Annotated in this window: 36 protein-coding genes and 1 pseudogene (1 of these 37 only partly in view); 26 read left to right on the forward strand and 11 right to left on the reverse strand. The window is 70.6% G+C overall.

Annotated elements, in window-relative coordinates; genetic code table 11:
- Positions 1-70 (reverse strand): annotated as a pseudogene (gene recQ, locus Air01nite_RS21890) (DNA helicase RecQ) (its annotated part extends 1,757 nt beyond the left edge of the window); the annotation flags it as partial.
- 140 nt (positions 71-210) lie between these two features.
- Between recQ and Air01nite_RS21895 the strand changes: the two are divergent.
- From Air01nite_RS21895 to Air01nite_RS21905, 3 genes are all read left to right on the forward strand, one after another.
- Positions 211-666: a MarR family transcriptional regulator gene (locus Air01nite_RS21895; RefSeq protein WP_203704701.1), complete on the forward strand. Its 456-nt coding sequence runs from the start codon at positions 211-213 to the stop codon at positions 664-666.
- 208 nt (positions 667-874) lie between these two features.
- On the forward strand, positions 875-1,714 hold the full coding sequence (locus tag Air01nite_RS21900; RefSeq protein WP_239090877.1) for a Rieske (2Fe-2S) protein: 840 nt from the start codon (positions 875-877) through the stop codon (positions 1,712-1,714).
- A 40-nt stretch (positions 1,715-1,754) separates the two neighbouring features.
- Positions 1,755-2,954: a metallophosphoesterase gene (locus Air01nite_RS21905; protein WP_239090878.1), complete on the forward strand. Its 1,200-nt coding sequence runs from the start codon at positions 1,755-1,757 to the stop codon at positions 2,952-2,954.
- A 245-nt stretch (positions 2,955-3,199) separates the two neighbouring features.
- Here the strand turns inward: Air01nite_RS21905 and Air01nite_RS21910 are convergent, their stop codons facing one another.
- Positions 3,200-3,550 carry a DoxX family protein gene (locus Air01nite_RS21910; RefSeq protein WP_203704703.1) on the reverse strand — a complete coding sequence of 117 codons (351 nt, stop codon included), beginning with the start codon at positions 3,548-3,550 and terminating at the stop codon, positions 3,200-3,202.
- A 47-nt stretch (positions 3,551-3,597) separates the two neighbouring features.
- On the opposite strand from Air01nite_RS21910, the gene Air01nite_RS21915 reads away from it, so the two are divergent.
- Complete coding sequence (locus Air01nite_RS21915) at positions 3,598-4,566, forward strand: ketopantoate reductase family protein (protein WP_203704704.1); 969 nt, start codon at positions 3,598-3,600, stop codon at positions 4,564-4,566.
- 165 nt (positions 4,567-4,731) lie between these two features.
- On the opposite strand, the gene Air01nite_RS21920 is transcribed toward Air01nite_RS21915, so the two are convergent.
- Both Air01nite_RS21920 and Air01nite_RS21925 read right to left on the reverse strand, forming a co-directional pair.
- Positions 4,732-5,277: a dihydrofolate reductase family protein gene (locus Air01nite_RS21920; RefSeq protein WP_203704705.1), complete on the reverse strand. Its 546-nt coding sequence runs from the start codon at positions 5,275-5,277 to the stop codon at positions 4,732-4,734.
- A gap of 33 nt (positions 5,278-5,310) precedes the next feature.
- Positions 5,311-5,835: a GNAT family N-acetyltransferase gene (locus Air01nite_RS21925; protein ID WP_203704706.1), complete on the reverse strand. Its 525-nt coding sequence runs from the start codon at positions 5,833-5,835 to the stop codon at positions 5,311-5,313.
- Positions 5,836-5,882: 47 nt separating this feature from the next.
- Here Air01nite_RS21925 and Air01nite_RS21930 point away from each other — a divergent pair, with 47 nt between their 5' ends.
- Positions 5,883-6,638, forward strand: coding sequence for a 2-phosphosulfolactate phosphatase (locus Air01nite_RS21930; RefSeq protein ID WP_203704708.1), 756 nt, complete (start codon positions 5,883-5,885; stop codon positions 6,636-6,638).
- Here Air01nite_RS21930 and def read toward each other — a convergent pair.
- The gene (gene def / locus Air01nite_RS21935; protein WP_203704709.1) at positions 6,604-7,140 is read right to left on the reverse strand and encodes a peptide deformylase; all 537 of its coding nucleotides are present in this window, start codon (positions 7,138-7,140) and stop codon (positions 6,604-6,606) included. The genes Air01nite_RS21930 and def overlap by 35 nt on opposite strands.
- A gap of 59 nt (positions 7,141-7,199) precedes the next feature.
- On the opposite strand from def, the gene Air01nite_RS21940 reads away from it, so the two are divergent.
- Both Air01nite_RS21940 and Air01nite_RS21945 read left to right on the forward strand, forming a co-directional pair.
- A complete protein-coding gene (locus tag Air01nite_RS21940) occupies positions 7,200-7,706 on the forward strand; it encodes a winged helix-turn-helix domain-containing protein (protein ID WP_203704710.1) in 507 nt (168 codons plus the stop codon).
- Positions 7,703-8,230, forward strand: coding sequence for a GNAT family N-acetyltransferase (locus tag Air01nite_RS21945; protein ID WP_203704711.1), 528 nt, complete (start codon positions 7,703-7,705; stop codon positions 8,228-8,230). Before Air01nite_RS21940 ends, Air01nite_RS21945 begins: the two co-directional genes overlap by 4 nt.
- A 97-nt stretch (positions 8,231-8,327) precedes the next feature.
- Here the strand turns inward: Air01nite_RS21945 and Air01nite_RS21950 are convergent, their stop codons facing one another.
- Positions 8,328-8,864, reverse strand: a complete 537-nt coding sequence (locus tag Air01nite_RS21950) for an NUDIX domain-containing protein (RefSeq protein WP_239090879.1) — start codon at positions 8,862-8,864, stop codon at positions 8,328-8,330.
- Positions 8,865-8,944: 80 nt separating this feature from the next.
- On the opposite strand from Air01nite_RS21950, the gene Air01nite_RS21955 reads away from it, so the two are divergent.
- On the forward strand, positions 8,945-9,733 hold the full coding sequence (locus Air01nite_RS21955) for an SMP-30/gluconolactonase/LRE family protein (protein WP_203704713.1): 789 nt from the start codon (positions 8,945-8,947) through the stop codon (positions 9,731-9,733).
- Here Air01nite_RS21955 and pdxR read toward each other — a convergent pair.
- A complete protein-coding gene (pdxR, locus tag Air01nite_RS21960) occupies positions 9,730-11,082 on the reverse strand; it encodes a MocR-like pyridoxine biosynthesis transcription factor PdxR (protein ID WP_203704714.1) in 1,353 nt (450 codons plus the stop codon). The genes Air01nite_RS21955 and pdxR overlap by 4 nt on opposite strands.
- Positions 11,083-11,129: 47 nt before the next feature.
- Here pdxR and Air01nite_RS21965 point away from each other — a divergent pair, with 47 nt between their 5' ends.
- The 4 genes from Air01nite_RS21965 to Air01nite_RS21980 all read left to right on the forward strand — a co-directional run bounded on the left by Air01nite_RS21965 (position 11,130) and on the right by Air01nite_RS21980 (position 14,080).
- Entirely contained in the window at positions 11,130-11,570 is a 441-nt protein-coding gene (locus Air01nite_RS21965) for a carboxymuconolactone decarboxylase family protein (RefSeq protein WP_203704715.1), read from the forward strand.
- A 20-nt stretch (positions 11,571-11,590) separates the two neighbouring features.
- Positions 11,591-12,292 carry an isocitrate lyase/PEP mutase family protein gene (locus tag Air01nite_RS21970; protein WP_203704716.1) on the forward strand — a complete coding sequence of 234 codons (702 nt, stop codon included), beginning with the start codon at positions 11,591-11,593 and terminating at the stop codon, positions 12,290-12,292.
- A gap of 16 nt (positions 12,293-12,308) precedes the next feature.
- The gene (locus tag Air01nite_RS21975; protein WP_203704717.1) at positions 12,309-12,821 is read left to right on the forward strand and encodes a mycothiol transferase; all 513 of its coding nucleotides are present in this window, start codon (positions 12,309-12,311) and stop codon (positions 12,819-12,821) included.
- A 68-nt stretch (positions 12,822-12,889) separates the two neighbouring features.
- Positions 12,890-14,080 carry an endonuclease/exonuclease/phosphatase family protein gene (locus Air01nite_RS21980; protein ID WP_203704718.1) on the forward strand — a complete coding sequence of 397 codons (1,191 nt, stop codon included), beginning with the start codon at positions 12,890-12,892 and terminating at the stop codon, positions 14,078-14,080.
- Between the two features lie 54 nt (positions 14,081-14,134).
- On the opposite strand, the gene Air01nite_RS21985 is transcribed toward Air01nite_RS21980, so the two are convergent.
- Entirely contained in the window at positions 14,135-15,046 is a 912-nt protein-coding gene (locus Air01nite_RS21985) for a sulfite exporter TauE/SafE family protein (RefSeq protein ID WP_203704720.1), read from the reverse strand.
- Positions 15,047-15,164: 118 nt separating this feature from the next.
- Here Air01nite_RS21985 and Air01nite_RS21990 point away from each other — a divergent pair, with 118 nt between their 5' ends.
- Complete coding sequence (locus Air01nite_RS21990; protein WP_203704721.1) at positions 15,165-17,033, forward strand: propionyl-CoA synthetase; 1,869 nt, start codon at positions 15,165-15,167, stop codon at positions 17,031-17,033.
- Here the strand turns inward: Air01nite_RS21990 and Air01nite_RS21995 are convergent.
- On the reverse strand, positions 17,030-18,343 hold the full coding sequence (locus tag Air01nite_RS21995) for an NAD(P)/FAD-dependent oxidoreductase (RefSeq protein WP_203704722.1): 1,314 nt from the start codon (positions 18,341-18,343) through the stop codon (positions 17,030-17,032). The genes Air01nite_RS21990 and Air01nite_RS21995 overlap by 4 nt on opposite strands.
- A gap of 247 nt (positions 18,344-18,590) precedes the next feature.
- Here Air01nite_RS21995 and Air01nite_RS22000 point away from each other — a divergent pair, with 247 nt between their 5' ends.
- The 13 genes from Air01nite_RS22000 to Air01nite_RS22065 all read left to right on the forward strand — a co-directional run bounded on the left by Air01nite_RS22000 (position 18,591) and on the right by Air01nite_RS22065 (position 39,623).
- On the forward strand, positions 18,591-21,716 hold the full coding sequence (locus Air01nite_RS22000; RefSeq protein ID WP_239090880.1) for a fascin domain-containing protein: 3,126 nt from the start codon (positions 18,591-18,593) through the stop codon (positions 21,714-21,716).
- Positions 21,717-21,828: 112 nt separating this feature from the next.
- Positions 21,829-22,989, forward strand: coding sequence for a ThuA domain-containing protein (locus Air01nite_RS41965; RefSeq protein ID WP_373310442.1), 1,161 nt, complete (start codon positions 21,829-21,831; stop codon positions 22,987-22,989).
- A gap of 99 nt (positions 22,990-23,088) precedes the next feature.
- Positions 23,089-25,962 carry a ricin-type beta-trefoil lectin domain protein gene (locus Air01nite_RS22015; protein WP_203704724.1) on the forward strand — a complete coding sequence of 958 codons (2,874 nt, stop codon included), beginning with the start codon at positions 23,089-23,091 and terminating at the stop codon, positions 25,960-25,962.
- Between the two features lie 76 nt (positions 25,963-26,038).
- A complete protein-coding gene (locus Air01nite_RS22020) occupies positions 26,039-28,153 on the forward strand; it encodes a ThuA domain-containing protein (RefSeq protein ID WP_203704726.1) in 2,115 nt (704 codons plus the stop codon).
- 11 nt (positions 28,154-28,164) lie between these two features.
- Positions 28,165-30,996, forward strand: a complete 2,832-nt coding sequence (locus tag Air01nite_RS22025) for a PQQ-dependent sugar dehydrogenase (RefSeq protein WP_203704728.1) — start codon at positions 28,165-28,167, stop codon at positions 30,994-30,996.
- A 122-nt stretch (positions 30,997-31,118) separates the two neighbouring features.
- Complete coding sequence (locus Air01nite_RS22030; RefSeq protein ID WP_203704729.1) at positions 31,119-32,426, forward strand: L-fuconate dehydratase; 1,308 nt, start codon at positions 31,119-31,121, stop codon at positions 32,424-32,426.
- A 50-nt stretch (positions 32,427-32,476) separates the two neighbouring features.
- Positions 32,477-33,538: a sugar ABC transporter substrate-binding protein gene (locus tag Air01nite_RS22035; RefSeq protein ID WP_239090881.1), complete on the forward strand. Its 1,062-nt coding sequence runs from the start codon at positions 32,477-32,479 to the stop codon at positions 33,536-33,538.
- Positions 33,538-35,163, forward strand: a complete 1,626-nt coding sequence (locus Air01nite_RS22040; RefSeq protein WP_203704731.1) for a sugar ABC transporter ATP-binding protein — start codon at positions 33,538-33,540, stop codon at positions 35,161-35,163. The genes Air01nite_RS22035 and Air01nite_RS22040 overlap by 1 nt, the downstream gene beginning before the upstream one ends.
- Entirely contained in the window at positions 35,160-36,182 is a 1,023-nt protein-coding gene (locus tag Air01nite_RS22045; RefSeq protein ID WP_203704732.1) for an ABC transporter permease, read from the forward strand. The genes Air01nite_RS22040 and Air01nite_RS22045 overlap by 4 nt, the downstream gene beginning before the upstream one ends.
- Positions 36,183-36,194: 12 nt before the next feature.
- Positions 36,195-36,866, forward strand: a complete 672-nt coding sequence (locus tag Air01nite_RS22050; RefSeq protein ID WP_203704733.1) for a FadR/GntR family transcriptional regulator — start codon at positions 36,195-36,197, stop codon at positions 36,864-36,866.
- Between the two features lie 109 nt (positions 36,867-36,975).
- Complete coding sequence (locus Air01nite_RS22055) at positions 36,976-37,425, forward strand: hypothetical protein (RefSeq protein ID WP_203704734.1); 450 nt, start codon at positions 36,976-36,978, stop codon at positions 37,423-37,425.
- Positions 37,422-39,014, forward strand: coding sequence for a multicopper oxidase family protein (locus Air01nite_RS22060; protein ID WP_203704735.1), 1,593 nt, complete (start codon positions 37,422-37,424; stop codon positions 39,012-39,014). Before Air01nite_RS22055 ends, Air01nite_RS22060 begins: the two co-directional genes overlap by 4 nt.
- A gap of 63 nt (positions 39,015-39,077) precedes the next feature.
- The gene (locus Air01nite_RS22065; RefSeq protein ID WP_203704737.1) at positions 39,078-39,623 is read left to right on the forward strand and encodes a hypothetical protein; all 546 of its coding nucleotides are present in this window, start codon (positions 39,078-39,080) and stop codon (positions 39,621-39,623) included.
- Between the two features lie 1,119 nt (positions 39,624-40,742).
- Here the strand turns inward: Air01nite_RS22065 and Air01nite_RS22070 are convergent.
- Both Air01nite_RS22070 and Air01nite_RS22075 read right to left on the reverse strand, forming a co-directional pair.
- Positions 40,743-43,598, reverse strand: a complete 2,856-nt coding sequence (locus Air01nite_RS22070) for a putative bifunctional diguanylate cyclase/phosphodiesterase (protein WP_203704739.1) — start codon at positions 43,596-43,598, stop codon at positions 40,743-40,745.
- 829 nt (positions 43,599-44,427) lie between these two features.
- Positions 44,428-45,021, reverse strand: coding sequence for a hypothetical protein (locus tag Air01nite_RS22075; RefSeq protein WP_203704741.1), 594 nt, complete (start codon positions 45,019-45,021; stop codon positions 44,428-44,430).
- Positions 45,022-45,238 lie beyond the last annotated feature (217 nt).

A 45,238-nucleotide genomic window follows, 5' to 3' on the forward strand; every position in this document is an offset into this window, starting at 1 on the left:
CCTGCTGGCCCCGGAACGTGTCGTAGCCGAACAACCGCCGCAGCACCTCGACCGGCTCGGCTCCTACCATCTCCGCTGACGTCGCCACCCGGCGATTCTATGAGGCCGCAAGCCCGCCGCAGGAAGGCCTGTGGATAACTCAATTGATACGCATGAGCTTACGACCAACGGGCCTCGGCCCGCTAAAACACGAGCGGATATCGTCAGCGAATGCGTACGAGTCCCGACCTCGCCGTCGCGCGCCGGGTCCGCGCCGGCGTGGCGGCCTACAGCGAGCGGGTCCACTCCGAGCGGGCCGGCCTGCTGACCCTCACCCAGACGGCGGTCCTCGGCCAGCTCCACCGGCACGGCACGCTGACACCGGGCGAGCTCGCCGATCGGCTCGGCGCCAAGCCGCAGACGCTCACCCGGGTGCTGGCTTCGCTCCAGGCCCGGGAGCTGATCGACCGCGCCCCGGACCCCGACGACCGCCGGCAGTCCCTCGTCACCATCACCGACCAGGGCCGCGGCATGCTGCTCGCGGAGATGCGCCCGCGCGATGCCTACGTCGCGGCACTCATCACGCACGAGCTGACGGACGCGGAACGCGACCTGCTGGGCATCGCCGCGGGCCTGCTGGAGCGGTTGGCCGCCGCCAGCGACAAACCGATCCGCGCCGATCAATGACCAGACCATAAGGGGATACGCACGACCGTGCGCGACAGGCTCGAAGGAGCACTGCGGACCGAGGCGCGCCCGCACCCGATCAGGCCCACCGACCGTCCGCCACCCCCGGTTGGCGGTGGCGAGTTGATCTCCCTAAGCGGTCACTACGCCCGCCTTGTAGGCGTTTGGGGTGCGGGGCCAGGGGAATCCGGAGCTGATGAGACAGCTCATGACCCGACTCGAACAGGCGTCCGGACTCGACCGGATCAGTGATCCACTTCAGCGGGCCCTGCAGGCGGTGGTGAAGCCCCGCACGCTGCGGGACGCGCTGCACGGCGTGCCGACCGGTCATGCCGTGCACCCCGCGCTGGCCTCGTTCACGCTGGGCTCGTTGACCAGCGCCGCGATCCTCGACCTCATTCGTGGTCAGGAGGTGCCGGCGACCACCCTGGTCGGGGTCGGCATGACCGCGGCGCCGCTGACCGCTCTGGCGGGCGCCACCGACTGGTCTGAGCTGGACAAAGAGCAGCGCCGGGTGGGGCTGGTCCACCTCGCGGCGAACGTGGTCGCACTCGGGCTCTACGGCGGGTCCCTGCTGGCTCGGCTGAACGGCGACCACAGCCGCGGCCGGATGCTCGGCTTCGCGGGGTTCGGTCTGCTGAACGCGAGCGCGTACCTGGGCGGGCATCTGGCCTACGTGCAGGGCGCGCAGGTCAACCAGGCGGCCACGGAGCTGCACCGGATCAGCGACGGCTGGCACCCGGTGGCCGACGTGAGCGCGCTGCCGCACGGCATGCCCGTCTCCCGCAGCATCGGCGAGGTCCCGGTGCTGGTCTACCGCAACGGCGACAGCGTCTCCGTGCTGCTGGAGCGGTGCGGCCACGAGACCGGCCCGCTCGGCGAGGGCCACGTGGTCGACATCGACGGCGACGCCTGCGTCGAGTGCCCGTGGCACGGCAGCACGTTCCGCCTCCGCGACGGCCTGGTCATGCACGGGCCGGCGGGCTCGGACCAGCCGGTGCTCCGCACCCGAATCGTCAACGATGTCGTCGAGGCGAACCTCCCGTAGGTCCAAAGGGGAAGCCTACGGATCGTGACATGCTTTGCCCGTGACCGAAGCTGAGCTCGTGCCCGAGCCGCCGCCGGACCGGCCCCGTCGCCGGCGCCGGACGGTGGCCACCCTCGCCACGATGGTGCTCCTGCTGTTCGGGGTGCCGTGCGGCTTGCTGGTCTTCGCGGGACAGGACTGGCCCGGGTGGGTGCTCGGCCTCGGCGGCGCGGTCTTCTTCTTCGGCGCCCTGGCGTACACCCGGCTGATGATGCTCGGCCACGGGCGTCGCCATCGCGACTGGGCCGCCCGGATCGGCGACACCATGCTGGGCGTCATCTGGGTGCTGTTCACCTGCTCGCTGCTGAGCCAGTTCGTCCGCCTGGCGCTGTTCCTGGCCGGCGTCGACGATCCCCTCCGGTCCCGGGTCACCGCCGGCGCCGCCGTGCTGGCCGCCGCGGTGCTGCTCGGCTGGGGCCACTACGAGGCGATGCGGGTCTCCCGGGTACGCGCGGTCGAGGTGACCCTCGATCGCCTGGGCGCCGGGCTCGACGGCCTGCGGATGGTGCTGCTGACCGATACGCACTACGGCCCGATCAACCGGGTGCGCTGGTCGGCCGGCGTGGTCGACGTCGTCAACGCCCTCGACGCCGATCTGGTCTGCCACACCGGCGACATCGCCGACGGCACGGTCGCGGAGCGGCTGGAACAGGCGGCACCGCTGGGCCAGGTGAAGGCCCGGTACGGGCGGGCGTACGTGACCGGCAACCACGAGTACTTCTCCGAGGGCCAGGCCTGGCTCGACCACATGCGCGACCTGGGCTGGGACGCGCTGCACAACCGGCACATCGTGCTGACCCGCGACGGCGCGAGCCTGGTCGTAGCCGGCGTCGACGACCGCACCGCGGCCGCGTCCGGCGAGGCGGGCCACCACACGGACCACGCCGCGGCGCTAGCCGGCGCCGACCCGACCCTGCCGGTCCTGCTCCTCGCCCACCAGCCACGCCAGATCGACGGCGCGGTGGCGCACGGCATCGACCTGCAGATCTCCGGCCACACGCACGGCGGCCAGATCTGGCCGTTCCACTACCTGGTCCTCACGGACCAGCCGGTCCTCCACGGCCTGACCCGGCACGGCGAGCGAACGCAGCTCTACACCAGCCGCGGCACCGGCTTCTGGGGCCCACCGTTCCGGGTGTTCGCCCCCAGCGAGATCACGCTGATCACGCTGCGTTCGGCCAGATCCGAACCAGCCGTCTGAGCCGCTCCTAGGCGGCGGAGGCGACTCGGCCCGGCAGCCGACCTGGGCACCACGGGCGGCGAGTGTTGCCTGGAACCGGGTTCCCGCGGTCATCGGGCTACCAGGCCGAGGCGCGGCACCTGAGCCATGATGGCTGGCCGAGCCCGGCGGGCGCTTCATCCATCCTTGACGGCCTGACGGCCGGGCCGCGGACGTGGTCGTCACCACCGGTCCGGCGATCGACCCGGCCCGGCTGCGGGCGCCGTTCATAGGTAGCAGAGGCTGACGAGGCCCGACGCCACGCCCAAGCCGACCGCGTTGCGGAAGTTGCGGCCGAGGTCGCGGGCGCGGATGTGCATCGTGACCGCGACCGCGAAGTAGGCGACCAACGACGCGCAGGTCAGCACGCCCAGGTAGGGCACGACCAGGCCCAGGAGGAGGCCGCTGCCGGCGGCCAGCTTGAGCGGAGTGAGCAGCGGCCGGATCGCCTGTGGGGCGTGGACGTCGTCGAGGCAGCGGCGGACGACGTCCATCGGTTTCCAGCACATGGCCGCGTCGACGTACTGGACCGCGGCGAGGAGTGCGACCGGCCAGATCGGGTCCGCGAGGATGGGCATGGTCACAGGACGGGCTGGCGTCGCCGAACGTGACATAGGTTTCGGTCGTGCGATGGGTGATCGTGGGCGCGGGCGCCGTCGGTGGTGTGGTCGGTGGCCGGCTGGCCGTGGCGGGGCACGAGGTGGTGCTGGTCGCCCGCGGCGCGCACCTCGAGGCGATCCGGCGCGACGGGCTCGCGTTGCACTCGCCCGAGGGGCAGCGGACGCTGCGACTGCCGGTGGTCGCCGCGGTGACCGAGCACGAGTGGCGGCCCGGTGACGTCGCGGTGCTCGCGGTCAAAGGCATGGACACCCCCGACGTGCTGCGCCCGCTGGCGGCCGTCGCGCCGGCGGAGACGCCCGTGCTCTGCCTGCAGAACGGGGTCGCCAACGAACGCGCCGCCCTGCGGCTCTTCCCTAACGTCTACGGCGTGCACGTGGTGCTGCCCGCCACCCACCTCGCGCCCGGCGTCGTGGTCGCGCACAGCGCACCGACGCCCGGCGGCCTGGACCTCGGCCGCTACCCGGGCGGCGTCGACGACACCGCGGAGACGCTCGCGGCGGGCCTGCGCGCGGCCGGCTTCTCGGCGGAGGCGCTTCCGGACATCATGCGCTGGAAGTACGCCAAACTGCTGATGAACCTCGGCAACGCGCTCCAGGCCCTGTGCGGCCCCGACGCGGACGGCGTCGACGCGATCGACGCGCTGCTCCGCGCGGAAGCCACCGAGGTGCTGCGCGCGGCCGGCATCGACGTCGCCTCCTCGCAGGAGGACGCGCAGCGCCGCACGGGCCTGCTCAACCTCCAGCCCGTCGAGGGCACGCCGCGCGGCGGCGGCTCGAGCTGGCAGAGCCTGGCCCGCGGCACGGGCACGGTCGAAGCCGACTATCTCAACGGCGAGATCGTGCTGCTCGGCCGTCTCCACGGCGTGCCGACCCCGGCCAACGAGCTGGCCCGCCAACTCGTCAACCGCGCGGCCCGCGACCACATCCGCCCAGGCGCACTCACCCCCGAAGCCTTCCTCGCCCTCCTGCCCTGACCCAGCCACAACCCAGGAGCGCCCTCTGCTTGCACGGCCTGCCCGACCGCGGCCTCCGCGTCGGTCGTGCCGGCCGGCCACCGCCGTCGACGCAGGCGTCGGCGCTGCCGCGCCGCCGGTCGAAGCGCCGGACCAGCCGGCCACCGGCCGCGATGCGCGACCCGGTCAGGACACGCGGTAGGTCAGGTAGGCGAAGGGGCCCACCTGCTCCGCCGTTGTCAGCGTCAGGCGTGACGACGGTAGGCGGCGCGGTAGGACCGGGGCGCCGGCGCCCAGTGTCACCGGGGCCACGCCGAGGATCAGCTCGTCCAGCAGGCCCGCGTCGGCGAAGGTGCCGACCAGCTCGCCGCCGCCGACCAGCCAGATGTCGCGGTCGCCGGCCGCCTCGGTCATCGCCGCGTGGACCGGGCGGACGTCGCCCGAGACGAAGGTGATCGCGGCGCCCGGGATGCGCGGCAGGTCACGGTGCGTGAACACCCATAGCGGGCGGTCGGCGTACCACTCCTGCCATTTCTCCGGCTGCTCCAGGAGCTTCTCGTGGTCGAGCATCCACTCGTAGGTGGTCGCGCCCATCGCGAACGCGCCGATGCCCGCGAAGAACGGTGCGAAGCGATCGTCGCGGTCGGTGACCTCGAAGAGCCAGTCGAGCGAGTTGTCGGCGTCGGCGATGTAGCCGTCGATCGTGGTCGCGGTGTAGTAGCGGGTAGCCATGCCATCACCAGACCACACGGGTACGACAGAAAATCACACCTCCGGCGCCGGGTCGGTGCGCAGCCGGCTGTAAAGGTAGCCGTCGCGCCAGGCGCCGTCGCGGAACTCGCACGCGCGCACCACGCCCTCGAGCTGGAAACCCGCCTTCACCAGCGACCGCTGCTCGGCGATGTTCTCCGCGTGCGTCCCGGCCTGGATCCGCTGCACCGGCGAGAGCGCGAACAGGTAGTCACAGAGCATCGCCTGGGCCCGCCACCCGAGACCGCGGCCCCGGAAGTCCGGCAGCAGCGCGATGCCGATCTCGAAATACGGTCCGCGACCCGCGTACAAGCCCTCGGTGTAGCTCACGAACCCCGCCCGCCGGCCGCCGGCGTCGACCACCAGCCGCCCGTCGCGCTCCCCGAGGAACCCGTCCTCGGCGAAGCGGCGCGCGACACCCTGCGCGTCCTGGAACCCCCGCCAGTCGAGCCCGATCAGCCCCGGCTCGACGCAGAAGCGGCGGAACATGTCGAGGTCGTCGTCGTCGGACACCGGCCGCAGCCGGACAGGGAGATCCATCCGGCCATCCTGCCGGCCCGGCCCGCTCCTGTGTGACCCTCTACCGCATGGAGGCATGGCTGCAACGCGGGTACGGCGTCCGGTTCGACTGGGGCCCGGAGGGGGCCCGCCGGCTCGCGCCGGGCAGCGCGTACGCCGTCGTGGTCGACGTCCTGTCCTTCACCACCTCGGTGTCGGTCCTGGTCGACGCCGGCACGCGGGTGCACCCGCGCGCCTGGCACGATGTGGGGGAGCAGACAGCGCTGCCGGTCGCCGTGGGGCGCCGCGCGGTGACGGCGGAGCAGCCCTGGTCGCTCTCGCCGGCGGCCCTGCGCGATGCGAAGCACATTCCCGACCTGGTGCTCCCGTCGCCGAACGGCTCCGCCATCGCCGCCGCGATCAAGGACCACTGCGGCCTCGTCGCCGGCAGCCTCCGCAACGCCGAAGCGGTCGGTCGCTGGCTGAGCGACAACGATGTGGGTACGCCCGACCGCCCGCTGACCGTGATCGCGGCGGGGGAGCGCTGGCCCGACGGCAGCCTCCGTCCGGCCCTGGAGGACCTCCTCGGCGCCGGCGCGATCATCGCCGCCTGCGGTGCCGCGGACCGGTTGTCACCGGAGGCGCGCACGGCCGCCCAGGCCTACCAGGGAACTGCCGACCTCCGAGCAGCCATCATGGACAGTGCGTCCGGCCGCGAGCTCACCGCGATCGGCTTCCGGGACGACGTCACGATCGCGCTGGAGATCAACGCCTCGGGCCGCGTGCCGGTCCTACGCGATGGCGAAGCATTCACCGCAGCAGACCCCGGAGAGGGTGTGGACTGACCTTCACCCGCCCGGTCCAGTCCGCGGCCCGGATCTCGCGCATCGCCGTCCGCCGCGTCGGAGCGTCGAGCCGATCCAGGAACAGCACCCCGTCGAGATGGTCGGTCTCGTGCTGCAGACAGCGCGCCACCTCCGCCGTGCCGACCACCTGCGCCGCCCGCCCGTGCTCGTCCACACCCCGGCCGACGGCGTGCAGCCGCCGCCGCGTGTCGTAATAGAGCCCCGGAATCGACAGGCAGCCCTCGGGCCCGATCTGCTCCTCGTCGGACGGGAAATCCAGGGACGGGTTCACCAGATGCCCGCGTACGCCGTCCACGTCGAAGACGAACACCCGCAGCGGCACGCCCACCTGAGGCGCGGCGAGCCCGGATCCGCGCTGGTCGCGCAGCGTCTCGGTCAGGTCCTTGACCAGTGTCCGCAACGACTTGTCGAACGAGGTGACCGGATCCGCGGCCATCGTCAGCACCGGGTCACCGAAGAGCCGCACCTGCCGAACCGTCACAGCGGAACCCCCAAGATGGCTTTGCAAAGCTTTGCAAATATCAGGGTACGATGCCATGCGTGATCGGGCAAGAGACGGAGATGGCGCTGCGGCACCCGCTGCGGGTGGCGCTGCTCGACCTCCTCACGACCGTCGGCTCGGTGACCGCCAACGAGGCCGCCCGCCGGCTCGGCGAGAGCTCGGGTGCGTGCTCGTTCCACCTGCGACAGCTCGAGCGGTACGGCTACGTCGAACCGGTCGCCGGCGCGCACGGGCGGGCCCGGCCCTGGCGCCTACGCGCCACCACGGCGACGACCAACACCGACTTCGGCCCGCTGGCCCGGGAGCTCGAGGACGAGGGCTACCACCGCTGGCTGGCCCGCCGCGCCACGGCACCGCAGCGCTGGCGCCGGGACGAGGCGTTCAGCGAGGTGCTGCACCTGACCCCCGACGAGCTGGCCACCGTCGCGGCCGAGATCCGGGCGGTGCTCGCGCCCTACGCCCGCCGGCGCGCGCCCCGCGGCAGCGGCCCGGTCGGCGTCGTCGCCCGGCTGTTCCCGCTGCTCCCCGAGGAGGAGGACGCGTGATCGAGCTCGTCCACACGAGCGCGGCGGGCCCGGACGCGCTCGGCGCCGCGTACCGGCTGCTGGAAGTCGTCTTCGAAGGCGACTTCGGCGCCGAGGACTGGGAGCACTCGCTCGGCGGGATGCACGCCTTCGCTTGGGAAGGCGACACGCTGGTCGGCCACGGCAGCGTGATCCAGCGCCGCCTGGTCCACAACGGACGCGCGCTGCGCTGCGGATATGTGGAGGGCGTCGGCGTGCACCCGGACCACCGCCGCCAGGGTTACGGCGCCGCGGTGATGGGCGCGCTGGAGTCGGTCATCCGCGCCGCGTACGACCTGGGCGCGCTGGGCACCACGGAGGAGGGCGAGGCGCTGTACCGCGCCCGCGGCTGGCTCCAATGGACGGGACCGCTCTCCGCCCTGACCCCCGACGGCGTGGTGCAAACCCCGCAGGAGGCGGGCGCGGTCTACGTCCTGCCGGGCGTCATGCCCCTCGACCTCACGGCCCCACTGACGTGCGACTGGCGCGACGGCGACGCTTGGTGACCGGTGCAAGGAACGGTCCGTTCCTACCGCTTCCCGCATAGGAACGGTCCGTTGCCAACGGTCCCGACGGGCGGCGGCTTGGCGAAGCCGGCGCCGGCTACGTCCTGTCCGGTGTCAGGCTGCCGGATGTGTTGGCCTCGCTGATCGGCGGCTGGGGCGAAGAGGACGGCCGGTGGCCGGACTCCAGGTAGGCGGGTTCGTCGGTCGACAGGGCCGCGCGGACCCGGCGGGCCAGTCGGGGTTTGAGGTGCGCGTCCAGCGAATCCGGCGCCACGAAGGCGAACGACGACAGCTCGTCGGGCGGCAGGACGATCCGCGAGATCGAGGCGGCGTCGAGCGTCCCGCCGTCGAAGAGGAACATCAGGCCCGCGTCCCACGGCGGTGCCGCCGCCACCCAGTCGACGACCAGCAGCCGCCCGATCGGGAACGGGTGGCCCAGTTCCTCCTGGACCTCCCGGCGAGCGCCCACCAGCGGTGACTCGTCGGCCTCGACCGCGCCGCCCGGCACCTCCCAGCCGGCCTTGTAGGTCGGGCGGACCAGCAGCACCCGGCCCTCGCCGTCGCGGAAGACCACGCCCGCCGCGACCCGGACCCGGGTCAGGCCCGCGATGTGCGCGGTCAGATCGAAAGTCACCCGGAAATTCTCGCCCGCCATGTCGAGAATCCGGTGCCGGCCGCCACGTCCCAGGTGAGAGTCGTCTTGAGGAGGATGAGATGTCCGAGCTTCGTACCCTCGTGTCCGGTATCGCGATGGGTGAGTCGCCGCGCTGGCGTGACGGGCAGGTGTGGTTCTGCGACTGGGTTGCCGGCCGCATCGCCCGGGCCGACCCCGACACCGGCGAGACCACCCTCGTGGCCGAGGTGAACGACATGCCGATCTGCATCGACTGGCTGCCCGACGGGCGGCTGCTCGCCGTCTCCGGACAGCAGGGGCTGCTGCTGCGGGTCGGTGCCGACGGGACGCTGGAGCGGCACGCCGTGCTCGGCGCGGGGAGTTGGAACGAGGTCGTCGTCGATCGGCGTGGCAACGTGTTCGTCAACGAGATCGGGTTCGAGTTTCCCGGCGGGGAGTTCCGGCCCGGCCGGGTCTGCGTGCTCGCACCCGGCGACGACGCGCTGCGGGAGGTGGCCGGCGGGCTGGCGTTTCCCAACGGGATGGCGGTCCGCGACGACACGCTGATCGTCGCCGAGTCGTATGCGGGCCGGCTCACCGCCTTCGACATCGCGCCCGACGGCGGTCTGGCCAACCGCAGGGAGTTCGCCGCCGTCGAGGGCTCGGCGCCCGACGGCATCAGCCTCGACCCCAGCGGCGCGGTCTGGTTCGCCGACGTGCCCAACCGGCGCTGCGTCCTGGTCGCCGAGGGCGGCGAGATCCTGGCCACGGTGGACGCCGACCGCGGCTGCTTCTCCTGCGCCCTGGGCGAGGACACGCTCTACATCACCGCCAACGAGTGGGGCGAGAACGGCGCGGGGGAAGGAGTCGTCTACGCCGCGAAGGTCTAAGCGCGGAGCACGCGGGCGAGCACGTCGAGCGCGGCCGGGTAGCGGCTTTCGCTCGGCGTGCCGTAGCCGACGATCAGCCCTTGTGGATGGTCGCCCGGTGCGTGCCAGTGGCTGCCGAGGTCGCCCAGCGCCAGCCCGTGCCGCGCCGCCGAGGCCAGCACATCCGATTCCCGCGGCCCACCCGGCGGGAGCGGGACCAGCGCGTGCAAACCCGCCGCGACACCGCGCACCGGCTCGCCGCGCAGTCGCGACAACAGCAGGTCGCGCCGCGCCCGGTAGCGCGACCGGGCCGCGCGCACGTGCCGGTCGTACCCGTGGCTGGTGATCAGCTCCGCCAGGGTGAGCTGGCCGACCACCTCCGTGTGGTAGTCGGTGTGCCGCTTTGCCTCCACGACGGCCTCGACCAGCCGCGCCGGCAGCACCACCCAACCCAGCCGCAGCCCCGGTGCGAGCGTCTTGGCGGCCGTGCCGACGTAGGCGACCTGCTCCGGCGCCATGCCCTGCACCGCGCCCACCGGCTGCCGGTCGTAGCGGAACTCGCCGTCGTAGTCGTCCTCGATCACCAGCCCGCCCGAAGCCCGGGCCCAGGCCGCCACCGCGTGTCGTCGCGCCGGTGCCAGCGTCACCCCGGTCGGGTACTGGTTCGCCGGCGTCAGCACCACCGCATCCACAGTGGAGTCGAGCAGATCGGTGCGCGCGCCCGAACCATCCACGGGCAGCGGAACCACGACGGCACCGGACCGGCGCGCGACAGCCCGATGGAACGCCAGCCCCGGGTCCTCCATCGCGACCACGGGATGCAGCGCCGCCAGCAGCGACAGCGCCTGGACATAGCCGGAGGTGACGACGATCCGGTCCGGATGGGCCAGCACCCCGCGAGCCCGCCCGAGATATTCCGCCAGCGCCGCCCGCAACGACGGGTGGCCGCGCGGGTCCCCGTAGTCGAGCGCGGCCGCCGACAGCGCCCGCCGCGTGGCCCGCAGCCACGCCGCGGTCGGGAACGCGGTCACGTCCGGCGCGCCCGGCCGCAGGTCGAACCGTGGCGGCGCGGGCGACGCGGCCGACGGCGCGAACGAGACCGGCGGGGGCACCGGCGCCACCGTCGTCCCGGAGCCGGTCCGCGCGGTCAGATAGCCCTCCGCGACGAGTTGGTCGTAAGCGGCAGCGACGGTCCCGCGGGCGACGCCCAAAGAGCCGGCGAGCGCCCGCGTGGCCGGCAGCCGACTCCCGGGCGCCAGCCGCCCCGACCGGATGGCCGACCGTAAGGAACGTTCGAGACCGGCCCGCCGCGATCCCGCCGGCAGGTCCAGATGAAGATCGACGCCAAAAGCGGCCCAATCAAACGCCACGGTATTGGACCTTAGCGCGGGTCCATTCGGGGCCTAACGTGAAGGCCATGACGATCCGCCTCGCGGCCGATAAGCTCGCACCGCACATGAACCGAGCCATGAACGCCTTCGACACCGCCTCCCGCGAGACCAAGCTGGAAGCGCCCCTGCTGGAGCTGGTCCGCACCCGCGCGTCGCAGCTCAACGGCTGCGCCTACTGCGTCGACACCCACACCGCCGACGCCCGCGCCGGCGGCGAGACCGAGCGCCGCCTCTACGCCCTGCCGGTCTGGTCGGAGACGCCCTTCTTCACCCCGCGCGAGCGGGCGGCCCTGGCGCTGACCGAGGCGATGACCCGGCTGACCGACGGCCCGGTGCCGGAGCCTCTCTTCAAGCAAGCGCAGCAGGAGTTCGACGAGACCGAGCTGGCCGAGCTCGTCTGGTCGATCACGGTGATCAACGCCTGGAACCGCGTCGCCGCCACCACCCACGCCTGGCCTCTCTCGTGAAGGCCGCCGCCCTCCGCGAAATGCACAAAAAGGGCAACCCGTTGATCCTGCCCAACGCCTGGGACGCCGCCTCCGCGCGTGCCGTCCAGGCCGCCGGCTTCCCCGCGGTCGCGACCAGCAGCGCCGCCGTCGCGCTCAGCCTCGGCTACGCCGACGGCGAGGCGACCCCGGTCGAGGAGATGCTCGACGCGGTCGCCCGGATCGCCCGCGCGGTCGACGTGCCGGTCACCGCCGACCTTGAGCGGGGGTACGGCCTGCCACCCGCGCAGTTCGTCGAGCGGCTGCTGGCCACCGGAGCGGTCGGCTGCAACCTGGAGGACTCGGACCCGCGTACCAAGGCACTGATCGATGTGGACAGACACGCCGACTTCCTGGCCGAGGTCCGGGCGGCAGCCGGCGCGGAGGTGGTGATCAACGCGCGGGTGGACGCGTTCATCAGGGGCGCGCGGGAACAGGCGGTGGCCCGCACGCGCCGCTACCTCGACGCCGGGGCCGACTGTGCCTACCCCATCGGCGCCTCCACCGCGGAAGACATCGAAACCCTGGCCAACACAGGACCGGTCAACATCCTCTTCACCCCCGCAACACCGCCGATCCAGGAGCTGGCGCGCAGCGGAGTGGCCAGGATCAGCTTCGGTGACGGCATCCACGAGGCGCTCTCCGCCCGCCACGAACGGATGCTCGCCGCGATCGCCGCAGGGGCCTCGCCGTACCAGGAATGAGCGTTACGGTGGCGTGGTGACCGACGTGCGCGAGCCCCGGCATGACCTGACCGACCCGAAGATCCTGCTCCTGGACTTCCTCGACTACTACCGCGTGGTCGTCGGGCGCAAGGTCGTCGGGCTCGCGCCGGCGGAGCTGGGCCGCAGCCGGCTGCCGTCGGGGTGGACGCCGTTGCAGCTGCTCAAGCACCTGGTCTACATGGAGGAGCGCTGGGTCCGCTGGGGCTTCGCCGCCGAGCCGGTGCCGCACCCGTGGGGCGACCAGGACGAGGAGGGCCGCTGGCAGGTCGGTCCCGACGAGACGGTCGACGCGCTGCTGGCGGCCATGGACCTGGCGGGCGCCCGCACGCGGGAGATCGCGTCCCGGGCCCAGCTCGCGGACCGGGCGGCGGCCGGCGGGCGGTTCACCACCGAGGGCGACTGCCCCACGCTGGGCTGGATCCTGACCCACGTGCTCCAGGAGTACGCGCGGCATGCCGGCCATCTGGACGTCGCGCGCGAGCTGATCGACGGCCAAACTGGCGAATAGGCCACTTTCGAGGGTCGCGTCAGCCGCCCGACACCACCGAGTCAGGAGCGGCCGTACCGTCCGAGGGCGTGACCCTCCGGCTGGCGACGTTCAACGTCGAGAACCTGTTCGCGCGCGCCAAGGCGCTCGACACCGAGGACCGCGAAAAGGGCCTGCCCGCCCTGGCCGCGTTCGAGACCTTCAACCGCATCGCGGCCAAGCCGGCCTACTCCGACCAGGACAAGGCCGACATGATCGCGGCGCTGACCACCCTGCGGGTGCTCGTCGAGACCGAGCAGGGCCTGCGCCTCAACCCCGCCCAGTTCGACAACGCCTGGGCGCTGCTGCGGGAGAACCGGGGAGACTTCCTCGCCGCGCCCGCCAACGCGCCGCCGCGGATCGTGGCCAACGGCCGCGGCGACTGGCTCGGCTGGGTCGAGCTGACCATCGAGCCCGTCGACGAGACCTCGACCCGGATGACCGCCAAGGTGATCCAGGACCTGGCGCCCGACCTGCTGTGCGTGGTCGAGGCCGAGAACCGGCCCGCGCTCGCCCGGTTCAACGACGAGCTGCTCGGCGGGCGGTTCGCGCACTGCATGCTGGTCGACGGCAACGACCCGCGCGGCATCGACGTGGGCCTGTTCTGCACCGACAAGGTCAAGGTCCGCTGGGTGCGCAGCAACGTCGACGTGCCGGATCCCAAGCGCAGGGGCAAGCGGCTGTTCAGCCGGGACTGCCCGATCTACCAGCTCCGCCTGCCCGGCGGCGAGGACCTGTTCCTGCTGCTCAACCACCTCAAGAGCCAGTCGTTCAGCAGCGGCGACCCGGACCCGTTGCGGACCCGGCAGGCACAGGAGGTACGCGCGATCTACGACGGGCTGCGGGCCGAGGGCGCCGGGCTCGTCGCGGTGCTGGGCGACCTCAACAAGGGCCCGGACGGCGACCGGCACCCGACCCTGGAAGCGCTGATCGGGCGCGACTCGCCGCTGGTCGACGCGTATGGGCACGCCAAGTTCACGCAGCTCTGGGGCGACAAGGACACCGAGCACGAGCGGCCGGGCAGCTTCCAGTCGTGCTCGCTGAAGAACCGGCTCGACTACATCCTCATGTCGCCGGAGCTGGCCGACCGGGTGGTCGACGGCGGCGTCTTCCGCAAGGGCCTGTGGGGCAACCCGGGCAACAAGACCAGACCGAAGCTCTGGACCGTGTACGACGAGATCACCGCCGGCCGGCACGGCGCCTCCGACCACGGCGCGGTCTGGGTCGACCTGGACCTCTGAAAGGAACGGTCCGTTATTAACGCTATGCGTTAATAACGGACCGTTCCTTGGAGCTCAGACGCGGGCCGGCTCGGCTGCCGGCTCGGCGGCGGCCGCGGCGCGGTTGGCGGCCAGGTGTGCGCGCACCGAGTAGGTCACCGCCGTCGCCCAGGCCGCGTAGATCAGCGCGTAGACGGCGTTGCGCACGCCGTCAGAGGCGTCGATCCAGTCGCTGCGCAGCAGCGTCCGCGTGTTGGTCAGGATGATCAGGCCGCCGACCGCCGAGCCGAGCACCCGCGGCGGGATGTGCCGGACCAGCCAGGCGGCGATCGGCGCGGCGATCACGCCACCGGCCAGCAGGGCCACGACCCAGCCGACGTTGATCTGCTCGGAGCCGATGCCGACGAAGAAGCCGATGCTCGCCGCGATCGCGACCAGGAACTCGCTCGTGTCGATCGAGCCGATCGTCTTGCGGGGCTCGAGCCGGCCGCTGGCCAGGATCGCCGGCGTGCCGACCGGGCCCCAGCCACCGCCGCCGGTCGAGTCGACGAAGCCGGCGACCAGGCCGAGCGGGGTCAGGAACCGCTTGCGCAGCGGCTTGCCCAGGTTGCCCTTGGGCAGCCCGGAGACGGTGAACCGGGTCAGGATGTAGAGCCCGAGCGCGAGCAGGATCAGCGACATCAGGGGCGCGGCGGTCTCGGTGGACAGGCTGGACAGGAACGTCGCGCCGGCGAAGGCGCCGACCGCGCCCGGTATGCCGATCTTGGCGACGACCTTCCAGTCGACGTTGCCGAACCGCCAGTGTGCGGCGCCGGAAACCAGGGTGGTGCCGATCTCGGCCAGGTGCACGGTGGCCGACGCGGCTGCCGGGTTGGTGCCGATCGCGAGAAGGAGGGTCGTCGACGTGACGCCGTAGGCCATGCCCAGGCTGCCGTCGACGAGCTGGGCGCCGAGTCCTACCAGCGCCAGGAGAACCAGCTTGCGCACCGTGCCACCGCCTTTCCCTAGTTTGTCGGTAGAGAATATGTAAACGGTCGGCGAAGTAGCAAGACACGTCCCACGAGACAGGAAAGACAGCGGGCGCCACAGCGGCCATCATGAACAGATGGGTGCCTACGCCGACGCGTACCGGACGAGCCTCACCGACCCGAGCGCCTTCTGGGGCGACGCCGCCAGCGAGATCGAGTGGTTCCGCCCGCCGCGCACCGTGCTCGACGACAGCGCGCCGCCGTTCTACCGCTGGTTCCCCGACGGCGTGCTCAACACCTGCTTCAACGCGGTCGACCGGCACGTCCGCGCCGGGCGTGGCGACCAGGCCGCGATCGAGTACGACAGCCCGGTCACCGGCACCCGGCGCACCCTGACCTACCGGGACCTGCAGGACCAGACCGCGCGCTTCGCGGGCGCGCTCCGGCACCTCGGTGTCGACCGCGGCGACCGCGTGGTGATCTACATGCCGATGGTGCCGGAGGCGGTCGTGGCCATGCTGGCCTGCGCCCGGCTCGGCGCCGTGCACTCGGTCGTGTTCGGTGGCTTCGCGCCGCGTGAGCTGGCCGCCCGCATCGACGACGCCCGCCCCAAGGTGGTGGTCACCGCGTCCTGCGGCATCGAGGTCAAGCGGATCGTCGAATACCTGCCGATCGTCGACCAGGCGTTGACCATGGCCGACCACCGGCCGGCCAGCGTGGTGGTGCTGCAGCGCCCCCAGGCGCCGGCGACCCCGCGCGCCGGGCGCGACCTCGACTGGCATGCCGCGCTCGGCGAGGCCGAGCCGGTCGACTGCGTGCCGGTCGCGGCCACCGACCCGCTCTACATCCTCTACACCTCGGGCACCACCGCCCGGCCGAAGGGCGTGGTCCGCGACAACGGCGGCCACGCGGTCGCCCTGAGCTGGAGCATGCGGCACGTCTACGACACCCGTCAGGGCGAGACGATGTGGACCGCCTCAGACATCGGATGGGTCGTCGGGCATTCCTACATCGTGTACGGGCCGCTGCTCACCGGCTGCACCTCGGTGCTCTACGAGGGCAAACCGGTCGGCACCCCCGACGCCGGCGCGTTCTGGCGGGTGGCCGCCGAACACCAGGTCAAGACCATGTTCACCGCACCGACCGCGTTCCGGGCGATCCGCCGCGACGACCCGGCCGGCGCCCACCTCGACCGCTACGACCTGCGGAAGCTGCGCTACCTGTTCCTGGCCGGCGAGCGGCTCGACCCGGAGACCTACGCCTGGGCCCGCGACCGGCTCGACATCCCGGTGATCGACCACTGGTGGCAGACCGAGACCGGCTGGCCGGTGGCGGCCAACCCGATGGGCCTCGAGCCGCTCCCGCCGCGTCCGGGCTCGGCGACCGTGCCGATGCCGGGGTACGACGTGCGGATCGTCGACGACAACGGCGAGCCGGCCCGCGAGGGCCAGATCGTGATCAAGCTCCCGCTGCCGCCCGGCACGCTGCCGACGCTCTGGCAGGACGACGAGCGCTACGTGGCCTCCTACCTGAGCGCCCACCCCGGCCACTACCTGACCGGCGACGGCGGCTACGTCGACGACGACGGCTACCTGTTCGTCATGGGCCGCACCGACGACGTGATCAACGTGGCCGGCCACCGGCTCTCCACGGGCGCGATCGAGCAGGTGGTGGCCGCGCACCCGGCGGTCGCGGAGTGCGCCGTGATCGGCGTGGCCGACGAGCTCAAGGGCCAGGTCCCGCGGGCCCTCGTGGTGCTCAAGGCCGGCGCCGAGCCCGGCGACCTGGACGCCGAACTGAAGGCGCTGGTCCGCGAGCGGATCGGCGGCATCGCGTCGCTGCGCCAGGTGGACGTCGTGGCCGCGCTGCCGAAGACCCGCTCCGGCAAGATCCTCCGCAAGACCATGCGCGGGCTCGCGGCCGGCGCCGACGAGCCCGTCCCGTCGACGATCGAGGACCCGGCCGTGCTCGAAAACCTCCGGAGAGTGCTCGACCCCGATTATTAGGTCCGGGTCGGCAGCGGGGGACGGACCGGCAGCTCCGGCGCGGCGTTGTCGAGGGGCACCTCGGGGCCGCGGATGAGGCCGAGCTGCACCGCCTGGCGCGGCAGGAACGCGTGCAGCAGCCAGTCGCCGACCACCCGGATCCGGTTGCCGGGCAGCGACAGCAGGTGGTAGCCGCGGGTCGCCAGCATGGCGCGGATGCCCGAGAGGTGGATGCCGAGCGGGTTGGCGGTCGACTCAAGGCCGCCGAGGTCGACCACGAAGCCCAGGTCGCGGTGCCGGTAGGGCTTGCGCTTGCCCGTGCCGTATTCGGCGGCGATGTTGCGGGCGACCTGCTTGCCGTGGCGCACCGCGTGCTGCGCGGTCATCGGCGTCGCGCGGCCCGGGTGCTCCGGGTCGGGCACCGCGGCCGCGTCGCCGATCGCGTAGACGCGGGGATGGCCGGGCACGTTGAGGAACTCGTCGACCACTATCCGGCCGTGGTTGGTGGGCAGGCCCAGGTTCTCGACGACCGGGTCGGGGCGCACGCCCACACACCACACCAGCGTGCGGGTCGGGATGTAGCGCCCGTCGGTCAGCCGTACGCCGTCGAACAGCGCCTCCTGCACGGAGGTGCCCAACAGCACCTCGACGCCGCGCTCGCGGAGCACCTTGTCGGCGTCCCTGGACATCCCTTCCTCGAGCTCGGGCAGCACCCGCTTGGCCAGGTCGACCAGCACCCACTTGGGCATGATCGGCGCCTTCTTCTGCTTGGCCAGCATGGTGGTGAACTGGACGCCGTGCGCGGCGACCTCCGTGCCCGTGTAGCCGGCGCCGACCACCACGAACGTGCAGCGGGCCGCGCACTCGCCCGGGTCGGGCTCGGTCAGCGCCATCTCGATCTGCCGGACCATGTGGTCGTGCAGGAAGAGCGCCTCCGGGATGCCCCGGAAGCCGTGCGCGTGGTCGGCGACACCGGGGATCGGCAGCAGCTTGTTGACGCTGCCCAGGGCGATGACCAGCCGGTCGTAGGGGACGTGCCCCTCGCCGCCCTCCGGGTTGCGGTAGTGGATCCGGTTGGCCTCGAGGTCGAGCGAGTGAGCCTCGCCGAGCACGAGCCGGACGCGGGGCAGCGACGCGGTGAGCGAGACCGCGATCTGCGGCGGCTCCAGCACGCCGACGGCGACCTCCGGCAGCAGCGGGACGTAGAGCAGGTAGTCCGTCGGGTTGATCAGCGTGATGTCCGCCCGGCCACGGGCCAGCCGGGTCAGTTTGTGCGCTGCGTGGTACCCGGCGAAACCACCTCCGACGATGACCACCCTGGGACGAGCCATGCCATCCACGTTAGTGGCTTCTGGGGTGTCCGGAGCGCTATGTGCGTAAATCCTCGGTACGACCATACCTCCGATGTCTCCCGACCTGCAGCGGGAGAAGTGACCGGACACGCATCGAAGTTCGGGGATTGACGCACGGAGACATCCAATGTTAACTACACGTCACAGATGTGGGTCGATGCCTCGTCGACCTTGCCCATTTCGGCGGATGGGCACCTGACGGACGATCTAGAAGGGATCGGATCGGATGAAGGTGCGTGCGCCGATGATCCGCGCCGCCGGGCTCCTCCTGTTCGCCGCCGGCCTCGTTGTCGTCGGCCCGAGTCCGGCCGGTGCGGCACCCACCGATGCCGCGTACAACGCGGGCACGGGCGCCCTCAACGTCGACTACGCGAGCTACCTGTCCAAGCACGACATCGTCTACAACCGGCCCAACACCAACCCGCTGCACGGGCTGACCGTCGGCAACGGCCGCACGGGCGCCATGGTGTGGAACCAGAACGGGCTGACCGCGCAGGTGTCGGGTGTGGACCTCGCGCAGCAGTCCACCTACGCCGCCGGCAACCTCAACCTCTTCACGTCGCCGCAGATGGACACCGGCTACACGACGTTCCAGCAGCGGCTGTCGCTCTACGACGGCACCCTGACCACGAAGTACGACAACAACCGCACGGTCACCGTGCTCGGCGCGCCCAACTCCGAGGTGATGGGCATCCATGTCGAGGACTCGCGGCCGGGTGTCTCCAGCATCGGGCTCGACCTGTCGCTCTGGGACATGAACACCGTGCAGAACATCGCGGACGTGCCCAACCTGACGACCTGGCGGACGGTCAGCACGTTCGCCGACTCGACCGGTGTGGGCCTGTCCCGCGGCCAGGCCGACCCCCAGAACTTCGGTTACACGTTCGCGGCCACCGTCGAGGGCGCGAGCTACACCTCACAGACCGTCAACGGCACGCGGGTGCGGCTGAACATCACGCCGACGTCGAGCTACACGATCTGGTTCACCGCGGCCAGCCGGGTCAACTCGCCGGGCCAGAACTCGGTGCAGCAGGCCAGGAACCAGTTGGCCGCGGTCAAGTCGGCCGGCTACACGAGCACGCTCAACGCGTACAAGAACTGGTGGCACAGCTTCTGGGCGAAGTCGTTCGTGCAGTACGGCGGCAGCGCCGACAACGACTACCTGGAGAACGCGTACTACCTGTTCACCTACATGATCGCCGCGGGCGGCTACGGCAACTACCCGCTGCACTTCATCAACGGCAACTTCCGCGCGACCCAGGACAACTCCAAGTGGTCCAACGGCTACTGGTACTGGAACCAGCGCGACGTCTACAACTCGTTCTACAGCTCCAACCACACGGAGCTGATGAGAACGTTCAACAACCTCTACTCCCGCAACTACGGCGCGCTCAAGTCCTACACGCAGACCCGCTACGGCACCGACTCGCTGTGGGTGCCGGAGACGATGGGCTGGGACGGCAACGCGCGCGGCACCATCAACAGCGACTACGTCAACGACATCTACTCCACGGGCACCGAGGCCGCGTACAACATGTACCTGTACTACCGGTACACCAACGACACGGCCTACCTGCGTGACGTCGCGTACCCGTACATGAAGGACTCGTTGCGGTTCTACCAGAACCGGTTGTCCCGCAACGGCGCGCAGTACTACATGGCCAGCTCCAACGCGCACGAGACCTACTGGGACGTGAAGAACGCGCTGACCGACCTGGCCGCGGTGCGGCTGCTGTTCCCGCTGACGATCCAGGTGTCCACGCAGCTCGGGCTCGACAGTGGACTGCGGGCCGGCTGGCAGGACGTGGTGAACAACCTGGCGCCGTACCAGATCTCGAACGGTGCCTACCTGCCGCACGACCCGCCGACGTCACCGACCCGCAACGGCGAGAACGTGGCGCTGGAGCTCGTCTGGCCCTACGACCAGACCGGGATCGGCTATCCCGACACGCAGACCGCGATCAACACCTTCAACGTGCGGCCGCACCCCTACGGCAACGTCTGGGCCAACGACCACGTGCACGCGGCCCGGCTCGGGCTCGGCCCGCAGGCGCAGTCCGGCATGAAGACGATGCTGCAGAAATACCAGAACTACCCCAACGGCATGACCAACAACACCAACGGGGTGTACGAGTACATCGGCATCCACCTCGCGGCGATGAACGAAGCGCTGATGCAGTCGTACAACGACAAGATCCGGGTGTTCCCCGCGATCCCGTCGGACTCCGGCTTCGTCGGCAAGTTCACGCTGCTGGCCAAGGACGGCTTCCTGGTCAGCTCGGAGCGCGAGGCGCAGGAGACCAAATATGTGGGCGTCCGCAGCCTGCACGGCAAGCAGGCCCGGGTCGTCAACCCGTGGGGGACCCAGCAGATCCGGGTCCGCCGCACCAGTGACAACGCCATCATCACCACGGTCTCGGCGGCAGAGGTGACCTGGGCGACGGCGGCCAACACCAGCTATGTCGTGGAGCGGGTGGCCAAGCCACTCACGTCCTACTCGGCGACCACGCTGACCGGCACGGCCAACCAGGGCGCGAAGTCCTTGTCCGGCACCGCCTCCACGCTCGGCCTCGGGCCGGCGGGGCAGGGCGGTCTGGTCAACGACACCGACCTGACCTACGGGCCCAACTGGTACCACACCACCGCCCGCGGCTACGGCGACTACAACGACGACACCCACCACAGCAACACCGTCAACGCGGAGGCGTCCTACACGTTCACCGGCACGGGCGTGGAGTACCTCTCCGAACGGTTCAGCGACATGGGCAACGTCGACGTTTACCTCGACGGTGCCTTCCAGGCCAACGTGAACCTCAACGTCAGCGGTGCCAGACAGGCACAGCAGGTGGTGTGGAGCCGCACCGGGCTCACGAACGGCCAACACACGATCCGGATCGTCAACAAGACCACCTCGGTGGGCATGATCGACGCGCTGCGGATCCTCACCGGGGGCGGCAACCCGCCGACCGGCGGCACGGCCTTGCGAGCCATGGCCAACAACCTGTATGTCACCGCGGGCACCGCACCCCTGATCGCCAGCGCATCCTCGGTCGGCGCCGGGGAGCGGTTCGACCTGGTCGACCTCGGCGGCGGCAACGTGGCGCTGCGGGCCCGCGTCAACAACATGTTCGTGTGCGCGGAGGGCGCCGGCGCGCAGGCGCTGATCGCCAACCGGGCGTCGGCCGGGTCCTGGGAGACCTTCGCCCGGGTCAACAACCCGGACGGCACGATCAGCCTGCGGGCCACCGTCAACAACAAGTACGTCGTCGCGGAGAACGCCGGTGCGGGCAACCTCATCGCCAACCGCGACGCCATTGGACCGTGGGAGAAGTTCACGCTCGTGGCGAGCTGACCCACGCAACGGGGCCAGGGGAATGGCACACCCTGGCCCCACCACAACCACCGTCCCTTGCCGAGCGTCGGCGGCCCGGCTCCGAGCCAACCCCCATCGGAGGAGCGCAGTGTTGAGACGTTTGGTGGCGGCCCTCGCCGGGCTCGCCGTCGTGCTGGTGGCCGCGCTGTACGCGGCCGCACCAGCTTCGGCGGCCCCGGTGACGAAGGTCCTGGTGATCTCCAAGACGGCCGGTTTCCGGCACTCGTCGATTCCCAACGGCATCGCGGCGATCCAGCAACTCGGTTCGCAGAACGGCTTCACGGTGACGGCCACCGAGGACGCCAACCAGTTCACGACCACCAACCTGGCGCAGTACCAGGTCGTGGTCTTCCTCTCCACCACCGGGGACGTGCTGAACGCGACCCAGCAGACCGCCTTCCAGTCCTACATCGCGAGCGGCAAGGGGTACGTGGGCGTGCACGCCGCCGCGGACACCGAGTACGACTGGTCCTGGTACGGCGGTCTCGTGGGTGCCTACTTCCAGTCGCACCCCGCGATCCAGACGGCGACCCTGCGGGTCGAGGACAACACGAACCCCGCGACCGCGCACCTGCCGGCCAACTGGAGCCGGTCCGACGAGTGGTACAACTACCGGACCAACCCGCGGCCGAACGTACGCGTGCTGGTCCGGCTCGACGAGGCCACCTACAGCGGCGGCTCGATGGGCGACCACCCGATCACCTGGTGCCAGAACTACGGCGGCGGCCGGGCCTTCTACACCGGGCTCGGGCACACCGAGGCGTCGTACACCGAGTCGAACTTCACCCGGATGCTGCTCGGCGGGATCCAGTGGGCTGGCGGCGCGGTGACGGCCACCTGCACACCGGGCACCACACCGCCGCCGGTGACCGGCACGGCGGTGCGGGCCCTGGCGAACAACAAGTTCGTCACCACCAGCGCGGGCAACCTGATCGCGAGCGCCACGGCCGCGTCGACCAACAACGAGCGTTTCGACGTCATCGACCTCGGTGGGGGCAACGTCGCGCTCCGCTCGAAGGCCAACGGCATGTACGTGTGCGCGGAGAACGCCGGTGCCAACCCGCTGGTGGCCAACCGGGCCGCGATCGGCGGCTGGGAGACGTTCGCCCGGATCAACAACTCCGACGGCACGGTCAGCTTCCGCGCCCAGGCGAACGGCCGCTACGTGGTGGCCGAGAACGCCGGCGCCGCGGCCCTGATCGCCAACCGCACCGCCATCGGCCCCTGGGAGAAGTTCGCCCTGACCAGCTAGTCCCTCTCCACGGACCCGTAGATCCCGTGCGACCGCGCAGGTCGCACGGGGTCACGGTCCGCCATGCTCCGTACCCCTACCCACCACGGGAGCATCCACATGCGACGTACGTCCCTGCGCCGCAGACCGCGCTTGCTGAGCGCGCTCGGCGCGGCCCTGCTGACCGCCGCCAGCCTGACGGCGCTGACCATCACACCGACGCCCGCGGCGGCCGCGCCACCGGCCACCAACCTGTTCGAGAAGGTCAAGCTCGACGGCGGCACCTCGATGGGCGAGCCGATCGAGCTCGCGGTCGCGCCGGACCAGAAGGTCTTCTACATCAACCGCGGCACGTCCTCCGGCGGCGGCCAGGTCCGCCTCTACAACCCGACCACCCGGACCACCACGGTCGCGCTGACGCTGGCGCTGGACGCCCGGTTCGAGGACGGGCTGATCGGCATCACGCTCGACCCCGCCTTCGCCACGAACCGCTGGCTCTATCTCTTCTATTCGCCGGCGCAGACCACGCTGGTCAACCGGATCTCCCGGTTCACCTTCAACGCCACGACCAACGTGATCGACCCGGCGTCCGAGGACATGATCATCGAGTGGCCGACCGAGCGGCGGTTGTGCTGCCACAGCGCCGGCTCGATGACCTGGGACACGGCCGGCAACCTCTACTTCGCGGTCGGCGACAACACCAACTCCGGCGGCGACTCCGCCGGCATGGCGCCGATCGACGAGCGCACGTCGCGCGACGCGCAGTACGACGCACAGCGGACGTCCGGCAACACCAACGACCTGCGGGGCAAGATCAACCGGATCAAGCCGCAGGCCAACGGCACCTACACGATCCCGACCGGCAACCTGTTCGCGCCCGGCACGTCGGGCACGAAGCCCGAGATCTACATCATGGGTGTACGCAACCCGTACCGCGTCTGGGTCGACAAGAAGGCCAACAACACCCTCTACTGGGGCGAGGTCGGTCCCGACGCCGGCGCGACGATCGCCAATCGCGGGCCGGCGGCCTACGACGAGTTCAACCGCGCCAGCGCGCCAGGCAACTACGGCTGGCCGTACTGCGGTGGCCCGAACGTGGCCTACAACGACTGGGACTTCGCCGCCAACGCGCCGCGGGGCTGGTTCCCGTGCGGCGGCGCGACCGGGCCGGTCAACAACTCGCCGCGCAACACCGGCCTGCAGCAGCTTCCGCCGACCAAGCCCGCACTGGTCTGGGAGCAGCACGGCGGCAGCCGCGAGTGGCCGGCGCTGGACAACCCGGGCGGCTGCGGCTCGCCGAACCACACCGAGGTCTACCACTACGACCCGAACCTGGTCTCGGACGTGAAGTGGCCGCAGTACTACGACAACAAGTGGCTGATCTCCGAGTACTGCCGCAACTGGATCAAGGAGGTCCAGTTCGACAACGGCAACCCGTCCACCGGCAACCCGACGATCATCGAGCCGGTGCTGGCCGGGATGCAGCTCGTGCACCCGATCGACATGGAGTTCGGCCCGGACGGCTCGCTCTATCTCCTCGAGTACGGCAACGGCTACTTCTCCGGTGACGTCGCGGCCGGGCTCTACAAGATCAACTATGTCGCCGGTGGGCGCGCGCCGATCGCGGTCGCCTCGGCCAACCGGGACAACGGCTTGGTGCCCCTTGCGGTCACCTTCTCCAGCGCGGGCAGCAACGACCCGGACGGCAACCCGCTGACCTACCAGTGGGACTTCGACAACAACGGCACGGTCGACTCGACCGCGGCCAACCCGACCTACACCTACACCACCGTCGGCGACAAGCGGGCCCGGCTGACCGTCAACGACGGCACCGGCCGCAGCGGCACGACGCTGCTGCCGATCGTCGTCGGCAACAACCGGCCGACGGTCGCGCTCAACGGCCTGCCGGCCGGCGGCATGATCTCGTGGGGCGAGAACGTCACCTCGACCGCGACCGCCACCGACCCGCAGGACGGCACGATCCCGTGCGCCAACGTGGTGATCCGGGCGGCCCTGGGCCACCAGGAGCACGCGCACGAGGAGGGCCAGGGCACCGGCTGCGGGTTCACCGTCAACACCGGCCCGGTGCACGCCGGCCCGGACTCGACGCTGTTCTTCGTGCTGCGGTCCAGCTACACCGACCGGGGCGCGACCGGGACGGTGCCGCTGACGGGCGAGAAGGAGATCACCCTCTGGCCCAAGCAGTGGCAGGCCGAACACTACGTGACGCTCAACGGCCCGCAGGTGATCAACGCGTCGGGCGCCGAGGGCGGCAAGCGGCTCGGTGACATCCAGAACGGCGAGTACGTGCGGCACCACGCCGTGAGCCTCAAGGGCATCAACCAGCTCCGCGCGAGGGTCTCCTCGGGCGGCGCGGGCGGCACCATCTCGTTCCGGTACGACTCGACCACCGGCCCGGAGGTCGCGCGGGTCGCGGTGGCGTCGACGGGTAGCTGGGACACCTACACCGACATCACGGTGCCGGTGACCAAGCCCGACGACAACACGCACGACCTCTACATCGTGTTCACGGGTGGCAGCGGGGCGTTCCTCGACCTCGACAGCTACACGTTCGTCGGCCCGGGTGTCTCGACGCCGACCGGTGGCGGTGGGCCGCGGACCGGCGCTATCCGGGCGCTCGGCAAGTGCGCGGACGTCAACGCCAGCGGCACCGCCGACGGCACGAAGATCCAGATCTGGGACTGCAACGGCGCACCGAACCAGACCTGGACGGTCGGCACCGACGGCACGATCCGCTCGCTCGGCAAGTGCATGGACGTCCAGTCCAGCGGCCTGGTGAACGGCACCAAGATCCATCTCTGGACCTGCAACGGCACGGGCGCGCAGCAGTGGGTGGCCGGCGCCAACGGCAGCCTGCGCAACCCGCAGTCCAACCGGTGCCTGGACATCCCGGCGTCGAACGTCACGAACGGCAACCAGCTCCAGATCTACGACTGCAACGGCACCGGCGCCCAGAACTGGACGCTGCCGTAAGGCCGGAGCGCACAGCCGCGTGGGGCCCGGTCGCGCCGACGGCCGGGTCCCACGCCCCCTACCTCTAGGAGTTCGCATGCGCATCCGCGCCATCGCCGCGGCCGCCGCGCTCGCCCTCGTGGCGGGCCTTGCGGTCGCACCACCCGCGGCTTCGGCCGCACCGCTGACCAAGGTCCTCGTCTTCTCCAAGACCGCCGGCTTCCGGCACTCGTCGATCCCCAACGGCATCGCGGCGATCCAGCAACTCGGGGCGGCCAACGGCTTCTCGGTGACCGCGACCGAGGACGCCAACCAGTTCACCACCGCCAACCTCGCGCAGTACCAGGCGGTCGTCTTCCTCTCGACGACCGGCGACGTGCTCAACGCGACACAGCAGACCGCTTTCCAGTCGTACGTCACGGGCGGCGGCGGGTTCGTCGGTGTGCACGCGGCGGCCGACACCGAGTACGACTGGCCGTTCTACGGCGAGCTGGTCGGTGCCTGGTTCGCCTCGCACCCGGCCAACCAGACCGCGACGATCAGGGTCGAGGACCGTGGCAACGCCTCGACCGCGCACCTGCCGGCGACCTGGTCCCGGCTGGACGAGTGGTACAACTACCGGACCAACCCCCGGTCCACCGCCAAGGTGCTGGCCAGCCTCGACGAGTCCTCGTACTCCGGCGGCTCGATGGGTGGCGACCACCCGATCACGTGGTGCAAGAACGTGGGCGCGGGCCGGTCCTGGTACACGGGCCTGGGCCACGTGGAGGAGGCGTACACCGACGCCAACTTCACCCGGATGCTGTTGGGCGGCATCCAGATCGCGGCCAACAACCGCCCGGCCGACTGCCGGCCGGAGACCGGCTACACCGCCCTGTTCGACGGCACCCAGGCCAGCCTGAACAACTGGCGGCAGATCGGCGCCGGGAGCTTCACCCTGGCCAACGGGACGCTGAGCTCGGTCGGCGGGATGGGCCTGCTCTGGTATCCGGTGCGGACGTTCAGCAACTACTCGCTGAAGGTCGACTGGATGATGCCGGGCGACGACAACGGCGGCGTTTTCATCGGTTTCCCGGACCCGGTCGGTGATCCGTGGAACCCGGTCAACCAGGGACACGAGATCCAGATCGACGCCACCGACGCCGACCCGACCCGCACGACGGGCAGTGTCTACAGCTTCCAGGGTCCGAACTACGCGCTGCGCGACGCGGCGCTGAACCCGCCGGGTTCGTGGAACACCTACGAGATCGGCGTGCACGGGCAGCGGGTGGAGATCTGGCTCAACGGCGTCAAGGTGAACGACTACCAGTCGCCGCGGGCCATCGCCAACGGCTACATCGGCGTGCAGAACGACGGCGCCGGGCTGGACATCAACTACCGCAACATCCGCATCAAGGCCGAGGGCGGCAACCCGCCGGCGACCGACATCGCGCAGGGCAGGCCCGTGACCGTGTCCAGTGTGGAGGGTGGCAACCTCGCGGCGTACGCGACCGACGGGAACCCGGCGACCCGCTGGGGCAGCCTCTACAGCGACCCGCAGTCCATCACGGTCGACCTGGGCCAGTCCTACAACCTGTCCCGCGTGCGGCTCAACTGGGAGACCGCGTACGGGCGGGCGTACCAGATCCAGACGTCGCCGAACAACTCGACGTGGACCACGGTCTACTCGACGACCACCGGCGACGGCGGTGTCGACGACATCACGCTGTCCGGCAGCGGCCGCTACGTGCGAATGAACGGAACGCAGCGGGGCACCCAGTGGGGCTACTCGCTGTGGGACTTCAACGTGTACGGGACGCCGGGTGGCTCCGGGCCGACGCTGTTGTCGCGCAACCAGCCGGTCACGGTGTCCAGTGTGGAGCCCAACTCGCCGCACGCGGGTGCCAACGCCGTCGACGGCAACACCGCCACCCGCTGGGGTTCGGCCTACAGCGACCCGCAGTGGATCTCCGTCGACCTGGGATCGGCGCGGAGCGTCAACCGCGTCCGGCTCCAGTGGGAGGCCGCTTTCGCGCGGGCGTACCAGATCCAGACCTCGACCAACGGGTCGACCTGGACGACGGCGTACTCGACCACGACCGGCGACGGCGGGGTCGACGACGTCACCCTCACCACCCCACCCACGGCCCGCTACGTCCGCGTCAACGGCACGCAGCGCGCCCTCACCCAGTACGGCTACTCCCTCTGGGAGTTCGAGGTCTACGGATCATGAGAGGAACGCACATGCGCCCACACCCCCGGCGCTGGTCGCGGCTGCTTGCCGTCGGCCTGCTCGGCGTCGCCAGCTCGACGCTGGCGGTGACCGCTGCCGCGACACCCGCCGCCGCGGCACCCATCCCGCCCTCCGACTACCAGGCCGTGCAGCTCGCCGTCGGCTCCGCCGAGATCGGCGAGGCCATGTCGCTGGCCGTGCTGCCGGACCGCACGGTCATCCACACGGCCCGCAACGGCACGGTCCGGGTCACTGACGCCGCCGGCAACACCAAGGTGGCCGGAACGATCCCCGTCTACACGCACGACGAGGAGGGCCTCCAGGGCGTCGCGGTGGACCCGAACTTCGCCACCAACCGCTACGTCTGGATCTACTACTCGCCGCCGCTGTCGACGCCCGGCGGTGACGCGCCGACCACCGGCACGGCCGCCGACTTCAACGCGTGGAAGGGCCACCTGAACCTGTCGCGGTTCACGCTCAACGCCGACAACACGCTCAACATGGCCAGCCAGGTGGTCACGCTGACCGTCGACAACGACCGCGGCCAGTGCTGCCACGTCGGTGGTGACATCGACTTCGACTCGGCCGGCAACCTCTACCTGACCACGGGCGACGACACGAACCCGTTCGAGAGCAACGCCTACACCCCGATCGACGAGCGGACGAACCGCAACCCGCAGTTCGACGCGCAGCGCTCCTCGGCGAACACCAACGACCTGCGCGGCAAGGTGCTGCGGATCAAGCCGACCGCGGCCGGCGGCTACACAATCCCGGCCGGCAACATGTTCGCGCCGGGCACGGCCAACACCCGGCCCGAGATCTACGCGATGGGCTTCCGGAACCCGTTCCGGATGAGCGTCGACAAGCCGACCGGCATCGTCTACCTCGGCGACTACGGCCCGGACGCGGGCGCCGCAGACCCCAACCGCGGGCCGGGCGGGCAGGTCGAGTTCAACCGGATCACCGGGCCCGGCTTCTACGGCTGGCCGTACTGCACGGGCAACAACTCGACCGCCGAGACCTACAACGAGTACACGTTCCCGAGCGGACCGTCGCAGGCGAAGTACAACTGCGCGGGCGGGCCGACCAACAACTCGTTCCGCAACACCGGCCTGCAGACGCTGCCGGCGGCCAAGCCGTCCTGGATCCGGTACGGCTTCGACTCGACACCGCCGGAGTTCGGCGGCGGCTCGGAGTCCCCGATGGGCGGCCCGGTCTACCGCTACAACGCGTCGCTGAACTCGGCGGTCAAGTTCCCGCAGTCGCTCGACGGCCGCTACTTCGCCGGTGAGTACGGCCGCCAGTGGATCAAGGCGATCGCGGTGAACGCCAACGGCACCTACGGCGAGATCTCCGACTTCCCGTGGGACGGCACGCAGGTCATGGACATGGCCTTCGGGCCGGACGGCGCGCTCTACGTGCTCGACTACGGCACGGGCTCCAACAACCAGGCGCTCTACCGCATCGAGTACATCGGCGGCGGCAACCGCAGCCCGGTCGCGGTCGCCTCGGCCAACCGGACCTCGGGCCCGGCGCCGCTGACCATCAACTTCTCGTCGGCGGGGTCGTCGGACCCGGAGGGCGGCGCGCTGTCGTACCTCTGGACGTTCGGCGACGGCACCACCTCGACCGCGGCGAACCCGACGAAGACGTACAACACCAACGGCACCTACACACCGACGCTCCGGGTGACCGACCCGACCGGGCTGTCGGGCACGGCGAGCCTGGTCGTCACGGTGGGCAACACCGCGCCGACGGTCAACCTCAGCGCCCCGGCCGATGGGTCGCTGTTCAACTTCGGCGACACCATCCCGTACACGGTCAGCGTCTCCGATCCTGAGGACGGCACCATCAACTGCGCGCGGGTGTCGGTGACCTACTTCCTCGGCCACGACAACCACTCGCACCAGATCACCTCGAAGTCGGGCTGCTCCGGCACGCTCACCGTGCCCACCGACGGCGAGCACGACGCGGCGGCCAACATCTTCGGCATCTTCGTCGCCTCCTACACCGACAACGGCGGCCTGACCACCACCAACCAGAAGGTCCTGCAGCCCCGGCACCGCCAGGGTGAGCACTTCTCGGCGCAGTCGGGCGGGGTGCAGATCGCCAACCACGCACCGGCCGAGGGCGGCGCGACCGCCGGCTACATCGACAACAACGACTGGATCTCGTTCCGGCCCTACAACCTGTCGGGTGCCAGCAGCATCACCGCGCGGGTGGCCTCCGGCACGATCGGCGGCACCATCGAGGTGCGCAGCGGCTCGCAGACCGGCACGCTGCACGGCACGTTGACGGTCAGCCCGACCGGTGGCTGGGAGACCTACGTCAACGTGACGGCCAACCTGACGAACCTGCCGTCCGGGTCGACCCAGTTGTTCTTCGTGTTCAAGGGTGGGGCGGGCAACCTGTTCGACCTCGACGCGTTCACGATCAACTCGACGGGCACGCCGCCGACCGGCGGCTCGACGCTGAAGTCGCTGGCCAACAACCTGTTCGTCAGCGCGGCCAACAGCACGACGCCGCTGATCGCCAACAAGACGACGGCGGGCACCACCGAGCGGTTCGACGTGGTCGACCTCGGTGGCGGCAACGTCGCGCTGCGGTCCCGGGCCAACAACATGTACGTCTGCGCGGAGAACGCGGGCGCCAACCCGCTGGTCGCCAACCGGGCGGCGGTCGGGCCGTGGGAGACGTTCGCCCTGGTCCGCAACGCGGACGGCAGTGAGAGCCTGCGGGCGACCGTCAACAACATGTACGTGGTCGCCGAGAACGCCGGCGCGGCCTCGCTGATCGCCAACCGGGCGGCCATCGGGGCCTGGGAGAAGTTCGATCTCGTCTAAACAGTCATTGGATGAATCGCCCCGTGCGCGGGGCGATTCTTCCTTTGTAGAGATCGAGGGCCTTGCCATACATCCGATCACCTGGTAAACATCGGACCTATGAATGCGCGTGAGGACCATCGATGACCGCCCGCTTCGTGTCGCTGGACACCTACGACGTGCGGTTTCCGACCTCGCGCGAGCTGGACGGCTCCGACGCGATGAACCCGGACCCGGACTACTCGGCTGCCTACGTCGTGCTGCGCACCGACGAGCTCGACGGGCACGAGGGGCACGGGTTCGCGTTCACCATCGGGCGCGGCAACGAGGTGCAGACCGCCGCGATCGCCGCCCTGCGCCCCTACCTCGCCGGTCGCCTGGTCAAGAACGTGCTCGACGACCTGGGCGCGTTCTGGCGCGAGCTGGTGCACGACTCGCAGCTCCGCTGGCTGGGCCCCGAGAAGGGCGTCATGCACATGGCCATCTCGGCCGTGGTCAACGCGCTCTGGGACCTCAAGGCCAAGCAGGCGGGCCTGCCGCTCTGGCAGTTGCTCGCCTCCATGCCGCCGGAGGAGCTGGTCTCGCTCGTCGACTTCCGCTACCTGACCGACGCGCTCACCCCCGGTGAGGCGCTCGAGCTGCTGCAGCCCGGCGCGGTCGGGCGTGAGGAGCGGGTCGCGGAGCTGCTGGCGCACGGTTATCCGGCATATGCCACCTCGCCCGGGTGGCTGGGCTACGACGACGCCAAGCTGCGCCGGCTGTGCCAGGAGGCGCTCGACGAGGGGTTCACCCAGATCAAGCTGAAGGTGGGCGCGGACCTGGCCGACGACCTGCGCCGGCTGCGGATCGCCCGCGAGGTCTGCGGTCCGGACATCCGGATCGCGGTCGACGCCAACCAGCGGTGGGACGTCGGCGACGCGATCGAATGGGTCGGCGCCCTTGCTCCGTACGACGTCTGGTGGGTCGAGGAGCCGACCAGCCCCGACGACGTGGTCGGGCACGCCGCCATCGCCCGCGGCATCGCGCCCGTCCCGGTGGCCACCGGTGAGCACGTGCAGAACCGTGTGGTCTTCAAACAGCTCCTCCAGCTCGGCGCGGTGTCCTATGTGCAGCTCGACGCCGCCCGGGTGGCCGGCGTCAACGAGAACATCGCGATCCTGTTGCTGGCGGCCAAGTTCGGCGTGCCGGTCTGCCCGCACGCGGGCGGCGTCGGCCTGTGCGAGCTAGTGCAGCACCTCTCGCTCTTCGACTACGTCGCGGTGTCCCGTTCCATGGACAACCGCGTCATCGAGTACGTGGACCACCTCCACGAGCACTTTCTCGACCCTGTGCAGATCCGCGCCGGGCGTTACCTGGCACCCCAGGCGCCCGGCTTCAGCTCGACCATGCGCCCGGAAAGCCGGGCCCGGTTCGCCTTCCCTGACGGCCCGGCCTGGTCGCGCGCCGTTTGAACCGCTCCATCCCCTACCCATCCCGCTACCCACCACAGAGGACAGCGATGATGCTGAAGAGACGCGCCGTCGTCAGCGTGGCGGTCGTCGCCGCGTTCGCCGCGGCGACCGCCGGTTGCAACTCGTCCGACCCCGCCTCGTCCGGTGGCAGTGGCACCGGCACCGGCGACGCCAAGCCGCCGATCGCCGTCGACCTGCCCCGGGCCGACTCCGACTTCTGGAACTCGTACGCGAAGTACATCCCGCAGTACGCGAAGGAAAGCGACATCAACCTGATGACGCCGACCAACTCGCAGAACGACATCGCCAAGCTGGTGGCCAACGCCCAGGCGCTCACCGCGCAGGGCGCGAAGGCCATCGTGATGGCGCCGCAGGACACGGGCGCGATCGCGACCACGCTCACGATGCTGGAGAGCAAGAAGATCCCGGTCGTCTCCGTGGACACCCGGCCCGACAAGGGCAAGGTCTTCATGGTCGTGCGGGCCGACAACCGCGCCTACGGCCAGAAGGCCTGCGAGTTCCTCGGTGAGAAGCTCGGCGGCAAGGGCAAGGTCATCGAGTTCCAGGGCTCGCTGTCGTCCGTCAACGGCCGCGACCGCTCCGAGGCCTTCGCCGAGTGCATGAAGACGAAGTTCCCCGGCATCACCATCTTCGAGGAGCCGACCGAGTGGGAGGGCGCCAAGGCGTCCGCCGCGCTGCAGACCCGGCTCGCGCAGCACCCCGACATCAAGGGCATCTACATGCAGGCCGGCGGCGTGTTCCTGGCGCCGACCCTGCAGCTGCTGAAGTCCAAGAACCTGCTGGTCCCGCCGACCGACCCGAAGCACATCTTCATCGTGTCCAACGACGGCATCCCGCAGGAGTTCGAGGCGATCCGCAAGGGCGAGATCGACGCCACCGTCTCGCAGCCGGCGGACCTCTACGCGAAGTACGCGCTCTTCTACGCGAAGGCCGCGGTCGAGGGAAAGACGTTCACCCCTGGACCGACCGACCATGACAGCACCATCATCGACGTCGGCAACGGCGTGCTCGAAGACCAGCTGCCGGCGCCGCTCGTGACGAAGGACAACGTCGACGACGCGTCGTTGTGGGGCAACCAGATCGGGAAGTGATGACCGGAGTGCTCTCCGACGCGGTCGGGGGTGGGGCTGCCGCCCCGCCCCCGGCCGTCTCGGCTCAGGAGATAACCAAGCGCTTCGGCGCGACGACCGCGCTGTCCGGTGTGAGCGTGGCGGTCCGGCCCGGTGAGACGCACGCGTTGGTGGGTCGCAACGGCGCCGGCAAGTCCACGCTGGTATCGGTGCTCACCGGGCTGCAGCGGGCCGACGAGGGCACCGTGTCCTTCGGCGGCGAGCCGGCACCGGCGCCGTCCGACCGGGACGGTTGGCGGCGCCGGGTCGCCTGCGTCTACCAGCGGTCGACCATCATCCCCACGCTGTCGGTCGCCGAGAACCTGTTCCTCAACCGGCAGACCGCGCGGGGCCCCATCCGCTGGGGCGGTTTGCGGCGGCGGGCCGCTTCTCTGCTGGAGGAGTACGGCGTCGCGGTCAACCCGGCCGCGATGGCCGGCGACCTCAACGTCGAGCAGCGGCAGCTCGTCGAGATCGCCCGGGCGCTCTCGTTGGGGACCCGCTTCATCATCCTCGACGAGCCCACCGCGCGGCTCGACGCGACGGCGATCGAGCGGCTGTTCGTTCGCATGCGGTCCCTGTCCGCTTCCGGCGTGACGATGCTGTTCATCTCGCACCACCTGCGGGAGGTGTACGAGGTGTGCGACACCGTGACCGTGCTGCGGGACGCCCGCTGGGTGCTCACGGAGCCGGTGTCGGCGGTCGGGCACTCGGCGTTGGTGGCGGCGATGACGGGCGAGGCGGTCGGGCTCACCGACGTGGCGCCCCGCACGGTGCCGTCGTCGGCGCAGCCGGCCCTGTCGCTTCGCTCGCTCACGCTCGCCGACGCGTACACCGGGATCGACCTGGAGGTTCGTGCCGGTGAGATCGTCGGGGTGACCGGGTCCGGGAGCAGCGGGAAGGTCTCGCTGGCCGAGACTGTCGGCGGATTGCGTCGCGCCGACAGCGGCACGGTCTCGGTGGGCACCTCCGTCGTCGGTGCCGGCGTGCCGGCCGCCTTGAAGGCGGGCATCGGGCTCGTGCCCGAGGACCGGCACCGCGAGGGGCTCGTGCCGCTGTTGTCGGTGGCGGAGAACGCGACGCTGCCGATCGCTTCGCAGCTGGGGCCGGCGGGTGTCGTGGTGCCGCGGCGGCGCACCGCCGTAGCCAGTGAAATGGTGAAAAAATACGACATCCGCGCGGAGAGTCCGGCCGCTCCCGTCTCCAGCCTCTCCGGCGGCAACGCGCAGAAGGTCGTGCTGGCCCGGGCGCTGTCAACCTCGCCTGCGGTGTTGGTGCTGATCAACCCGACCGCCGGTGTCGACGTGCGCTCCAAGGAGTCGCTGCTCGGCGCGGTGCGGTCGGCGGCCGACCAGGGGACCGGCGTGCTGATGGTGTCCGACGAGCTCGACGACCTGCGCCACTGCGATCGGGTGCTGGTCATGTTCCACGGTCAGGTCACCGCCACGCTTCCGCGCGGCTGGGACGACGCGGAGGTGGTCGCGGCCGTGGAAGGCGTCGCATCGGCGGACGAGGCCACGTCCAACGCCGAGGAGGGCGTCGCGGTCGGCGGCGACCAGGGTTCATCGGCCGGCAAAGGTGTTTCTTCAGAAGGAGCGGAGTCATGAGCGGCACCACCACCGCACCACCTGTCGCGGACGCGCCTCCCGCGCGCCGGCTGCGTGGGCCGGCGCTGGCGCGGATGCGGGACCTGGCGCTCGTACCCGCGATCATCGTGTTGGTCCTGGTTGGTGCCTTGATCGACCCGGTGTTCCTGAGCAGCGCCAACATCATCAACGTGCTGCAGCAGCAGACCGAACTCTCGCTGCTGGTGCTGGCCGAGGCGATCATCCTGATCGGCGGCCGGTTCGACCTGTCACTGGAGTCGACCGTCGGCCTCGCGCCGGCGCTCGCCGTCGCGCTGGTCATCCCGGCGGCCAGCAACGGGCTCGGCACCGAATGGTCCTCGGCGCTGGCGATCCCGATCTGCCTGCTGGTCGGCGTGCTGATCGGGGCGTTCAACGGTGTGCTGATCCTGCGTTTCGGGCTCTCGGCGTTCATCGTCACGCTCGGCATGCTGATCGTCCTGCGCGGTCTGCAGATCGGCATCACGGGTGGGCAGAACCTGTTCGAGCTGCCTTCCTCCGTCCTCTACCTGGGCAACGCTCAGTGGTTCGGCCTGCCGGCCTCGATCTGGATCTGCGGCATCCTGTTCGCGATCGGGATCGCGGTGCTCGGTTGGTTCCGGCACGGGCGCGCGGTGTACGCGATCGGCGGCAACCGGGACGCGGCGCGCGCGGCGGGCATCCGGGCCGACCGGGTGATCTTCGTCGTGTTCATCGTCGGCGGGCTGCTGGCGGCGCTGGCGGGTCTGCTGATGACGGGGCGGCTCGGCTCGGTCGCGTCGGCGCAGGGCTCCGGCATGATCTTCACGGTCTTCGCGGCCGCGGTGATCGGCGGGGTGAGCATGGAGGGCGGCAAGGGCACGCTGTTCGGCGCCCTCTGCGGTGTGATCGTGCTCGGCCTGATCAACAACATCCTCACGCTCGCCGGCGTCTCGGCGCAGTGGATCCAGGCCATCTACGGCCTGATCATCCTGGTCGCGCTGATGCTGGCCCGGGTGACCACGGGCAAGGCACAGGACTGAGGTGGCGGCGCCGTGGCGTTGACCGACGAAGCGATCGACAAGATCAAGGAGATGATCGTCTCCGGGGCCCTCGGCCCCGGGGACCGTCTCCCCAAGGAGGCCGACCTCGCGGAGCGGCTCGGGCTGTCCCGCAACTCGCTGCGCGAGGCCGTGAAGGCGCTGTCCATCATCAAGGTGCTCGACGTGCGGCAGGGTGACGGCACGTACGTCACGAGCCTCTCGCCGGACCTGCTGCTGGAGTCGCTGAGCTTCGTGGTGGACTTCCACCGCGACGACACCGTGCTGCAGTTCCTCGAGGTCCGGCGGATCCTGGAGCCGGCGGCCACCGCGCTGGCGTCGCGGCGGATGAACGACGACGACATCGCCAAGCTGCAGCGGGTGCTCGACGAGTTGGGGCCCGCTCCGTCGGTGGAGGCGCTGGTCGCCAACGACCTGGAGTTCCACCGGGCGATCGCGGCGGGCTCGGGCAACGCGGCGCTGTGCTCGCTGATCGACGGGCTGTCGGGGCCGACCACGCGCGCGCGGATCTGGCGCGGGCTCACCCAGGAGGGTGCCGTCGACAAGACCCGTGAGCAGCACCAGGCGATCGTCGACGCGATCGCGGGGCGCGAGCCGGAGCTGGCCCGGTCGTGGGCGACCGTGCACATCGCGGGCGTGGAGGAGTGGTTGCGCCAGGCGCTGTGATACGTCCGCCTGCGTACTGTCGGATACTCCCGGCCGAGTACGAAACCGTCGTACGCAGGTCATAGAGTCATCGCGTCCAACCACAGACTCTCCCGGACGGGGTTCTCTGATGCGTTCGCTCTACGTCTGGCTGTCCCGGTTGATCGCGCTCGGTGTGGTGGTGCAGGTGCTGGTCATCGCGTGGAGCACGTTCGACATCCTCAACAAGGCCGGTGACGGCGTGCCGTTCACCGAGGACACCGAGGCCAACGCCGGCGCCATGATCCACTCGGTGCTCGGCATGATGGTCATCCCGCTGCTGGCGCTGCTCTTCGGCATCATCTCGTTCTTCGCCAAGGTGCGCGGCGGCGTGGCACTGGCCTGGGCGACCGTCGGCCTGGTGGTCCTGCAGATCGCGCTGGCCTTCGCGTCGTTCAGCGCGCCCGTGGTCGGCCTCCTGCACGCCCTCAACGCGTTCGCGATCGCGGGCGTCGCCGGCATCGCCGGCGCTCGCGCGTCCCGGTCCGACACCCCTGTGGCCGCCGCAACCGGTGACCCCGGGGTTCCCGCGAGCGCATGACGGGCACCGACGACCCGGCCGAGCGCTCTTCCAGCCCGGCCGGGGCGGACAAGGCTGCCCTCGACACGGTGGGGGCGCCACCGTCCGGCGGTGCGGAGGCCGCCGGGCCGGCGCGACCGCGTTGGGTTTCTCAGGTGCTGCGGTGGGGCGCGATCGGGCTGTCTCTGGTGCTGGTCGGCACGCTCGGATATCTCTGGTACGACAGTCGGCTGCCGTCAAGCTACTCCGTGATGTCGATGGGTTACGCCGACTACGGCGGCGGTTTTGTCCCTGCGGGTGGGCACCAGCACGCGGGTGGCGTGTCGGTCGCGACCTTGACCGGGCCCGCTTCGGGGACGCCGGCGGTTTCGATGTCGCTGACCGCGCGGGCTGGGACGGTCACGTTGGCTTCCGGGGAGAAGGTCTCGGGTTACACGCTCAACGGGTCGTCGCCGGGGCCGGAGATCCGGGCGACGGTGGGCGACCTCGTGCAGGTCGACTTGGTCAACGAGTCGGTGCCCGACGGTGTGGCGTTGCACTGGCACGGTGTGCGGGTGCCCAACGCCGAGGACGGCGTGGCCGGGGTGACCCAGGACGCGGTGCCGATCGGGGGACGGCACACCTACCGGTTCCAGGTTCTCGATGCGGGGACCTACTGGTACCACTCCCACCAGGTGTCGCACGAGCAGGTCAAAGGCGGGCTGTTCGGTGCGCTGGTCGTGCTGCCGCCGGGTTCGTCCTCCGGGCCTGACGTGGTGGCGCAGGTGCACACCTATGACGGCCGGCGGACGGTGCAGGGTGCGACCGGGGAGCGGCGGATCGTGGCCGCGGCCGGGGTGGCGACCCGGGTGCGGGTGGTCAACACCGACAACGGGCCGCTGCGGGTGTCGGTGGCCGGGGCGCCCTACCGGGTGCTGGCCGTCGACGGGCACGACCTGCACTCGCCTGGGCCGGTCGTCGACCAAGGGCTGTCCATCGCCGCTGGTGGGCGGGCGGATCTCGAGGTCACGCCGCCGGCCGGTGGTGGTGGTGCGGTGCGGGTCGACCTGGGCGCCGGGTCGTCGCTGGTGCTCGGGCCCTCCGGCGCGGCTGTTCCCGCTGCCGCCACACCGGCTTCGTTGCTGGACCTGCTGTCCTACGGCACGCCCGGGCCGGTCCCGCTCGACACGAGTCGGTTCGACCGCGACTTCTCGCTGACGATCGACCGGTGGCCGGGCTTCGTCGACGGGCGCCCGGGGTTGTTCTGGACGATGAACGGCCACCTCTATCCGGACGTGCCGATGTTCATGGTCCGCGAGGGCGACATGGTCCGGATGACGATCAAGAACGACTCGGGCGAGGTGCACCCGATGCATCTGCACGGTCACACGGCGTTGGTGCTGTCTCGGGACGGGGTCGCGGCCAGCGGCAGTCCGTGGTGGACGGACTCGCTCGACGTCGACGAGGGCGAGACGTATGTGATCGCGTTCCGCGCGGACAATCCGGGCATCTGGATGGACCACTGCCACAACCTGCCGCACGCGGCGGACGGCATGGTCGCGCACCTGGCCTACGAGGGCTACACGACGCCTTATGTGATCGGCGGCAATGCCGACAACGAGCCGGAGTGACCTTGCATATTTCGTGACAGTGAGTAGCGTTGCCCTCCGATCGTTGATCGAGGGCGGGCAACCATGGACGTTGACGTAGAGAAGATCATTGCAGGCACGCGCCGCGAGGAGGCCTGGCACCTATACGCGTCGGCGTTCGACGAACTACGCCACGTGGCGGTCCAACGTCACGTTCTGTATCGCACGGAGTTCGACGACATCATGTCGGACGACCGGGTGGAGAAATACGTGGCGATAGCTCCCGACGGCGCCCTGGCGGGCTTGTCCACGCTCACCAACGACCTGTCCGCGATGCCGCTGATCTCCCCGGACTACTTCGCCCACCGCTGGCCGGACCACTATGCCGCCCGCCGCATCTGGTACCTGGGCTTCCTCGCGATCGCCGCCACCCACCGCCACTCGGGGGCCTTCGAGGCATTGATCGAACGCATGTGGCGAGTGGTCCGCGCCAACGCGGGCGTAGCGGCCCTGGACCTCTGCGCCCGCAACGAATCGGGCGGGTTGGACGCCGCGATAACCCGCAGACTGACGGCCCTGACCCCGGACGTGCTCCCCACCCGCCTCGACACCCAAGCCTTCTGGTCCTGGGAACTCCCACCCTCCCCCTGACGGTTGTGCGGCCGACCCGCCACGTCCTTCGGCGCCTCGCTGCTCACATCGCTTGATCCCGGCCGATCGATCCGACGGCGGGTCGCTCCGCCAGCCGATAGGTCGTGGTCGGTGCGGGCCAGCGGGGCACCAGCACGGGTACCGACCGGCACGGCCCTTCAGCCTCCCACGGACCCACGCGTCGGCGGCCGGGCGCCGACTGGGACGTCGAGAGCCGCCTCGCTTCTGCGCGAGCGCGTGGTTGGTTCGGGAGCGGGCCCAGATCATGGTCGGTCCAGCGGCGAGACGCTGGCGAGGTCCGCGAGCTCGGGTGCTGATCCGCAGCCGGTCAGGCTCGGCAACTCCATGCGTCGGCGACCAGGTTTGCCGCCCTCGGAGGGTTTCGTCGGGAACCGTGCCGGCTCTCTGGCGGCGCTCCGCGAGTCGTCGTCACCGGCGGCAGCGAGGTGCCGGGCACCCTCACGCTCGGCGAGTCAGCTCGGCCAGCCGACGATGCAACGGGGCCTACGCCGGGTCGCGCATCCCGGCAGCCACCTCCGCGACATGCGGCGACGCGGGGGCGACCAAACCACCGGCGGCCCCGTCCTCGGCCACACCCGCTGCCGTGCGGCTGTCCCGTTCTGGCCGGCGGGCCTGGGGTCGGCGGACCCGTGCGCATGGATACCGAAAAGGTCGGCTGGTCAGCTTTCGCGGATCCACGCGGCGGCGGGGCGTCGACCCGGGAAGGCTTCGCCGGGAACCGCGCCGGCCCTCCGGCGACGCTGCGCGAACGGGTAGCTCTTCGGGCGCAGCACGCAGGTCGTGGCCGGTCCGGCGGCCCAGCGTCAGCGGGGCGCGCGAGCGCGAGTGCTGACCGGGCCGGCCGGTCAGCTTCCGGGGATCGATGCGTCGGCGGCTGGGCGCCGACTCGGGCGGATCTCGCCGGCAGCGGTGCCGGCTTCACAGGCGATGCCCCGGGAGCCTGTGGCTGTTCGGGAGCAGCGTCCAGGTTGTGGCCGGTTCGGGTTCAGGCTCTGCGGATCGACGCGTCGGTGACCGGCGTCGCCGCGGACGTTTCGCACGTTTCGCAAGGAGCCCTGTCAGCCGCCAGGCGACGCTCCGCGAGGGTGTGGCGATCGTTCAGTCTTCGGTTGGGTCGATTCGGAGGCGGATGGCGGTTGGTGCGTGCTTGGCGGGTGCGGGGGAGACGCGGTGGGATACGTCGACGGTGTCCGCGGCCTGTTGGTCGTCGGTTGGCCGGGTGATCGGAGCGTCCTCGGCCGATCGGCGCCTGTTCTTGACCGGCAGGCGTGGCACCGGCTGGGTCGGTTCCGCGGCTTCGTGGCTCCGGACGAGGTTCTCCCCGGGGGTCGCGCGGCTCGGGTCCTCGGTGGAGGCCGTCGCCGCACGGAGCTTCGGCGGCACCGGGATTTCTCCCGGTGTCCCGGCGCCGGATTTGACCGGACGGACACCGTTGCCGTTCGTGGGCGGCACGCCTTGTTCGGCGGCGGCGGTCGATGTCGTGGGGATCGGGTCGAGCAGGCGGCGGTCCTCCGCGTCGCCGTCGGGCGTTGTCGGTGCCGGTCCGAGGCGCGGGAGCGAGGCCGGTGCCGACAAACGGTCCGGGGTGGCCCGGCCTCCCCTGGCCAGCGCGCCGCCGCGGCCGATCGTCGCCGGCTGGCGCAGGCGGGCGAAGGTCTCCGGGTCCTGCGGGCGGCCCCACAGCCAGCCCTGGCCGTAAACCACGCCCAACGCCTGCAGCACGTCGCGCTGGGCCTGGGTCTGCACGCCCTCCGCGACGACCGTCAGGCCCAGGGCCGAGCTCATCGCGACCACGGCGCGGACGATTTCCTCGTCCTCCGGGTTCGTGCCGAGGCCGCCGACGAAGGAGCGGTCGATCTTCACGCCCGTGACCGGGTGGCGGCGCAGGTAGCCCAGCGCCGAGAAGCCCGTGCCGAAGTCGTCCACCACCAGGCGCACGCCCTGGCCGCGCAGCTCGGCGATCACCTGGTCGGTGACCTGCGAGCCGTCGACCATGACCGACTCGGTGATCTCCAGCATCACCGACGAGCCGTCCAGGCCGTTCTCGGCCAGGGCCTCGGCCACCTCGCCCGGCAGGCGCGGGTCGCGGAGCTGGCGCGGCGAGACGTTGATCGACAGCCAGAAGTCCTCGTCGACCACGTCGTCCCGGCGCCACTCGGCGAGCTGGCGCAGCGCCTCGCGGATCACCCAGCGACCCAGGTCGCTGATCAACCCGGTCTCCTCGGCGATCGGGATGAACTTCGGCGGGGCGATCGTGCCCTTGACCGGGTGCTCCCAGCGGATCAGCGCCTCTACGCCCGCCAGGCGGGCGCCGCCAAGACGGACGATCGGCTGGTACGCCAGCCGGAGCTGGTCGTGCGCCAGCGCGTGCCGCAGCGCGAGCTCGATGTCGATCCGGTCGCGTACCTGATGGTGCATCGTGGTGTCGAACAGCACCCAGCGGCCGCGCCCTTCGGCCTTCGCCTGGTACATCGCGGTGTCCGCGTCGCGCAGCAACCCCTCGGCGGTGACGAGCGCGGAACCCGCGGCGTGCGGGTCGCGTGCCTCCGTGGCCGCCTCGGCCTCGGCCGCCGTCCTCGGCGAGCCCGAGCAGGCCGAGCCCGCGATGCCGATCGAACCCGACACCACGACGTCCGACGCGGTGGCCTTGAGCGGCAGGGTGAGGCTGGCCAGGATGCGCTCGGCGAGCGCGACGGCCTCTTCGGTGGTGGACTCGTGCGCGATGACGAACTCGTCGCCGCCCACCCGCGCGACCGCGGCGCCGGCTGGCACGGTGCGCCGCAGGCGGCGGGCCACCTCGACGATCACCCGGTCGCCGGCGTAGTGGCCCCACGAGTCGTTGACGAGCTTGAAGCCGTCGAGGTCGAGGAAGTACAACCACAGTGGACGGTCGGTGTCCGCTGGGCGGGCCAGCACCTGGCCGACGTGGTCGACGAGCAGCGCGCGGTTGGGCAGGGCGGTCAGGTGGTCGTGGGTGGCCTGGTACTCGTACTCCCGCTGCGCGGCCGCGTACGCCTGCACCGCTGAAACCGCCCGCAGCAGCAGCAACGCGACCATCAGCGCGCCACCGACGGCGATGACCACGCGGTCGAGGAGGCTCTGCTCGGCGATCACGGCGGTCAGCACGAACGGCACCGCCAGCGCCGGGACGATCAGCGACAGCCGGCGCCAGGACCAGGCCTGCACCGGCAGCGGCGTGCTGCGGCCGATGTCGCGCATGGATGGATGCAAGGCGCAGGCGCCGATCAGCACGAAGCCGAACAGGAACGGCAGGTCGATCCAGCGGTTGGCGATGAGCGTGCCGTTGACGCCGATGATGGCGTAACCGATGTCGCCCGCGAGCAACAGCACCATCGAACCGATGAGCATGAGGTAGCTGGGGCCGCGGAGCGAGGTGGTGAAGGCGATGTTCGCGACCAGCAGCACCAGCACCAGGTCGAAGATGGGGTAGAGCCCAGCCACGGCGGACACCGCGGCCGACCGGTCGGTGACGTCGGCGGCCGGGAGCGACAACAGCAGGGCGAAGATGAGGCCGGCGCCGAGCCCGATCAACATCCCGTCGATGACGGCGTGGCGCTTGGGTCCGTGCTTCATCGTGAGGAAGCCGATCAGACCCACGAACATCAGCACATAACCGGGCACCGTGAACGCGTCGCTGATCAGTTGAGCGGCACCGCGTTGATCAGCCGACCACGGCCTGACTATTGCGCCGACGAGGAACAGGACCGAGGCGGCCGCCAGGAGAAACCACGGCCAGCTCGGCCGGGCGCGGTGCCGGATCGGCCCGACGACCAGTGCGACCGAGGCGCCCAGGCCTACGATCACGAAAAGGACATCGGCCATGTTGCCGACGACGACATATGCGATTGCGGCGACCAGACCGACCAGGACGAATAGCCCGGCCGGAATTGCGGAGGCCAGCGGCTTGGCGCCGGCCGAGACCGCACGTGGCATTTCATCGCCCCCTGCGCGGGCTTCCGGCGACATTTCCCAGCGAACCACGACTGTAGCAGGAGCGATCGGCGGTAAGTGACCGTTCTTCGTGTTTGTCGGCGGGATTCGGTTTGGGAACCACTTTGGCTGGAACGAAATCCACGATGGTCCCAGCGCGGATCCCAATCAGGACGGTTGCCAGGCGTTCGATTGACCGGGTTCGCGGTGCGCAAGATCGCTATTCGTCGTTGGTTGACCTGGTGCGATTCGTTTTGTTGAATGGCCGGGCGGTGATCGAGTCGGCGATTCATTGCCGACCGTGCAGCCTCCGGCGTTCGCGGGCTTGGGGGTCTGCCGGTCCGGGGCGTCGCCGGTGGCAACAGGGGCTACCGCGCCGCGGAGTGGCCATGCTCGGTTGGCGGTCTGAGGTGTCGGAGGATCTCTAGATCCCCAGGTCCAGCGCCCGGACGGGGCCTCATGCCGCGGCTGACGAGGGCTTCGGTGACGTTGGGTCGGCCAAGCAGATCGACCCGAGCCGCTACTCGGAGGACGCTGCCGAGGCCTGGCACCGACGCGGGCGTTGCCGCGTGTTGAGCGTCAGTGCCCACTGCCGGGGCTCGATCCGGCCGGCGCCCTCGCTGGGATCGCGTAGCTGGCCAGGTCCGCGGCTGGTAGCGCTCATTCCGGCGGTCAGCTGTGACCGACGTGGTCGCCGTTACGGAGCCTAGCGACGGTTGACACTTGGGGGAGGTGAGGCCGGTTCGTCGAACGCCAATTTCTGCTATATATCGCCGTCACCGCACGCGCATCGAGTGAAATCGGTTCCGCTCTTTGCTGATTGCGCAGGTGTCTATCCAGAGATCGGCACGCGAACGAGCGCAGCGATTTCCGCGGTGCTTGCGGCGGCATCCAGAGCGTCGAGCGTGCCCCCGCTGTCAAGCCACCGATTCGCGGCCCTTGCGTCGTCGCCGCCAGGCAGCCCACCCGCGATCAACAGGGGCAACGTCGCGGCGTAGCGAGGCACCATGTGCGCGGGAAACCGATGCGCCACCCGCGCGACGGCGGTCGCGACCCGGATCGCATGCTCGTTGCCCGGCGGCACACCCTGCCGGTCGGGCTCGGCGGCCAACCACCGCCAGTCGTGCGCGACGTCGCACTCGCCGCACCCGACGGGCCCGGACCCGAGCGCGGCCCCGCACGCCGGGCAGTCGGTGTGCGCAAGCGCGCCGTCGAGCACGCGCCACCCGACCCCACGCGGATCCGCGACGACGGTAGCGGCGAACACGGGCACATCGGCGTCGTCGACCTCATAGTCGCGCAGCGCCGCCCGCCAGGCCGCCTCGATGTCATCGTCAAGCCAACGCGAACAGGCGCGACAACCGGGCGCCCGCCCGGGCCGCCGCCACCCACACTCGACACAACGCGGCAACGGTCGCAGATCCATCACCTGATCATCTCAGGACCCACCACCCCGATCACCTGCATTCCGCCACCCTCCGCCTGCGGCAGAGGGTGAAGCATCCGGGACGGCCTGCTGGTGGGTGCGATGCCAGCGGGCGGTTTCGTGGCGGGCCTTAGCTTGTGTTTGGCCCTCGGGCGTCGTGGCGGCGGTGTGCTGTCGGCGGGTGGTTTGGTGCCGGGCCAGGTTGTGGCTGGTCCTA

The organism is Asanoa iriomotensis, assembly GCF_016862515.1.
GTDB lineage: Bacteria > Actinomycetota > Actinomycetes > Mycobacteriales > Micromonosporaceae > Asanoa > Asanoa iriomotensis.

Bases quoted from the DNA above. Each gene is read 5' to 3' on its own strand.
- Air01nite_RS21895 (WP_203704701.1), top strand. From the start codon at position 211: ATGCGTACGAGTCCCGACCTCGCCGTCGCGCGCCGGGTCCGCGCCGGC.
- Air01nite_RS21900 (WP_239090877.1), top strand. From the start codon at position 875: ATGACCCGACTCGAACAGGCGTCCGGACTCGACCGGATCAGTGATCCA.
- Air01nite_RS21910 (WP_203704703.1), bottom strand. From the start codon at position 3,550: ATGCCCATCCTCGCGGACCCGATCTGGCCGGTCGCACTCCTCGCCGCG.
- Air01nite_RS21920 (WP_203704705.1), bottom strand. From the start codon at position 5,277: ATGGCTACCCGCTACTACACCGCGACCACGATCGACGGCTACATCGCC.
- Air01nite_RS21925 (WP_203704706.1), bottom strand. From the start codon at position 5,835: ATGGATCTCCCTGTCCGGCTGCGGCCGGTGTCCGACGACGACGACCTC.
- Air01nite_RS21930 (WP_203704708.1), top strand. From the start codon at position 5,883: ATGGAGGCATGGCTGCAACGCGGGTACGGCGTCCGGTTCGACTGGGGC.
- Air01nite_RS21955 (WP_203704713.1), top strand. From the start codon at position 8,945: ATGTCCGAGCTTCGTACCCTCGTGTCCGGTATCGCGATGGGTGAGTCG.
- Air01nite_RS21965 (WP_203704715.1), top strand. From the start codon at position 11,130: ATGACGATCCGCCTCGCGGCCGATAAGCTCGCACCGCACATGAACCGA.
- Air01nite_RS21970 (WP_203704716.1), top strand. From the start codon at position 11,591: ATGCACAAAAAGGGCAACCCGTTGATCCTGCCCAACGCCTGGGACGCC.
- Air01nite_RS21990 (WP_203704721.1), top strand. From the start codon at position 15,165: ATGGGTGCCTACGCCGACGCGTACCGGACGAGCCTCACCGACCCGAGC.
- Air01nite_RS21995 (WP_203704722.1), bottom strand. From the start codon at position 18,343: ATGGCTCGTCCCAGGGTGGTCATCGTCGGAGGTGGTTTCGCCGGGTAC.
- Air01nite_RS22000 (WP_239090880.1), top strand. From the start codon at position 18,591: ATGAAGGTGCGTGCGCCGATGATCCGCGCCGCCGGGCTCCTCCTGTTC.
- Air01nite_RS22015 (WP_203704724.1), top strand. From the start codon at position 23,089: ATGCGACGTACGTCCCTGCGCCGCAGACCGCGCTTGCTGAGCGCGCTC.
- Air01nite_RS22020 (WP_203704726.1), top strand. From the start codon at position 26,039: ATGCGCATCCGCGCCATCGCCGCGGCCGCCGCGCTCGCCCTCGTGGCG.
- Air01nite_RS22025 (WP_203704728.1), top strand. From the start codon at position 28,165: ATGCGCCCACACCCCCGGCGCTGGTCGCGGCTGCTTGCCGTCGGCCTG.
- Air01nite_RS22030 (WP_203704729.1), top strand. From the start codon at position 31,119: ATGACCGCCCGCTTCGTGTCGCTGGACACCTACGACGTGCGGTTTCCG.
- Air01nite_RS22035 (WP_239090881.1), top strand. From the start codon at position 32,477: ATGCTGAAGAGACGCGCCGTCGTCAGCGTGGCGGTCGTCGCCGCGTTC.
- Air01nite_RS22040 (WP_203704731.1), top strand. From the start codon at position 33,538: ATGACCGGAGTGCTCTCCGACGCGGTCGGGGGTGGGGCTGCCGCCCCG.
- Air01nite_RS22045 (WP_203704732.1), top strand. From the start codon at position 35,160: ATGAGCGGCACCACCACCGCACCACCTGTCGCGGACGCGCCTCCCGCG.
- Air01nite_RS22055 (WP_203704734.1), top strand. From the start codon at position 36,976: ATGCGTTCGCTCTACGTCTGGCTGTCCCGGTTGATCGCGCTCGGTGTG.
- Air01nite_RS22060 (WP_203704735.1), top strand. From the start codon at position 37,422: ATGACGGGCACCGACGACCCGGCCGAGCGCTCTTCCAGCCCGGCCGGG.
- Air01nite_RS22065 (WP_203704737.1), top strand. From the start codon at position 39,078: ATGGACGTTGACGTAGAGAAGATCATTGCAGGCACGCGCCGCGAGGAG.
- Air01nite_RS22070 (WP_203704739.1), bottom strand. From the start codon at position 43,598: ATGCCACGTGCGGTCTCGGCCGGCGCCAAGCCGCTGGCCTCCGCAATT.
- Air01nite_RS22075 (WP_203704741.1), bottom strand. From the start codon at position 45,021: ATGGATCTGCGACCGTTGCCGCGTTGTGTCGAGTGTGGGTGGCGGCGG.